The sequence below is a fragment of the Allobosea eneae genome, assembly GCF_042657265.1.
Lineage (GTDB): Bacteria > Pseudomonadota > Alphaproteobacteria > Rhizobiales > Beijerinckiaceae > Allobosea > Allobosea eneae.
The window spans coordinates 388,828-443,622 of sequence record NZ_JBHSLW010000005.1; the positions used below are offsets into that span (position 1 = coordinate 388,828).

Here is a 54,795-nt window from a genome sequence, read left to right on the forward strand (position 1 = left end):
GCGGCCTGGCATGCCGCCGGCGAGAAGGTCGCGCTGGTGCCAACCATGGGCGCGCTGCACGAAGGCCATATCGCGCTGGTGACCGAGGCGCAGAAGCATGCCCGCCGCGTCATTGTCTCGATCTTCGTCAACCCGACGCAGTTCGCGCCGCATGAGGACTTCAAGAAATACCCGCGCACCTTCGACAGCGACCGCGCCCAGCTCGAAGCCGCCGACGCCGATGCGATCTATTTCCCCGCGGTCGAGGAGATGTATCCGCCGGGCTTCGCCAGCCGCGTCCTGCTGCTCGGCCCGGCCGCCGTCGGCCTGGAGGATCGCTTCCGCCCGACGCATTTCGAAGGCGTCGCAACGGTTTGCTGCAAGCTTTTCACACAGAGCAAGGCCGATTTCGCTGTCTTCGGCGAGAAGGACTACCAACAGCTCAAGGTGGTGACGCGCATGGCCCGCGATCTCGACCTCGGCATCGAGATCGTGCCGCTAGCCACGTTCCGCGAGGCCGACGGCCTCGCCATGTCCTCGCGCAACCGCTACCTCTCGGCCGAGGAGCGCGCCTTGGCGCCAACGCTGCACCAGGTGATGCAGGCCCTCGCCGCCCGCATCCGCAATGACGACCCGCTATTCCCCGCGGTCGCCGATGCGCAGAACGAGATCATCACCGCCGGCTTCGAGCTCGACTATCTCGAAGCCCGCCATGCCGACACGCTGGCGCCGGTGACCTCGCGCGCCGACGGCCCGATCCGGCTATTGATCGCGGCGCGCATCGGAGGAACGAGGCTGATCGACAATATCGGGGTGTGAGGACCAGCCGGTATCCGCATCGAGCCTAGCGAAAAACGCTCTTCGGCCGGCAAGCGATCGAAAGTACTTCGATCCCGGAGCTGACGAGCGCAACCATGGCAACCGTCTGGGCTTATCGTGAAGGCGCATTCTCGCGGACGGCCAGCACAGGCTGGAGCCATACGATCAATTTCACCAGCCCGTCCGACCTCGCTACGCAGATGGACGCAGCGAGCCTGAGAGGGCGGGTACAGCGCCTCGTCATCCTCGCGCACGGAAATCGACCCGGACAGCTGCTGATGGAGGGTACGCGGCTCGGAGCGACCAGCGCGGCCGTAATCGGGCGGCTCTACGCGCCCTTTCTGCGATCCGACGCGATGCTCGTCCTGATGGCCTGCATTGCCGGCGCGGGGGACGACGGATCGCTGTTCCTACGACGCTTGTCCACGGAACTGCGCGGCCGCGTGATCGTCGGTTTCAGCGCATACGGTGTGATCGACTCGTCTTTCGGGGGCGCCCTAAACCCCGGGAACGTGCAGGCCGCTCCCGGGCAACGCCCGGTGTCCGGCGCGCGGCTCGAGCCCTGGTCGCCCTGGGCGAAGTGGGCCCATGAGGACGTGATCGTCCGCCTGCCGGCCGACGAGCAGGAGAGCAATGCCGGTCACCGCTGCGCCAATCCGAATTGTCGAGGCCATGCCGCTACGCCCGCGCGCGGTCGCGTGCCGACGCTCCCGCATTGCCGGTATAGCGACTGGGGGCACGCCGCCGTTCTGACCGGCTTGAATCCTTGAGCGTCAGCGGGCTACCGGCCAATGCGGCTCGACGAGCCGATAGCCGCGTGTCCAGGCCGTTGCGAGTGGCTTCAGCCCGGCCAGCCGCCGGCCGCGGATCTCGACGCCGCGCGTCAGGTGCGCATCGAGGCGTTTGGCGAAGATGGCAATGCTGGCAAAAATCCTGAACATGGTGGTACACGTCATATGCGCCGGACCGCGATGGGTGGCGCTTCCACCATGATGTAGGCGGCCTCGCATAAGGCTTCGAAGCGTTTCGCAGGCGCCGGCCTAAGCGCGGCGTAAAGCCTACAGCAGCCCCAGCTCCGCCAGCTCGCGCCGCATCTGCTCGGGCATGACGCCGAGATCGCCGCTGCGGCCATCGATATCGCGCGGTGCGTCCTTGTCCTGAAGGTAGCGCCAACCCTGGAACGGCCGGAACGGGCGCGGCTCGACCGGTACCACCACCGGCTCCATCACCAGATGGCAGCGGCCGATGCCGTCGCCATCGGTGAAGGGGCGGATGGCGATCAGGCGCTGGCGCGCGCAGACCTGGCCCTTGATCACCCAGTAGAGCGAGCCGCCATTGACGATCTCCTCGACCCGCTTCGGCACCATGCGGGTGGTGTGCAACTGCTCCAACGGCTCGCCCCGGGCTCGGCGCTGCGCCTGCCGCTCGGCGATCCACTCTTCGAGATCGCTGATCGATTCGGCGCCAACGCAGAGCTTGAGGATATGGAGCGGCATGGCGGGCAACCTAGTCCTCGCCGGCCCGCCTCGCCAGAGCCCGTGGCCTTCCTCCACAACCGCGCCACGCCGGGGTGACCCGCAAGGTCGCGGCCATGACGTCGCCGCTCGCGCAGGCTACTAAGGCCACCGACCCGAACGGAGACACGACATGCGCGGACTGCAAGGCAAGGCCATTCTCGTCACCGGCTCGTCGACCGGCATCGGCTACGCCATGGCGCAGCGGCTGATCGCCGAGGGCGCCAAGGTGCTGATCCATGGCCGCGAGCAGAACGAGGTCGACACCGCCTGCCGCAAGCTCGGCCCTTCTACCTCGGGTGCCATCGGCGACCTCGCCGAGCCGGCGACCGCCCAGGCCCTGGTCGACGCGACGCGCAAGGCCTTCGGCCGCATCGACGGCCTCGTCAACAATGCCGGCATCTATCCCCGCGGCGTGCTGGGCGAAACCACCGCCGCCTTCTTCGACCATATCTTTGCGATTAACACCCGAGCGCCCCTGCTCTGCGCCGAGGCGGCGATCCGCGCTTTCCGCCTGCAGAAATCCGGAGGCGCGATCCTCACCGTCGGCTCGATCAACGCATATTGCGGCAATTCCAACCTCACCGTCTATTCGATGTCGAAGGGCGCGCTGATGACGATGACGCGCAACCTCGCCAACACGCTCGGGCGTGAGCACATCCGGGTCAACCAGCTCAATGTCGGCTGGACATTCACTGCCAATGAAGATGCGACGCAGCAGCGTGAGGGCAAGAAGCCTGGCTGGGAGAAGGAGGTGCCGCTCGAGTTCGCCCCCTTCGGCCAGATCATGCAGCCGGCCGAGATTGCCGCCCATACCGCTTTCTGGCTCTCGGAAGAAAGCGGCCATGTCTCCGGCCAGATCTATGAGGTCGAGCAGTTTCCGCTGATTGGTCGCGGCCGCGCGGCGGACTAACCTCCAGCGTCATTGCGAGGAGCGCAGCGACGAAGCAATCCAGAGCGGCTCGCGCAATCGCCCTGGATTGCTTCGCTTACGCTCGCAATGACGGAACAGACGACCGACGATGCCGACCGATGCCTTTTCGCCCTGGCTGATACGCTGGAACCTCGAACCAGCCGGCGAGCCGATCAGGACGCATGCCAGCCAGCTTTTGCCCGTCCTGCACCAGAGCCAGCCGGCCATGCTGAAGCTGCCCGAGGTCGAGGATGAGCGGCGCGGCTACCTGCCGCTCGAATACTGGAACGGCGATGGCGCCGCCCGCCTCCTCGCCCGTAGCGAGCATGGCGAGGCGATGCTGATCGAGCGCGCCACCGGCTCCCATTCGCTCGCCGCCATGGCTCGCAGCGGCGCAGCCGGCGATGATAAGGCGACCGCAATCCTCTGCGACGCCATCGCCGCCCTGCAAAAGCCGCGCGGCCCGGCGCCCTCCGGCCTGATCCCGCTTGAGATCTGGTTCAAGGACCTGTTCCCGATGGCGCAGGAGCGCGGCGGCATCCTTGCCCGCGCGGCCGCGGCGGCGAACGAGCTCCTGCCGGCTCAGCGCGAGATCGTCCCGCTGCATGCCGACCTGCACCATGACAATGTGCTCAATTTCGAAGCCAAGGGCTGGCTCGCCATCGACCCGAAATCGGTGATCGGCGACCGCGCCTTCGAATACACCATCCTGTTCTGCGATCCCGACCTCGCCGATCCGCAGCCGCCTGTCGCGACCGTGCCCGGCTATTTCGAGCGCCGGCTGGAGATCGTGCTGGCGAAATCGGGCCTGGAACGCGAGCGCCTGCTCAAATGGATCCTGGCCTGGTGCGGGCTCTCGGCCGCCTGGGTGTTCGGCGACGACGACGAGCCGGCCATCGAGCTCTTCATCGCCGAGCGGGCGAGGGTCGCGCTCGACGCAGGCTAACTTGACCCTCACATCGCGTGAGCCCCGATAAGCCGGCGCGAGACGGGTAAGGAGGCGGGCCGGATGCGGCGCACGGTCAAGCAGATGGCGAAGGCGTCGGGGATCAGCGTGCGCATGCTGCACCATTACGACGCCATCGGCCTGCTCACGCCGGCCGAGATCGGCACGAACGGCTATCGCTATTACGGCCAGGCTGAATTGCTGCGCCTGCAGCAGATCCTGTTCTATCGCGAGCTCGGCTTCCCACTCGCGACGATCGGGCGCGTCCTCGACGATCCCGGCTTCGCGCTGGAGGCCGCGCTGCTCGCCCATCGCGACAGGCTCGGCGCCGATATCGCCCGCTATCGCCGTCTCATCCGAACCATCGACCGCACGGTCGAGACCTTGAGACAGGAGACGAGCATGGCAGACGATAGGTTCTTCGAGGGCTTCTCGCCGGAAAAGCAGGCGGAATGGGAGACCGAGCTGAGGGCGCGTTTCGGCCCGGAGGCCGAATCCGCGTTCATCGACGCGAAGGAGCGCATGGCGGCGCTAGACGCTGACGGCCGCAAAGCGCTGGTCGAGGAGATGGATACCCTGCACTCAGCCTTCGCCGACCTTGCCGAACGCCGGGTCCCACCGACCGCGCCGGAAGCGCAGGCATTGACCGCAAGGCACCATGCCTGGGTCTGCCGGAGCTGGACGCCGACGGCCGATGCTTATGCCGGCTTGGGACGTCTCTATGTCGAGCATCCCGATTTCCGCGCCACCTTCGAGGCGGTGCGGCCGGGCCTCAGCCTCTATCTGGCGCAGGCCATGGCCTGTTACGCCGAGACGATGCTGAGTCCCGGCGAGCGCTGACGCCTGCTCATTCCCCGAGCACCACCACCTTCGCGCCCTCGGCCACCTGCGCGCCCGGCTCGGCGCCGAGCTCGGTAACGGTGCCGTCGCGCGGGGCGGTCAGCACATGCTCCATCTTCATGGCTTCGACGATGGCGAGGCGCTGGCCCTTCACCACCGCCTCGCCGGCTGTGACGAAGAGCGCAATCAGCTTGCCGTGCATCGGCGCCTTGATCACGCCGCCAGCACCGGCGACCGCATCGAGATCGACGCTGAACGGATCGAACAGCGCGACGGAGGTCTGGCGGCCGCGATGTAGCGCGAGATAGGTGCCTGCCTCGGCCCTAGCCAGCGTCACCTCGTGCTCGCCCTCATCGAGCGGATGGCCCGGCAACGAGACGCGCGCAGCGTCGCCGTTCCACTCGATCCTGGCCTCGATCCGCTCGCCATCGACCAGCAGCGGCAGGCCGAGCGCCGGACGCGGCATGATCGAGAAGGCGTCGGCATCGAGCCAGGGCGACTTGGCCTCATCGCCGGTCCGCTCGATCGCGAGGTCGAGCAGCGCCACCTGCCGCTCCTCTTCCAGTTGCAGGGCGGCCGCCGCGACAGCGGCCGCATCGAGCGGCTGCAGCTCGGCCCCGAGCGCCTCGATGTTGCGCTCGATGAAACCGGTGTCGAACGGACCCTTCCGGAAGCCCTCCGCCTCGGCCAGCTTCTTCAGGAAGGCGAGATTGGTGCGCGGGCCGGCGACAATGGTCTCGCCGAGCGCGAAGGCGAGATGGTCGAGCGCCTCGTCGCGGGTGCGGCCATGCGCGATCACCTTGGCGATCATCGGATCGTAGAACGGCGTCACCGAATCGCCGGCCTCGACGCCGGTATCGATGCGGATGTCCTCGCTCTGCGGGAACTGCAGCGCCCAGAGCTTGCCGGTCGAGGGCAGGAAGCCCTTCTCCGGATCCTCGGCATAGAGCCGCGCCTCGACGGCGTGCCCTTCGGCGCGGACATCCTCTTGACTGAAGCCGAGCGGCTCGCCGGCCGCGACCTTGAGCTGCAGCTCGACCAGATCGAGCCCGGTGATCGCCTCGGTGACGGGATGCTCGACCTGGAGGCGGGTATTCATCTCCATGAAGTAGAAGCGGTCGGCCCTGAGGCCGTCGCGCCCGTCGGCGATGAACTCGACCGTGCCGGCGCCGACATAGCCGACCGCCCGCGCCGCCTCCGTCGCCGCCTTGCCCATGGCGGCGCGCACCTCGGGCGTCATGCCCGGCGCCGGCGCCTCCTCGATCACCTTCTGGTGGCGGCGCTGCAGCGAGCAGTCGCGCTCGTAGAGATGGACGACATTGCCATGGCTGTCGCCGAATACCTGGATCTCGACATGGCGCGGCGAGAGCACGTATTTCTCGACGAGCACCCGCGCATCGCCGAAGGCGTTCTTGCCCTCGCGCTGGGCACTGGAGAGCGCATCGGCGAAGTCCTCGTGCCGGTCGACCTTCTTCATGCCCTTGCCGCCGCCGCCGGCGACCGCCTTGATCAGCACGGGATAGCCGATGCGCTTGGCCTCCTGGCTGAGGAAATCGACGCCCTGCTCGGCGCCGTGATAGCCCGGCACGACCGGGACACCCGCCTTCTCGACCAGTGCCTTCGCCGCATCCTTCAGGCCCATGGCGCTGATGGCGGAGGCCGGCGGGCCGACGAAGACGATGCCCGCCGCGGCGCAGGCCTCGGCGAATTCGACATTCTCGGAGAGGAAGCCATAGCCCGGATGGATGCAGGCCGCTCCGGCTTGCTTGGCGACCGCGAGAATCTTCTGTGCATCGAGATAGCTCTCGCGCGCCGGCGCCGGGCCGATCCGATAGGCCTCGTCCGCCATCTCGACGAACAGCGCCTGCGCATCGGCGTCGGAATAGACCGCGATGGTGCGCAGGCCGAGCCGCCTGGCGGTGCGGATCACCCGGGAGGCGATCTCGCCGCGATTGGCGATCAGGATGGAAGGCAGTTTGGCGGCAATCGACATGGGCGCATCCTCGAACCGATGCCACCGTTATAGCCCAGCCTGCCCCCATGTCTGCGCCTTGTTGCGCAGGGTGCGGATGGGCGCTTGCACCAGATCTTCCCAGTCATTCCGGGGCTTCGCGCAGCGACGAGCCCGGAACCCATGACCACGACACAGCCAAGCAGGCCGCCGAACTCGTTGCAGTCCTCTTCTGGAACGTTGTGTTCATGGGTTCCGGGCTCGCGCCTGCGGCGCGCCCCGGAAAGACGACGCGCCTCAATCCAGCAATCGCAGCCGCCGCCCCAGCTTCAGCGTCACCGTCGTCCCGACGATCAGCCCGAGCGCGAACACCCAGCCCGAGACCGCCCCGGCCGAGATGCCGGAGAGTACCGTCCCGACCGTGCAGCCAAGCCCGAACACTGTCCCCCAGCCCAGCAGCACGCCGCCCAGCAGACCCCGCAACACATGCCCGCCGGTCGGCCGCCTTGGCTTGAACTCGCCCGCCGCCAGCGCCGCAGCGAAGGCAGCCGCGACCAGCCCGGCGACGAAGAGCCCGTTCGGCGTCAGCAGCGCATCGCGGATCAGGGTGGCGCAGCCGCGGAAGCTGTCGAGCCCTTCAAGCCTGTCGGGAAGCCAGTGGAACGTATTCGCCAGCTGCCGCGAGCGCGAGCCGAGCTCGGCGGTGACGCCGAGCGGCGACAGGCGAAGATAAGCTGCGACGCCAATCAGCCCGACGAAGAGCCCGCCGAGCCAGGCCGGCCAGCGCCGCAGGAAGATCGCAGCGATTGGGTCGGCTGGTGCGTTCTCCGATGCACCCTGCCCGCTCGGCCCGCCGGCCCGCAGCAGCCACCATGCCGCCGCGCCGAGCACGGCGAGCCCGGCCAGCAGCGCCCCGCCATAGCCGAGCTGGCGCGGCAGCCAGAGCACCGGCGACTCCGAGATCGTCAGGAGATAGAGCTCGTTCCAGCTCAGGAAGCCGAGGATGAAGCCGAGGCCTGCGCCGATCAGCGCGAAGGGCGAAGTCGGCGAGCCCTCGCCCAGCCGGTAGAGATGCGCACTGATGCAGGAGCCGGAGATCGCCATGCCGGCACCGAAGGCGAGCCCCGCCAGCAGCAGCGCCGGGCCGACCGGGCCGATATGCGCCGTCGGCGGCAGGCGCGTGCCCGACGGATCGGGCAGCCAGGCGCCATAGATCAGGGTGTAGCCGGCAAGCCCGACCGCCAGTGCGGCGAGGATGCCGAGCAGCCCGCGCGAATCGCGCCGGTCGAGCCAGTCTTTCCAGATGCAGAAGAAACAGAAGCGCGCCCTCTGCAGCACGAAGCCGAAGGCAGCGCCCAAAATCAGCGAGAGCTGGCGCTGCGGCGCCGGATCGCCATGGCGCCCGACCAGATAGATGGACATTGCGATCGCTACGGCGACGACCGCTGCCGCGATGTAGCGCAGGGGCGGCAGCCTGATCGGCTCCGCCCCCGCCTGCCGGCGCGCCAGCTCATAGTCCAGCGCGCCGCTATCGTCGGAGATGCTCATCAGGGAGCTTACTTGCCGCCCCAGACGGTGCCGGCCGGATTGCTGATCGGCAGCCCGACGACATTGCCGTATTCGGTCCAGGAGCCGTCATAATTGGCGGCCTGGTAGCCGAGCACGCGCGTCAGAATGAACCAGGTGTGGCTCGAGCGCTCGCCGATGCGGCAGGAGGTGATCACCGGCTTGGAGCCGTCGATGCCGACCTCGGCATAGAGCTCCTTCAGCTCTTCCGGCGACTTCAGCGTGCCGTCGGCCTGGTTGACCGCCCGCGCCCACGGCACATTGACCGAGCCGGGGATATGGCCGGCGCGCAGCGCCAGTTCCTGGAAGCCGGCCGGGGCGATGATCTTGCCGGAGAATTCGTCGGGCGAGCGAATATCCAGAATGCGGGCGTCCGACTTCTTCTCGACGCTGGCGACGACGTCGGTGAGGCGGGCGCGCAGCGCCTTGTTCGGCTCGCCGACAGTAAAGCTAGAGGCCTTGACCGGCACCGGATTGGTCGCGACTGGGCGCTTCTCCAGCTCCCATTTCTTGCGGCCGCCATCGAGCAGTTTGACGTTGTCGCGCAGCCCGTAGATGTCGAACACCCAGGCGCCCCAGGCGGCAAACCAGTTGTTGTTGTCGCCGTAGAGGACGACGGTCACGTCCTTGTCGACGCCGAGCTTGCGGGCCAGCGCCTGGAACTTCTCGGGACCGGCGATGTCGCGCGAGACGGTCTCGACCAGGTCGGTATGCCAGGCGATGTTCTGCGCGCCGGGGATATGGCCGCGCTCATAGATGCCGGGCTCGACGCTGACCTCGACGATCCTGACCTTGGGATCGCTGAGGTTCTTCTCCAGCCACTCGGTCGAGACCAGCGGGCCGGACTGTGCCAGCGCCGCGCCGCCGAGCACGAGGCTTGCGGCCAGTGCAGCCACGCCGTGGCGGATGAAAGACAGGACGGACATTCTGGCGCTCCTTGGCGCCGAAAGCGCCGGGATATCGGCGCGTTTCGGCATGAATTGCAGGGACTGCCATGATTTCGCCACGCGGCTCGCCGGAGAAGCCGGACAGCATTTTTTTGTTTGCCATCAAGGCGGAAGAACTGGGTCGTACGATCTTGGTCTAGGGAGAATATTCTCCTTTTGCTTCGACCTTGGTTCGATCCTGCGACTGTGTGGTCGCCCGCCAGATCGCCCAGCTCGCCTGGAAGCAGAGGAAGGCGACGAAGAGGTCGAACAGATATTCCGGCCAGCGCACCGGGAGCAGGCGGGCGGCGAGGCCGAGCAGCGCAAAGCCCGTCGTCGAGATCGCATCGTTGCGGGAAGACAGCCAGGTCGCCTTGATCACCGGGTTCGGCTCGGCCCGGAAGCGCCAGAGCACGCCGATGATGAGATAGGCGATCAGGATCGCGCTCGCCGCCGAAAAGCCGAGCGTGAAGAGCTCGATCGGCCGTGGCCGCAGGATCTTGTCCCAGAGATCGTAGAGGGTGTGGAAGCCGGCGACGGCCATCACCGCGCCGATGCCAAGCGCCGCCAGCTTTTCGGCCCGATCGTCGCGGCCGAAGACCAGCGCCGCGATGCCGTAGAGCGCGACGTCGTAGACCCAGTCGACGCCGTCCTTGAACAGCTGGTTGTTGCCCACGGCAATCGCCCAGAGCACGACATTGCCGGCGAAGATCAGGATGCCGAGCGCGATGCCCCAGATCGTCAGGCGATAGGCCCGCCCGACTTTCGGATCGACCGGCGCGGCGTGGCCGGGTTCGCTCTGAGTCTCTGCTGAATTCTCAAGGCTCGCCACTGGATGCTCCGCACCGCGCAGGGCCAGTCTCGCCCAATCAGCCTGCACAGCAAGCCAAACTTCCTTCCCAACGCACCGGGCGCATGTTTAGCTGGCACGACGCAACCTCAGGGAGAAAATGACCTAGGCACCGCTTATCGAGCGAGACGCTGTAGGCGGCCGCGACAAGACGATCGGATCGAACTTTCAGAACATTCTTTGGCGGGGGCAAATCGGCGTGACTGCGATCATTGGATTCCTCAATACCGTCTTCTGGGGCTACGTGCTGATCTACGGCCTGCTGGCCGTCGGCATCTATTTCACCCTGCGGCTGAAATTCGTTCAGATCCTGCATTTTCCAGAGCTCTTCCGCTCCGTGCTCAACGCGCCGGTCGAGGACAAGAGCGGCATCACCCCGTTCCAGGCGCTCTGCACCAGCCTCGCCTCACGCGTCGGCACCGGCAATCTCGCCGGCGTCGCGGTCGCGCTCTATCTCGGCGGCCCCGGTGCGATCTTCTGGATGTGGATGGTCGCCCTCGTCGGCATGGCGACGGCCTATTCGGAAAGCACGCTCGCCCAACTCTACAAGGTCCGCGATGAGAACGGACAATATCGCGGCGGCCCGGCCTTCTACATCGCCAAGGGCCTGAACGCGCCCTGGGCGGCGGTCTTGTTCTCGCTCTGCCTGATCCTGGTCTTCGGCCTGGTCTTCAATGCGGTGCAGGCCAACTCGATCGCCGATGCGATGCAGGGCGCCTTCGGCTTCGACAAGATCTATGTCGGCGTCGCGCTCGCGGTGCTCTCGGCCGTCGTCATCTTCGGCGGCATCAGCACGATCGCCCGCGTCGCCGAATATGTCGTGCCGTTCATGGCCATCGCCTATCTGCTGGTCGCGATCTACGTACTGGTCGTGAACATCGCCGAGGTGCCTGCGATGTTCGCCCTCATCGTCAAGAGCGCCTTCGGGCTGGAGGCCGCCGGCGGCGGCATCGCCGCGGCGATGCTGAACGGCGTCAAGCGCGGCCTGTTCTCCAACGAGGCCGGCATGGGTTCGGCCCCCAACATCGCCGCGGTGGCGACGCCGAACCCGCACCATCCCTCGTCGCAAGGCTTCGTCCAGGCGCTCGGCGTCTTCATCGACACGATCCTGATCTGCACCGCGACGGCGATCATGATCCTGCTCTCGCACAAGCTGGCGCCGGGCTCCGGCGTCACCGGCACGCCGCTGACCCAGGAAGCGATGACGGTGCATATCGGCGCGGCCGGGCGCTATTTCATCGCGGTGGCGATCTTCTTCTTCGCCTTCACCTCGATCATCGGCAACTACGCCTATGCCGAGAACGCGATGACCTATCTCGGCGCCAATGGGCCGACCGGACTGACGATCCTGCGGCTCGGCTCGCTGGCGATGGTGATCTGGGGCGCCTATGAAAGCGTCGCGACCGTGTTCGACGCCGCCGACGCGGTGATGGGCCTGATGGCCTCGATCAACCTGATCGCGATCGTGCTGCTCTCGGGCACGGTGGCCAAGCTGACCGCCGACTTCCTCGCCCAGCGCAAGACCGGGGTGCCGCGCTTCGCAGCCGCGCAATATCCGGAGCTCGCCGGCAAGATCGACCGCGAGATCTGGGACGAGAAATAGGCGCGAAACCGATCGGCGCCGCCCTGGCGGCGCCGGTTGGCGATGAGCTTCTCAGCCGCGCCCGACGAGCGGGGCCTTGGTCGCCATCACCGTGACGAACAGGATGTTGGCGTCGAGCGGCAGGCCGGCCATGTGCAGCACCGTGGTCGCGACATGATCGACGTCCATCACCGGCTCGACCTTGATCGAGCCGTCCGGCTGCGGCACGCCGGTGGTCATCTTCTTGGCCATTTCGGTCAATGCATTGCCGATATCGACCTGGCCGACGGCGATGTCGTATTTGCGCCCGTCGAGCGAGGCGGTCTTGGTCAGGCCGGAGATGGCGTGCTTGGTCGCGGTGTAGGCGGCCGAGTTCGGCCGCGGCACCTGCGCCGAGATCGAGCCGTTGTTGATGATGCGCCCGCCGCGCGGCTCCTGCGACTTCATCGCCTTGAAGGCTTCCTGCGTGCACAGGAACGGGCCGGTCAGATTGGTGTCGACGACCTTCTGCCAATCCTCCAGCGAGAGGTCCTCCAGCAGCACGCCGCCCGGCGCGTTGACGCCGGCATTGTTGAACAGCACGTCGACGCGGCCGAACTTCGCCTTGGTGGCAGCGAACAGCGCCTCGACGGACGTCTTGTCGGTCACGTCGGTCGAGACCGCGAGCGCCTGCTCGGCCGGCGCGCCCGCGAGCGTGATCGTCTCTTCCAGCGCGTCGGTGCGGCGCCCGGCCAGCACCGTGCGATAGCCGTCCTTCAGGAAGGCGATGGCGACGGCGCGGCCGACGCCCGAGCCGGCACCGGTGATGATCGCGACCTTGTTATGCGCAGACATGCGTTTCCTCGTCATTTTACAATTTCAACCGTTTCAAGTGCCGCACGATAACAGCGCATGCAGTATGCTGAAGCGGACCCGCCGCGCAACCGCGATGCCCGCGCTGCGTGCCGGCTCAGTTGCCCAGCTTCGCCGCAGCGCGCACCCTAGCGGAAAGGTCGACCACTGCGCGCCGGTCCGGTTCGAACGTCAGCGTCGCCACGGCACGTGCCGCCGCGAGCTCGGCGTGGCGCAGCGCAGCCGGCGTCAGCCGGCCCGAACCGGCGGCTGCCAGGATGGCGAGCGCTTTCTGCACCCTGATGCCGACTTCGACCAGGGCGGCCCCGTCGCGCGCCAACGGCGTGAACACGTCGTCGAGCAGGTCGTGCTCGTCGAGGCCGGGGACCGTGACATGCCGGCAGGCCGGCTCCTCCTCCGCGCCCTCCCCGGCCCAAATCGACAGGATCCGCACCGCGCGCCCGATCACGTCGATCGCGGTACCCGGATCGTTGACCGCCGGCGACAGCGCCCGCGAGGCGATCTCGGCGAGGACCGACAGGCCGAAGCGCGGGTCCTGGTCGAACGAGCGCATGTCGCCGATGCTGAAGGCTTTTTGCACGGCCCCGAGTTGCTCATCTGCCAGCCGGCGACTCGAACGGGCGAGGATGCTCTCGCGCGCCACGAATGCGCCCGGCAGTACCAGCACGTCGATGCGCCCGCCGGCCGCCTGCGCCAGCTTGTCGAGCGCCGCGACGTCGAGATGCTGGAGATAGCCGGTCTCGCTCGCAAGGATCGGCACCCCCTCCGCCATGCCCCCGGCTGGTGGCGGCAAGGCACCGAGATGCGGCTTCCGCCGGCGCTCGCGTAACGCCTCGGCTGCGGCTTCCTCCACCCGCCGGGTCGTTTCCCCCAGCCGCCCGAGGCGCGAAAGGTATTCGATCCAGCGCAGCAGGGTGACCACCACGAGGGCGATCACCGCGATGGTCGCGATGAAGAGGACGGCGCGCCCCTCGCCGCCATAGACGCCGGTGCTGAGCGCCACGATGCCGACGATGCTGAACAGGAAGGCGCCGATGAACGTCGAGAGCGCGTTCTGGGCCTTGGTGTCCTGCAGCAGCAGCATCGTCGCCCGTGGCGTGACGCCGGTCGCCGCAGCGGCGTAGGCCGAGACCATGGCGCCGAGCGAGAAGGTCGTCACCGCCAACATGCTCGATGCCATGATGCCGAGCACATTATCGACGGCGTCGGCGCCGATCCGGACCGAGACGGCCGGCGGAATGAACGGCTTCAGCCAGATCGCCACGAGCGCCGTCAGCGCTCCAAGCAGCGAGAACAGGGCCGAGCGCACCCAGAGCCGTCGCGTGAACTGCGCCAGAAGCCATTGCCAGCGCGTCATGCGGCTCGCCTTTCACCAGGTCGTGATCCCGTCGCCAGCTTGCACGCCGACGGCGCCCATTGCCAACGCCCCTGCCAGCCGTAGGTTCATCATGGGAGGACGCATCATGACCAGCCTGAGCCGCCGCAGTTTCATCGCCGCCGGTGCCGCCGGTCTCGCCGCCCCCACCCTCGCCCAGCAGCCCGGGCACGAGCAGCATGGCGGCCATTACGAGCGCCTGAACCAGCCCGGCCGGATCGGCAAGCCCGAGCTCGCCGCCGCCCAGAACGTCTTCGATTCACCGGCCCCGAAGGCAATCAGTCCCGGCCGCTGGAGCACGAAGGCGCTGCTGCCGCTGCCGCGCTCGGAAATGGCCTGGGCGGCGGCGCATGACGACCGCATGCACATCGTCGGCGGTTATGGCGAGCAGCGCACCGACCGGGCCTACCACCATGTCTACGATCCCAAAGCGGACAGATGGAGCGACGGCGCGCCGCTGCCGCAAGGCGCCAACCATGTCGGCGTCACCTTCCTCGATGGGAAACTCTACGCCATCGGCGGTTTCCTGGAGCAGAATCGCAAGCCGCATCCGCGCTGCTTCGTCTACGACCCCAGGGCGGACAAATGGGCGCAGATCGCCCCGCTGCCCCGCCCGGTCGGCTCGGCCGCGATCGTCGGCCTGAACGGCGTGCTGCATGCGATCGGCGGCGCGATCGGCGACACCACCGACACCAAGACTTCCGTCAACTGGCACCTGGTCTATGATCCGAAAGCTGACAAATGGAGCGAGCGCACGCCGATGCCGACGGCGCGTGACCACACCGGAACGCTCGCGATCGGCAATCTGATCCATGTCATCGGCGGGCGCGTCGACTCGTTCCACACCAATTCGAACCTGCACCACGCCTATGACCCGGCGACGGACAAATGGGCGCCGCGCAACCCACTGCCGACCGCCCGCTCCGGCCATGGCGCCGTGCTCTATCGCGGAAAGGTCTTCATCATGGGCGGCGAAGGCACCAACCGCGTCTTCGGCCAGATGGAGGCCTATGACCCCGCCAGCGACGGCTGGGAGCAGTACGCCCCGATGCTGACGCCGCGCCATGGACTGGGGGCGGCGCTGGTCGGCGACGCCATCCACGTCGCCGGCGGCGGCCCGATCATGGGCGGCGGCGTGCAGAGCGCGATCCACGAGGCGTTCAGTCTGAGCTAAGAGCGGCTGGCGGAGTCGCTCGGCGCGATCGGAGCGCCTGAAAACCGCTCGAGGAAAAGCGCTAGAGCCGCCGTCGTGGCAATGGCGAACGCCAGCCGCCCGAGCAGCACCGTCGTCAGGTCGGCGCCGAGTGCGACCACGACCAGCGTGTCCTCGATCAGGCTGTGGGCGAAGCCCATGAAGACGCTGGCTAGGAAGATCTGGCGCGGCTCGATCGGCTGCCGGCGCACCTCAGCCAGCATCAGCCCGCTGCCATAGGAAATGCCGAGCAGCAGCCCGACGGTGGTGAAGGGCAGCGCCTCCTGGCGCAGGCCGACCAGTCGGAACAGCGGCGCCAGCGCCTTGTAGAGCAGATCGAGGATGCCGGCGGCCCTGAGCAGCTCCATCGCCCAGGACAGAGCGAGCAGGACGGCGAGCATCACGACCAGCGTCTTGACCAGCCCGTAGGAGAAGCCGAGCCAGCCGCCCTCGCCCGCCGCGGGCGTCCAAACCGGGACCATCGGCTGCGCCAGCCAGCCGGTCGCGGCAAAGAGCTGGTGCAGCAACGCGGCGAAGACAATCGCCCCGGCGATGCGGATGATCGACGTCGCCCAAAAATTCGGCCCAGCCCTGGCGACGATGCGCTGCTCGACCGGGATGGCATGCGCCAGCAGCAGCAGGGCCGAGAACACCGTCATGTCGGCGCTGCTGAGCACCAGCGTCGGGATCAGCGTGAACAGCACGACGATGCCGCCCCACATCCCGACCAGCAATCCGGTCAGCCAGGCCAGGGCCAGCTCCGGCGGCAGGCCGAAAAGCTGCATCGCCGGCGCCAGCCAGGGCGAGACGGCCTTGATGACCCCGAACTCGGCCAGAGCCTGGGTCGCGATCGCGATCGGGACCATGACCACGACGAGCTCGCGGTAGACGACAAAGGTCTCGATCGTCCTGCGCTGGAATTGGGTCTGGAGCGGCATCGGCGGCAATCCTCGCTTGGTACCGGGACGCTAGCGCCGATGCATGCGCGGCAGTGGTCAAAATCGCCGACTTCGTGCAATTTTATTGCACGACGCTCACCGAGGTTCGCCGTGATGGATCGCATCGACAGAAAGCTGCTGAACCTGCTGCAGGCCGATGCCTCGCGCACCAATGCGCAGCTGGCCGACGAGGTCGGGCTCGCCCCGTCGAGCTGCTTGCGGCGGATCAGGCGCCTGGAACAGGCCGGGCTGATCCTGCGCACCGTCGCGATCCTCGATCCCGTCAAGGCGGGCAAGAATCTGAAGGTGATCATCGCCGTCGAGCTCGCCCGGCATGACGAGCCGAGCCGACGGCAGTTCCTCGAACTGGCGGCCCGCCAGCCGGCGGTCGTCCAGGCCTATGGCGTCACCGGTCAGACCGATGTGATGCTGATGCTGCGCGTCGCCGACATGGATGAGGTGACAGCGCTGTGCGAGTTGCTCTTCGACGGGCACAGCAATGTCACGCGCTATTACACCATGGTCGTCAACAAGACCGGCAAGGAGACGACGGCGATCCCACTGTGATGCCGCCATCTCCCCGCGCGTCGGAGCGCGTTACTGCACGCGTGACGCCGCCTCGATGGCGTCGGACATGATCGCCAAGCCCTGGTCGACCTCGGCCTCGGACACGGTCAGCGGCGGCGCGATGCGGAAGACGCCGCCCATGCCGGGCAGCTTGACGATGTTCATGCTGAGACCGCGGCGCATCGCCTCGTCCATGATATGCGCCCCGAGCTCGAAACCGGCCGCCTTGGTCTTGCGGTCGGTGACGACTTCGAGGCCGAGCAGCAGCCCGCGCCCGCGGACATCCCCGACGCATTCGTATTTCTGCTGAAGCGCGAGCAGCCCCTGCTTCAATCGCTCGCCGCGCTCACGCGCCTGGGCGACGAGGCCGTCGCGCTCGACCACGTCGAGTACGGTGACGCCGACCGCCGCCGTCAACGGGTCGGAGACATGGGTGGTGTAGAACAGGAAGCCGCGCTCGAACGCCGTCTGCTCGATCGCTGCCGTCGTCATCACCGCCGCCAGCGGCAGGCCGGAGCCGAGTGTCTTGGAGAGCGTCAGGATGTCCGGCGTCACGCCGTCGCGCTGGAAGGCGAACATGTGCCCGGTGCGGCCGACGCCGGTCTGCGCCTCGTCGAGGATCAGCAGCATGCCGCGCTCCTCGCATTTGCGCTTGAGCGCGGCAAGGTATCCGGGCGGCAGCTCCAGGATACCACCGCTCGACAGGATCGGCTCGGCGATGAAGGCGGCCAGAGCGCCGGTCGACTGCCGGTCGATCAGCTCGAAGGCGTCGTCGAGCTCGGCCTGCCAGTCATTGCTGCCGTCGGGATGCTTGAAGCGCGGGCGATAGGAATTCGGCGCCGGGATCACGAAGGAACCGGCGGCGGCTGGCCCGTAGCCGCGGCGCCCGGCGCTATAGGTCGCGGACGCCGCCGCCCCGGTCATGCCGTGCCAGCTCTGCGCAAAGCCGACGACCTCGTGGCCGCCGGTGACCAGCTTGGCCATGCGGATCGCCGCCTCGTTCGACTCCGCTCCGGTCGTCAGCAATTGCACGCGGGGGAGCCCGGGCGCGAGCGCCGCCAGACGCTCAGCCAGGGTCACCACCGGGCGCGAGAGCATGCCGCTGAACAGATGCGCCACCGCCCGCATCTGCCGATCGACGGTCGCGACGATGTCGGGATGGGTATGGCCGAGCACGGCGCTCATCTGGCCCGAGGTGAAATCGAGGATGCCGCGGCCGTCCGCATCGTAGACGAAGGAGCCTTCGGCACGCTCGACGATGATCTGCTCGAAGCTCGGCCCATAGCGCGTCAGATGCGTGTTGGCACTGGCCCAGAAGGCGGGATCGGCATTGAGCGACATGGAGGTTCCTTTCGGGGGCGTGCAAGCAGTCGCCATTCCAGAGCGCCAGAGCCGGATCCGATCAGGCTGGCACAGCCTGGTCGGTGAATCCGTCTCTGACTTTGGGTTTAGAGACCGCTTTTACCAATCAGCTTGCCATGCAAGCTGATTGGAGCGGGCTCTAGCGCCGCTTGCCTCAGCAGGCAAATTGATACTTCTTCAATCCGATATCGATTGGATTGATGTCATGTCGACGCTCGATCTTACTCTGCTCAGGAATTTCGCCGTCGTGGCAAGGACGGGCTCGATCAGCCTTGCCGCCGTGCAGGTCGGCCGTACCCAATCGGCGCTGAGCATGCAGATGCAGCGCCTTGAGGAGCTGATCGGCCAGGCGCTGCTGCATCGCAGCGGTTCCGGTGTCCGGCCGACAGCGGCGGGCCAGAAACTGTTGATGCATGCGGAAGCCCTCCTCGCCAGCCATGACGAGATTCTGGCCGAGATGCGCGGCGCCGGATTGAGCGGCGCCTTGAGCCTGGGCTGCCCGGAGGATTACTCGATCGCCTTCCTGCCCGACCTGTTGCGCAGCTTCTGCGCGCTCCATCCCGAAGTCGAATTGCGCATGGTCTGCGCCCCGACCTCGGAACTGCGCCCGCTCCTGCATCGCCGCCAGATCGAAGTCGCACTGGTTTCGCTGCCCGACGCCACGAGCCGGGAGGTCATCCGCGAGGAGCGCTTCGTCTGGGTCGCCAACGAAGCCGAGCCGCCGATTCTCGGCCAGCCCAGCCTGCCGCTCGCCCTCTCCGGCCCGCTGACCCTCGACTATCGCGCCGCCGGCGAGGCGATGGAGGCGGTTGGCCGGCGCTATCGCATCGCCTTCGCCAGCAACAGCCTCGCCGGCCTGATCGCCATCGCCCGCTCCGGTCATGCGATCAGCGTGCTGACCCGGACCGCCGTCCCGCCCGATCTCCACATCGTGCAGACCGGCCTGCCACCGCTTCCGGCGATCGGCATCGCCGTCGAGTTCGCCGATCAGCGACCCTCCGCCGCCGCAGCCGCACTGGGAGCTCATATTCGGGCCGAGCTGCCGCGCCTGTGAGGCCATGCCGAGATCCGACACGGCGCCACAATCTCCTGCATACAAAATTCCGCATACACTCTTGCCGCTGCAGCGCCGGCGCTCTACTCCTTGCATGCAAGAAGCAACGACAATGAGGGAGGACTATGATGAAGCGATTCCGCACGCTCGCTTTGGCCCTGGGAGCGCTCGCCATCGGCGCCGCGCCGGCCTTCGCCTTTCCGGACCGGCCGGTGCAGCTGATCGTGCCCTGGGCGGCCGGCGGCGGCATGGATGCCGTGATGCGCATCTTCGCCAATGGGCTGGAGGCCGAGCTGAAGCAGCCGGTCAACGTCGTCAACCGCACCGGCGGCGGCGGCGTCACCGGCCATACCGCGATCGCGACCGGGGCTGCCGACGGCTACACCATCGGCGGCGTCAGCCCTGAGATCTCCTTCTTCAAGACGCTGGGCCTCGGCGATCTCACGCCGGACAGCGTCGATCTGTTCTCGCGCGTCTCGCTCATCCCGGCGGGCGTCACCGTCAAGGCCGACTCGCCCTACAAGACGATCGCCGACTTCATCAAGGCGGTGAAGGAGAACCCGAAGGGCACCTTCACCTCCTCCGGCACCGGCACCGGCGGCTCCTGGCACGTCGCTTCGGGCGGCCTGATGAAGGCGGCCGGCCTGCCCGCCGACCAGATCCGCTGGGTGCCCAGCAATGGCGGCGCGCCTGCCCTGCAGGATCTCGCGGCCGGCGGCATCAGCGCGTTCACCGGCTCGCCGATCGAGGCCAAGGCAATGCTCGACGGCGGACGGGTGCGCACCATCCTGCTGATGACCGAGGAACGCCATCCGAATTTCCCGGACGTGCCGAGCGCCAAGGAGGCCGGCCTTGACTGGACCTACCAGAACTGGTTCGCCATCGCCGCGCCCAAGGGCGTGCCGGCCGACCGGCGCAAGATCCTCTACGAAGCGGCCGAGCGCACGATGAAGCGCGAGGATGTCCGCAAGGGCATGGCCGATCGCGGCATCACCCCGGTCTGGGATACGCCGGCGCAGCTGCAGGCTTATGTTAAGAGCTTCGGCGAACGCGGCAACGGCGTGCTGAAGGATCTCGGCCTGGCCAAGAACTGACGAAGAAGCGCGCGGCGGCCACCCGCAGCGCGCTCACATCCTGAACACGCCGAAGCGGGTCTCCGGCACCTCGGCGTTGAGGCAGGCGGAGAAGGCGAGCGCCAGCACCCGGCGCGTCTCGGAGGGCAGGATGATGCCGTCGTCCCAGAGCCGGGCGGTGGCGTAATAGGGGGAGCCCTCGGATTCGATCTTGTCGCGGATCGGCGCCTTGAAGGCCTCCGCGTCTTCGGCGCTCCAGGGCTTGCCCTCGGCTTCGAGATTGTCGCCGCGCACGGTCGCGAGCACGCTGGCCGCCTGCTCGGCACCCATCACCGAGACCTTCGAATTGGGCCAGGCAAACAGGAAGCGCGGCGAATAGGCGCGCCCGCACATGCCGTAATTGCCGGCGCCGAACGACCCGCCGACCAGCACGGTGATCTTCGGCACCCGGGCCGAGGCGACCGCCGTGACCAGCTTGGCGCCGTCCTTGGCGATGCCGCGCGTCTCCGCCTCGCGCCCGACCATGAAGCCGGTGATGTTCTGCAGGAACAGCAGCGGGATGCGGCGCTGGCAGCAGAGCTCGATGAAATGCGCGCCCTTGAGCGCGCTCTCCGAGAACAGGATGCCGTTATTGCCGATGATGCCGACCGGGATGCCGTGGATGCGGGCAAAGCCCGTCACCAGCGTCGAGCCGTAGAGCGGCTTGAACTCGTCAAGCTGCGAGCCGTCGACCAGCCGGGCGATGACCTCGCGGATGTCGTACTGCTTCTTGAGGTCGGTCGGCACGACGGCATCGAGTTCGTCGGCGCCGTAGAGCGGCTCGACCGTCTCGGCGAGGTCGATATCGGGCCGCTTGACGCTGTTGAAGTTGCTGGCGATGCGGCGCGCGATCGCGAGCGCATGGGTGTCGTCGCCGGCATAATGGTCGGCGACGCCCGAGAGCCTGGCGTGGACGTCGGCGCCGCCGAGATCCTCGGCCGAGACGACCTCACCGGTCGCCGCCTTCACCAGCGGCGGGCCGCCCAGGAAGATCGTGCCTTGATTCCTGACGATCACCGTCTCGTCCGACATCGCCGGCACATAGGCGCCGCCGGCGGTGCAGGAGCCCATCACCACGGCGACCTGCGGGATGCCGAGCCCCGACAGCGTCGCCTGATTGTAGAAGATCCGGCCGAAATGCTCGCGATCGGGAAAGACCTCGGTCTGGTGCGGCAGGTTCGCGCCGCCCGAATCGACCAGGTAGATGCAAGGCAGCCTGTTCTCGCGCGCAATCTCCTGGGCGCGCAGATGCTTCTTCACCGTCATCGGGTAATAGGTGCCGCCCTTGATGGTGGCGTCGTTGCAGACGACCATCACCTCGCGCCCGGAAACCCGGCCGATGCCGGCGATCATGCCGGCGCCGTGCACATCCTTGTCGTACATGTCGTAGGCGGCGAGCGAGCCGATTTCGAGGAAGGCCGAGCCGGGATCGAGCAGGCGCAGCACGCGTTCCCTGGGCAGTAATTTTCCGCGCGAGGTATGGCGCTCGCGCGAGCGGGCATTGCCGCCGAGCGCGGCGGTCGCGCGCCGCTCCAGCAGTTGATCGCGGAGCGTGCTCCAGGCCGCGACATTGGTGCGCGCCTCGGCCGAATTGAGATCGACCTTGCTCTCGATGACCGCCACGGCGCGCTCCCTCACGACAATTCTTCAGTGCGGGTTATGGCGCGCCGGGCGCAAAAGGCAAACAGGCGACGGCGCGCAGATGCGCCGTGCGTGAATTTGCAGCGCGCTTTCCGTTCAGCCGATCTCGGCTGAACGACCGTAAATCGCGCCAAACGACATTGGCTATTCGCGCATGCGCCGGACCGAGCCGGTCACCGTCGGAGCCGCGAAGGCACCGACCGCCCCGCCCGCGACGGCGCCGATCGGCCCGCCGATGATCGCGCCCGTTCCTGCCCCGGCGGCAGCGCCCGCAATGCGTTCCTCGGTGGTGGAGCAGGCTGAAAGCAGGGCTGCCAGGCAGCCCGCGAAGATGAGCTTCATCGTCATCGTCCCCGTGGTTTCGTCACGGGGAAAGGCATCCCGGCCGATGGTCAATGCGAGGTAAACGTCAGGGAACGGCGACAGTCGGCCCGAAAATCTGCTCGAATTCGGCCCGCAGCGCGCTGTCGACCTCCGGCATCGTCAGCGGCAGGCCGAGATCGACCAGTGAGGTCACGCCCTGGTCGGAGACGCCGCAGGGCACGATGCCGTCGAAATGCGCCAGCTCCGGCTCGACATTGAGCGAGATGCCATGAAACGAGACCCAGCGCCGGACGCGGATGCCGAGCGCCGCGATCTTGTCCTCGACGCCCGCCCCCTTCTCGGGCCGGCGAACCCAGACGCCGACGCGCTCCTCGCGCCGCTCACCGCGGATGTTGAAGGCGGCGAGCGTGCCGATCAGCCAGGCTTCCAGCGCCGAGACGAAACGGCGCAGGTCCGGCTCGCGTCGCTTCAGGTCGAGCATGACATAGGCGACGCGCTGGCCGGGGCCGTGATAGGTGAACTGCCCGCCGCGCCCGGTGCGATGCACCGGAAAGCGCTCCGGCGTCAGCAGGTCCTCGTCCCTGGCCGAGGTCCCGGCCGTGTAGAGCGCCGGATGCTCGACCAGCCAGACGCGCTCGCGTGCCTTGCCGTCGGCGATCAGCGCGGCGCGCGCCTCCATCTCGGCGACGGCCGCCTCATAGCCGACCGGCTCGTCGGCGATCACCCATTCGACCGGCTCGGAACCCGCCTCGGGCAGGAACGAGACCGCAAGCGCCTCGCGCGTCTTCACGTTGGCTTAACCTAGTTTGTTCAAGTCTTGGAAACTGGTGTCGCGCCCGTTTCGCTTCGCCGCTGCTCATGCGCCGGTTTCCGCGTCGCTGGCAAGTTCGTGGAATTGTTTTCAGGTAAGTCTGCGGAGGCAGGTTTTGAAGGCCGATCTCGACAACGTCGCGGTAGAGCTCACGGTGGTGCTCGGCTCGGCGCAGATGCCGATCTACAAGCTGCTGCGCATGGGTCGCGGCGCGATCATCGAGCTCAACGCCACCGAGAACGACGAAGTCCAGATCCTCGCCAACAACCACCCCTTCGCCAAAGGCCATGTCGTCGTCGCCGGCACGCGAATCTCGGTCGAGATCACCGAGATGCTGATGCGGCCGACTGTCTACACCCTCGAAACCGTCGCCGACGCCGCCTGAGCCGGGCCTTCCCACAGTCCTGACGATTTTCCTGACTGCGGCTCTTGTAGCCGGGAACTCGATTTGCTAGACCCGCGCCGCTCCGGAGTTCTCCGCCACAGTGCGGCGGCCTTCAGAGCCGCTGCGGTCATGGCGGAATTGGTAGACGCACTACCTTGAGGTGGTAGCGGGGAGACCCGTGGAGGTTCGAGTCCTCTTGACCGCACCAGTTTAGGACGCAGGTCCGCGAAACGGCGATCCCCTCGGGATCGCCGTTTTTCATTGCGGATGCATCGAATCCGCTCCCGGCGCGTTGCCATGAAGCCGGGGCGCTGACACAAGGGCGCTGACGCGTTCCGGCGCGAATCCCCTGCCCCCGAACTCCCTGCCCTCGAATCGCGGAGCGACCCATGGTGGAAGCCGAGCCCGCTCCGGACGGGACGCTGGAGCGCAAGATCCGCGACGACGACGGCGCGATCGACGCCGGATTCGTCGAGCAGGTCTCGCAGGCTGTGCTGCTCTCCGATGTCACCGCCTTGCGGGAGCTCGTCGCCGAACTCCATGAAGCCGATCTCGGCGACCTGATCGAGGCGCTCGACGCCGATGAGCGGCCCAAGCTGATCTCGCTGCTCGGCAACGATTTCGACTTCGCCGCCTTGACCGAGGTCGACGACGCCGTCCGCGAGGAGATTCTCGACGAGCTCTCGCCCGAGACCGTCGCCGAGGGCGTGCGCGATCTCGACACCGACGACGCGGTCTACATCCTCGAAGACCTCGACGAGGCCGACAAGCGCGAGATCCTCGACAAGCTGACGCCGGCCGAGCGCACGGTGCTGCAGCAGGGTCTCGATTATCCCGAAGGTTCGGCCGGGCGGCGCATGCAGCCCGAGGTGATCGCGGTCCCGCCCTTCTGGACCGTCGGTCAGACCATCGACTTCCTGCGCGAGACCGAGGACCTGCCCGAGCGCTTCTTCGAGATCTTCGTCGCCGACCCCAGCCATCATTTCGTCGGCACGGTCCCGCTCGACCGCCTGCTGCGCACCAAGCGCCCGGTCAGCGTCGTCGACCTCGTCGAGGACGATCGCCGCGTCGTCCAGGCGACCGACGATATCGAGGACGTGGCGCGCATGTTCCAGCGCTACAATCTCGTCGCGGCTCCCGTAGTGGATTCGGCCGGACGCCTCGTCGGCGTCATGACCATCGACGACATCGTCGACGTGATCGAGGAAGCCGGCGACGACGACGTCAAGCAGCTCGGCGGCGTCGATGCCGAGGAAGAGATTTCCGACTCCGTGCGCCAGGTCGCGCTCGGCCGCTTCCGCTGGCGCTTCATCAGCCTGATCGCCGCCTTCATCAGCGCCTCGGTGATGGCGATGTTCGAGCAGCAGCTCGGCAAGCTCGTCGCACTCGCCGTGCTCGCCCCGATCGTCGCCAGTCAGGGCGGCAATGCCGCGACCCAGACGATGACGGTCGCGGTGCGCGCGCTCGGCACCGGCGAGCTCGGCGGCTGGAACATGGGCCGCTTCTTCCGGCGCGAGATGATCGTCGGCGTGCTCAATGGCGTCGCCTTCGCGCTGATCACCGCTCTGGTCGCCGGCTTCTGGTTCGGCAATCCGATGCTCGGCGTGGTCATCGGCCTCGCCATGATCGCGACCCTGATCATCGCCGCGCTGGCCGGCGTCGCCGTGCCGCTGGCGCTCGACAAGGCCGGCATCGACCCGGCGATCTCGTCGGGCACCTTCGTCACCACCATCACCGACGTGGTCGGCTTCTTCTCCTTTCTGGGCATCGCGACATTGTTGTTGCGGCTGAGCTGATAAGACCTGACAGCCAGGGAAAAACCGGTAACGTAAACCGGGCGTCAAGCTTTCTCCATAATTGTTCGAGAAATGACCGCCCGCCGCATGAAATCCTTTTCCCTGGCCCCCTTCGCGCTGCTCGCCGCCCTGACGGCTCTGGGTGGCTGCGTTGCGTTGGACAACTACCCCTCCAAGGGCGATGCCCGGCCGCATCCTGGGGTCGAGGCTGCCAGGAGCTATCCGATCCAGGGCATCGACATCTCGCGCTGGCAGGGCGAGATCGACTGGGCCTCGGTCAAGGCCGCCGGCACGCGCTTCGTCTATATCAAGGCGACCGAGGGCGGCGATCACATCGATCCGGCCTTCCTCAGGAACTGGGAAGGCGCCCGGCGCGCAGGCATCCCGCGCGGCGCCTACCATTTCGTCTATTGGTGCCGCCCGGCCCATGAGCAGGCCGTCTGGTTCAAGCAGCACATCCCGAACGATCCCGACGCGTTGCCGCCGGTGCTCGACCTCGAATGGAACGGCCACTCCAAGACCTGCCCGAAGAAGGTCGAGCGCTCGCTGGCGCTGGAGAAGATCCGGCTGATGCTGACCGAACTCGAGCAGCTCACCGGCAAGAAGCCCGTGATCTACACCGACATCACCTTCCACAAGGACATCCTGGAAGGCGAGTTCAACGACTACCCCTACTGGATCCGCTCGACCGCTGCGAAACCCGAGGTCCGCTACCACAACCGGCCCTGGGCCTTCTGGCAGTTCACCACTACCGGCCGCATTCCCGGCATCAAGGGCGATGTCGACCGCAATGCCTTCTATGGCAATGAGGGCGAGTTCGCGGGCTGGCGCGAGGGCCGTTTCGACATCGGCACCAGGACGTGGACCCGCGAGCGCAAGGTGCCACCGCAACCGAGCCCGGGCCCCGAGCACACGCCGGTAGCGACCATGCCGGGCGCCAGCAGGACGATAGCCGCAGCGGCCTTCCAGCCGGCGCCGCTCGGCCAGGTCGTCGACGACGCGACGACGCCGGAATCCGAGTGAGCGCCTATCCGCGTGGCACCCTGGCGCGCGCCAGTCCGAGTCCGACGAAATAGCAGGCCGCCAAGGCAAGGCTGGCCTTGCTCCAGATATCCGGCACCATGCCCTGCCAGAGCGTCGCCCCAGCCGCGATCCCCCATACCCCCAGCATCGCCATTGTCAGCCCGCGCCAGCGCCGCACGCGCACCGGGTGCACGAACACGACCGGCAGAAACATCAGCGCGGTCGCGATCATGATGACCGCCAGCGCCAGCCAGGCCGGCGGCGCGAAGGCGACGATGTAGAACACGACGATGTTCCAGACCGCCGGGAAGCCGCGGAACCACCAGTCGTCGGTCTTCATGCCGGTGTCGGCGAAATAGAGCGCGCTCGCCAGTGTCACGACCAGACCGGCGATCACGCCATAGGGCTGCGTCATCACCTCCGGCCGCAGCAGCATCGCCGCCGGCACGAAAACATAGGTGACGAAATCGACGACGAGGTCGAGCTGCCCTCCGTCATAACGTCGCGCCCGCTCCGTCACGGCGAAGCGCCGTGCCAGCGGCCCGTCGACCGCATCAACCACCAGCGCCACGCCGAGCCAGACGAAAGCCTGGGTGAGATCGCCCGTGAACACCGCCTGCAACGCCAGGAAGCCGAGCGCGGCACCGAGTGCGGTCAGCACATGCACACCATAGGCCAGGATCTTGCTGCCTTTGCCTTCCCCCTCTCCGCCGGAATCGTCCATCGCCAGCCTCCCGCCGGTTAACCAAGCCTGAAGCCGGTCGCTCGAATGCTAACCACCTCTTAACCCGGCGGCCGCCTATCGTTGTCTCGCGAACAGGAGACAAGCATGGCGTCCCGCGTTGAGACCAGACCAGAAGCGCGGCGCATGGCGAAATCCATCGGTCGGCTGGCGATCTGCGCCCTGCTCGGCCTGTTGGGCGCCGAGCCGGCCTTGGCGCTCTATCCCAAGAAAGGCGATTCGGACCCCCATGGCGGCGTACGCGATGCGCGCCGCCGCGTCATCCAGGGCATCGACGTCTCGCGCTGGCAGGACGAGATCGACTGGCAGAAGGTCAAGGATGCCGGCACCCGCTTCGCCTTCATCAAGGCGACCGAGGGCGGCGACCATCTCGACCCGATGTTCCGCAAGAACTGGGCCGGGGCGAAGGCGGCCGGCGTGCCGCGCGGCGCCTACCATTTCGTCTATTGGTGCCGCCCGGCGAAGGACCAGGTTCGCTGGTTCAAGCGCCACATCCCACGTGATCCCGACGCCCTGCCGCCGGTGCTCGACGTCGAGTGGAACGGCGAATCCGCCAAATGCGGCAAGAAGATCCCGCGCGAAAAGGCCCTCGCCAAGATGCGCGAGATGCTGAAGGGCCTGCAGGAGCACACCGGCAAGAAGCCGATCATCTATACCGACATCACCTTCCACGAGGACGTGCTGGAAGGGCAGTTCAACGACCACCCCTATTGGCTGCGCTCGACCGCCGCCCCGCTGCACCACCGCTATGAGCGCAAGCAGTGGGAGTTCTGGCAGTTCACCACCACCGGCCGCGTTCCCGGCATCACCGGCGATGTCGACCGCAACGCCTTCTTCGGCTCCGAGCACGAATTCGCCGCCTGGCGCGACGGCCGCTATGACATCGGCGCCCGCAAATGGCGTGGCGGCGAGCCCAAGGTCGCGACCACGCCGAAACCGCCCACCACCCCGGCCGGCCTGCGCACCCCGAAGGCCGCCGGCGCCACGCCGCTGAAATTCCTGCCGCCTGGCAAAATTCCACGCTCGGCGCGCGCCGAGGTCGCGACCACCGGCTCGATTGCCCGAGACTGACGCCGCCGTCGCAAAACCGTCATCTGCCGGTGCTGATGCAGGCGGATGTTTCTTTGAATTGGACGCCCCGTGCCGCTCCCGCCGGATATCCAGTCGCAGACCGGCATCGTCTGGGCCTATCGCTTCGCCGCCGACGGCACGCCGACGCTGATGCCGCGCAACGAAGCGCCGACGCTCACACCGGAAGACGGTTTCGTCTGGCTGCACCTCGACCTCGTTCACACCAGGGCGCAGGCCTGGATCGACGAGCGCAAGGAGCTGCCTCCGGCGGCGCGTGAGCTCCTGCTCTCGCGCGAGACGCATCAGCGGCTCGACCATACCGGCAGCCTGGTCTGGGGCATCGCCCATGACCTGACCCGCGACATCGTCGACCGCACCGACACGATCGGGACGCTGGCCTGGGCGGTCGGCGAGCGCTTCCTTTTGACGGGCCGCCGCGAGGCGCTGCAATCGGTCCGCAAGGCGGTCGAGGCGCTGAATGCTGGCGAGCGGATCGCCTCGCCGGCCGAGCTCTTCGAGCATCTGATCGAGTATCTGATCGACGACGTCACCGACGCGGTCGTCAGGCTCTCGGACGAGACCGACAGCGTCGAGGACCAGATCCTGCTCGACCGGCTGGAGGATGGCCCGCAGCGCGTCGGCGCCGTGCGCCGCTCGGCGGTGCAGCTGCACCGCCAGCTCGCCGGTCTGCACCTGTTGTTCCGGCGTTTCGCCGAGACGCCTTCCGGACGCTCGGCGCCGGAAGCGGTGCGGGCGAGCGCGCTGCGGCTGCTGCTGCGGGTCGACACGCTGCGCCAGGACATACAGTCGGTACAGGACCGCGCCCGCCTGCTCCAGGACGAGATCGCCGTGCGCTCGGCCAATCAGACCAATCGGCAGCTTTATGTGCTCTCCATCCTGACGGCGCTGTTCCTGCCGGCGACCTTCATAACCGGCCTGTTCGGCATCAATGTGAAGGGATTGCCCTGGGTTGAATGGGATTTTGGTGCCGGCTTCGTCGCCCTCGCCTGCCTCGCCGCCTCGATGCTGACCCTGTTCCTTCTCAGGCGGCGCGGGGTGATCGGGCGGTAGGGCGGCAATGCCGTTAGGTTGACCAGCGACCTAGCAAGGGCAGTTCAAGCGTCGGCAGCCAACTCCTCTGCCGTAGCCCCTCCGCTTCAGACGCCAGGACACCAGCGGTTTGCTTGGATTGCTCTTGAGCGCGCGCATTCAGCGCCCCCTGCGCATCGGTGCAGAACCATCTGCCGCCTCGCGCCCGCTGACTCCACCGCCAACCGCGCTATAACCGGGCAAAGGCCTCATCCGAGCCGGGAGGATATCATGCTCGCCAACGCGCCCCGCCCCTTCAATTTCGACCTCGGCGAGACCGCCGACGCGATCCGCGACACCGTCCACGCCTTCGCGCAGGAAAAGATCGCGCCGCGCGCCGAGGAGATCGACCGAACCAACCAGTTCCCGCGCGATCTCTGGCCTGAGATGGGTGCGCTCGGCCTGCACGGCATCACCGTCCCGGAGGAATATGGCGGCGCCGGCCTCGGCTATCTCGAGCATTGCGTCGCGATCGAGGAGGTCAGCCGCGCCTCCGCCTCGGTCGGCCTCAGCTATGGCGCCCATTCCAATCTCTGCGTCAACCAGATCGCTCGCAACGGCAACGATGCGCAAAAGCGGAAGTATCTGCCCAAGCTGATCTCCGGCGAGCATGTCGGTGCGCTCGCCATGTCGGAGCCGGGCTCGGGCTCCGATGTCGTCTCGATGAAGACCAAGGCGGTCAAGAAGGGTGACCGCTATGTCCTGACCGGCAACAAGATGTGGATCACCAACGGCCCGATCGCCGAGACTTTGGTGGTCTATGCCAAGACCGATCCGGAAGCCGGTCCCAAGGGCATCACCGCCTTCCTGATCGAGAAGGGCATGAAGGGGTTCTCGACCCATCAGAAGCTCGACAAGCTCGGCATGCGCGGCTCCGATACCTGCGAGCTCGTCTTCGAGGACTGCGAGGTTCCCGAGGAGAACGTGCTCGGCTCGGTCGGCCGCGGCGTCAACGTGCTGATGAGCGGGCTCGACTATGAGCGCGTCGTGCTCTCGGCCGGCCCGCTCGGCATCATGCAGGCGGCGATGGACATCGTCCTGCCCTATATCCACGAGCGCAAGCAGTTCGGCCAGTCGATCGGCGAGTTCCAGCTCGTCCAGGGCAAGGTCGCCGACATGTATGTCGCGATGAACTCGTGCAAGGCCTATGTCTACGCCGTCGCCAAGGCCTGCGACCGGGCCGAAACCACCCGCGAGGACGCCGCCGGCGCCATCCTGATCGCCGCCGAGAAGGCGACGCAGCTCGCCCTCGACGCAATCCAGCTGCTCGGCGGCAACGGCTACATTAACGACTACCCGACCGGGCGCCTGCTGCGCGACGCCAAGCTCTACGAGATCGGCGCCGGCACCAGCGAGATCCGCCGCATGCTGATCGGGCGCGAATTGTTCAACAAGACGAAGTGACGCGCTCGCAGGGCGCGTCATGCTCGGGCTTGACCCGAGCATCTCGGGACGAGAAGCCTGCGCGGACAACAAGCGCCCTCCCGTCCTGAGATTCTCGGGTCTGCGCTTCGCTCCGCCCGAGAATGACGTGGTGCCGACATGCCCCTCTACTTCGCCTATGGCGCCAACATGGACGTCGCCGCGATGCGCGAGCGCTGCCCGCGCTCGACGGCGCTCGGCCTCGCCCGCCTGCCGCGCCACCGCTTCATCATCACCACGGACGGCTATGCCTCGGTGCTCCGCGACCCGCGCGAAAGCGTCCATGGCGTGCTTTGGGATTGCGCGCTCGGCGATATCCGCACGCTCGACAAGTTCGAGGAGCTCGCCAGCGGCCTCTATATCAAGATCAACCAGCCGGTCGTGGTCGAGGGCGGCGCCAAGCGCGCTCTGATCTATGTCGGGCGCAGCGCGCAGATCGGAAAGCCCCGCCCAGGCTATCTCGAAAGCGTCATCGCCAGCGCCAGAAACTGGGCTTTGCCAGAGACTTACCTTACCGGCATGACTCGCTTTCTGAGCAAGCCGATTCCGGATGGCAAGTCGTTGAATCAGGACATGAGCGAACAGCCGCCGGCCGGCCCGGTCGCCGGCGTCAGGCCGCGCGCCGCCGCGCCGAGCTCGGCGATCCGGGCCGGAAAAGCCTCCGAATAGTTCGACTTTCGAAAGATTGACGCTCGCGCATGCACGCCATGCGCGAGGCCTTCCTACCTGCGAAAATCGCGCTGGCCCGGACAGGCGGCAGGCGTCCGGAGGCAGCTCCGGGCTCCTTTCTCGAACTGTCTCGATGGAGGCCCCAATGAGCGGAATCGTCGGCTGGATCACCGGCAAGATCAAATGGCTGCTGCTGATCGCAGCGATTGGAGGACCAGTCCTCGCCTTCTTCAGCTGGCAGGATGGCGAGCGCGTCAGGACAATCGCAGCCAAGGGCATCGAGGCCCAGGCCTCGGTCGAGGGCGCGACCCGCACCAAGCGCCGCCGCGGCGGCACCAGCTATTCCGTCGACCTCGCCTGGAAGGATGCGGCCGGCAAGGATCGCACCGCCGAGAAGATCTCGGTCTCGACCCAGTTCGCCAACCGCATCATCAGCAACGACAAGCTCACCGTTGACACGCTGACGATCAAGTATCTGCCGGACGAGCCCGGCAAGGACGCGGTGATCATCGCCGACGATGCCGCCAAGCAGGCCGACCAGGACAGCGAGATGATCTATGTCGGCGCCGGAGCCGGCGCGATCGGCATCCTCGGCTCGGGGTTGTTCTTCCTGCTCGGGCGGCGGCGCTCGGAGGGTGAAGAGCAGGCCGCCTGATCGCAGCGACACCGACATGAAAAAGGGCCGCTCACAAGGCCCTTTCCCTTGTTGCGAAGGCAGTGGCTTTACGCCACCAGCCCCTTGGCCAGTTCGCTGACCTGCTTCTCGAACAGCGCCCGGTAGATGCCGCCGTCATGGCTCAGCAGCGCCTCATGCCGGCCCTCTTCCACGACCTTGCCGCGGTCGAAGACCAGGATGCGGTCCATGGCGCGCACCGTCGAAAGCCGGTGGGCGATGACGATGGTGGTGCGGCCTTCCATCAGCCGCTCCATCGCCTCCTGGATCAGCGCCTCCGATTCCGAATCGAGGCTCGAAGTTGCCTCGTCCAGGATCAGGATCGGCGCATCGGCCAGGAAGGCGCGCGCCAGCGCCACCCTCTGCCGCTCGCCGCCCGAGAGCTTGACGCCGCGCTCGCCGACGAGCGTGCCGTAGCCCTTGGGCAGGCGCATGATGAACTCATGCGCGTTGGCGAGCTGCGCCGCCTGCTCGATCTGCGCCATGCTGGCGCCCGGCCGGCCATAGGCGATGTTCTCCGCCAGCGAGCGGTGGAACAGCACCGGCTCCTGCTGCACGATCGCGATCTGCGCCCGCAGACTGGCCTGCGTCGCCGAGGCGATGTCGCGCCCGTCGATGGCGATGCGCCCGCCGGTGACGTCGTAGAGACGCTGCACCAGCTTGACGAAGGTCGTCTTGCCGGAGCCGGAGCGTCCGACCAGGCCGACCTTCTCGCCCGCTTTGATCGTCAGCGAGAAATCGCGATAGAGCGGCTCGATGTGGCCCCCATAGTGGAAGGTCACCCGCTCGAAGGCGATCTCGCCGGCGGTCACGTCCATCGGCAAGGCACCGGGACGATCCGGCACGCCGAAGGGCAGCGCATGCATCGCCACCAGCTCCTCCATGTCGTTCACCGAACGCTGGAGGTTGTGCACGTGCTGGCCGACATCGCGCAGATAGCCATGCACGACGGCATAGCTCGTCAGCACGAAGGCGACGTCGCCGGGCGAGGCCTGGCCATTGGCCCAGAGCCAAATCACCAGGCCGATCACCGCGGCCCGCAGCGCCAGCAGGACGACCTGCTGCGCGGTTCCCGACCAGGTTCCTCGCACCCAGGTTCGCCGCGTCCGCCCGGCCCATTTCGCCAATACGCCCGAGAGGCGATTGTCCTCGCGAGTCTCGGCGCCGAACGCCTTGACCACCGGGTTGCACGAGATCGAGTCGGCGAGCGCGCCGCCGAGCCGCGTGTCCCAGCTGTTGGCGAGCGTCGCCGCCGGCGCGACGAAGCGCAGCGACAGCAGGATCGTGACGGCGCAGTAGATCACCGCGCCGGCAAAGACGACCGCACCCATCGCCCGCCAATGCCAGGCCAGCAGCGCCGTCGTGCCGAGCAGCACGATCAAGGACGGCAGCAGCGCGATCACGATCGTGTCGGTAAGCAGGTCGAGCGCCCACATGCCACGCGTGATCTTGCGCACTGTCGAGCCGGCAAAGTTGTTGGCGTGCCAGTCGGTCGAGAAGCGCTGCAGGCGAGCGAAAGCCTCGCGCGCCACGTCGCTCATGGTGCGCAGCGTCATCGCCGTGATGCCGATGAAGGACAGGTGCCGGAACAGCACCGTGCCCGCGCCGAGCGCGATCATCATGGCGAGCGCGGCGAGCGCGGCATTGAGCCCGCTCGCCTTCTCGCCGGCGACCGCATCGACCAGCCGCCCGGCATAGAGCGGCATGAACAGGTCGGCGGCGGTCGCCGCCATCACGGTGAAGACCACGCCGGCGACGCGCCAGCGCTGGCGACCCCAATGCGAAAATGTGAAGCCGAGAACGGCCCGGAACGGCTCCTGCCGCTCCGTCTTGGGAGAAAGAGACATGAAAGCATCCGGTCCCGAGAGACCGGCTCCAAATTCAGGCGAAGCGCAGCAAAGGCCGCAGCTTCAGAAAACACGTTTGGAAATGATGGCTCGGGCCGCCTGCAGGGCGGGCCTCGTGCGGATCCGACCTAGTGGCGGCGGGACCGCATGGCGGGAGCGACGATGGTTGCGAATTCCATTCAGCCCTCCCTTTCCTGAGTTGGAGCCAAGGCAGGCAAGATGCCCGATGCCCGCTTATTGTGCAAGCCGCGTCCGATGCATGGGGTGGTTGCAACCGAAACCGATCGAACTTCGCAATGCGGTCACAATGGATCGGGCTGCGGCCTCGGCTATGGCAATCCGAGGAACTGGAACGGAACAGCGTCCTGGAAACTCCCGCTCGCTTCACCGGCGAAGGTGCGGGTCTGGTTCTCGCCGAGATCGAGCTTCATCACCTTGCCGCGCTCAGGTGAGAAGTCGATCTTGCGCAGATCGACCCAGAACGTGTTCGGCGTCAGCGCGGACTCGAAGAAGTAGAGCTTGCGCTTGTGATCGATCACCGTGCGCCAACGCGTCGAGGAAATATTGGGCTCCTCGGCCGTCGTGATCCCGAAAGGCACCGAGGCGTTGCGAATCACGCTGAAGACGCTGGCGACCGCGGTGTTCGGATCGTCGAATTTGGGAATGGCGTTGATGTAGAAGGACGCTCGCGCGAAGCGATCGGCCGCGCGATTGGTTCCCGGCAGCATGACCGTGCCGCCGATCTGCTTCCAGTATGCGTTCAGCGCCAGCTGCTCGTCGAAGATCGGCGAGTTGGTCATCACCTGATAGGCCGGGCCGTGATGGATGACGCGCTTGCCAGCGATATATTCGAAGATGGCGCTGTCACCGCGCGCGTCGGACAGCGAGAGATGCAGGGTGGCGAGCCGGTTCTCGCCCGGAACCTTGTCGGTCACGATGACGAATGGCTCGGCGCGCAAAGCGGCGACCGCTTCCTCGACCGTCGCGAAGTTGTCGAGCGCATATTGGGCCCAGGCGGCAATGCTGAGACCGGGCCGTGATCCGTCGAAGGCGGGGTATTGCGATTCCACCAGCCACAGCACATTCGCGGCCAGCCCCGCCTCGTTGACACCGTCGGTCGTCGAGATGTCATAGCCGGAGGCGATCACACTGCCATAGCGCGACCTCCAGCGCAGCGAGTTAGGACCGGCCTCGCCACTCCGCTCCATGCCCCTCGGGAAAATCCAGAGATTGGTCGCGATGTCGTTGCGCCAATCCATCGAGCGGGCGGTGATCACCATCCCGTCCCGGCCGAGATAGACCGCCCGCGTGCAGGCTTCGGCCTGGGCCGAAGCCGCGATCGCCAGCGCTAGCGACAGCGCCGCGGCGCGCATGCCCTGCCAAGACCTAACGAACATGGCGTGATCTCCTGCGATCCCGTCGGCGATCATAGCGCCCGGGCGCTTGATCGGCCACGGACAGCTACCATAGCAGCGCCAGCAGCCTCATCCCGATCACCAGCAGGAACGCAGCGATGATCGTGCCGAGCACGCGCTGGCGTTTGGCCCGGTCGGGAAAGCGCTTCGCCAGCAGGCGGCCGAGCGGCTTGCGGAAGACGAAGCAGACGACCAGAAAAACGATGATGAAATGGGACAAGCGCCGGGCTCAGCCTTGCTTCGGCGCGGGCGCATCGAACGGCGCGCCGGCCTTCTTCCAGGCGCTAAAGCCGCCCTCGACATGCGCGACCGGCTTCAGCCCCATATCCTGCGCCGTCTTCGCGGCCAGCGCCGAGCGCCAGCCGCCGGCGCAGAAGAAGACGAACTGCTTGTCCTCCTGGAAGACCGGCTTGGCATAGGGGCTTTCTGGATCGATCCAGAATTCGAGCATGCCGCGCGGGCAGTGGAAAGCGCCGGGCATGCGCCCTTCCCGCTCGAGCTCGCGCGGGTCGCGCAGATCGACGAAGACGATGTCGTCGCGCCCGACCAGGCTTTTCGCCTCCTCGACCGAGAGCGTCTTCACAGCAGCTTCCGCTTCGGCCAGCAGCGCCTTGTAGCCCTTGGTGATCGTCTGCGGCATGGCCGGCCCTCCCTCGCGAGGCCGGCAAGGTGGCGGCTGTGACGGCTGGCGTCAATCGACAGGCTTGCAGGCGCGCGCGCGCCTCGCCAATCTGCCGGCCGGAGGGGCTCATGGCCGGATTCGGACCGCTCGACTTGATCGCGATCGCCTTCTTCGCCGCCGCCTGGATCGGCTATCTCCTGGCCGTCGAGGCCGGCCCGCATGCGCGGCGCAGCCTGAACGCGCTGATGAACGAGCGCCGCGAGCGCTGGATCATGGAATCGGTCAGGCGAGAGAACCGGATCATCGACACGCAGGTGATGAACGGGCTGCAGAACGGCACCGCCTTCTTCGCCTCGACCTCGCTGATCGCCATCGGCGGCTCGCTGACGCTGCTGCAATCGGCCGACCGCGTCGTCCAGATCTTCGCCGACCTGCCGTTCGCAACCACGACGACCCGCGCCGCCTGGGAGATCAAGGTCATCGGACTCGCGGTGATCTTCGCCTATGCCTTCTTCAAGTTCGGCTGGGCCTACCGATTGTTCAACTACTGCGCCATCCTGATCGGTGCGATCCCGCCGCATACGGAGGCCGACAAACCCGAAACGATCGCGGCGGCGCGCGAGGCGGTGGCGATGAACATCGCGGCCGGGCTGCACTTCAATCGCGGCCAGCGCGCGTTCTTCTTTGCGCTGGCCTATCTCGGCTGGTTCATCTCGCCCTGGCTCTTCCTGATTGCCACAGCAGCGGTGCTGACGGTGATGTGGCGCCGGCAATTCGCCTCGGATTCGGCCGCAGCGGTCGGCGCGGGACGCAAGGCCGCTTGACGCAGCTCCCCCGCCGGCCCAGCAAGCGGCATGACCAGACCGACCGATGAAGACCTCGCCGAGACCATCCTGCGCCTCGCGGCCGAACGCGGCGACGAGCGTACGCTCGCGCCGATGGACGTCGCCCGCGCCCTCGGCGGCGACCATCCCGATGGCTGGGGCCCGCTGATGCAGCCGATCCGCCGCGTCGCCGTGCAGTTGATGAAGGACGGCCGGCTGGTCATCACCCGAAAAGGGCGCCCGGTCGACCCCGATGACTTCCGGGGCGTCTATCGTCTGCGTTTGCCTGGGCCGGACGAGGCCAGTCAGGGCTAGAACTTTCCGCCGCGAGCAGCCCGCATCGCGCTGCGGCGACGCAACAAAAAAGGGCCGAGGAATGCCTCGGCCCTTTGCCACTATCATCGTCTAACGCGCCCGGGGACTTGCGGCAAGCCCTCCTCCATGGCCTAGCAACGCTGCCCTCGACCTGAATCGCAGGTCAAAGGGAGTAGCAAAATGCGTGTCTTGTTATCGACTTACGGCTCGCGCGGCGATGTAGAGCCCATGGCGGCGCTGGCCGTGCAATTGCAGACGCTCGGCGTCGAGGCGGTGGTGTCCGCCCCGCCGGATCCCGAGTTCGTCGAGCTGTTGGCCCGCGCCGGCGTGCCGCTGGCCCCGGCCTTCATGCCGATCCGGCAATGGATCGCCGAGCGGGCGAAACCGGCTGCGGCGGCTGACTTCCATGGGCTGGCGGCCGAGATGATGGCCGCTCAGTTCGCCGCCATCGCGGCGGCGGCCGAGGGCTGCGACGCGATCGTGGCCACCGGCCTGTTCCCTTCTGTCGGCGCAGCGCGGTCGATCGCCGAGCTGAGAGGGCTGGTCTATCGGCACGCCACCTTCTGTCCGATCTTTCTGCCGTCGCACCATCACCGGCCGATCCCCTATCCGGGCCATCCCTTTCCGGCGGGGATGACCGACAACCGCGCCTTATGGGAGTTCAATACCCGGACCATGAACACCCTGTTCGGTGAGGCGCTCCGGACGCATCGTCGGGCGGTCGGTCTGCCAGCCGTCAACGATGCCCGCGAGCATGTCTTCACCGCCCAGCCATTGCTGGCGTCGGATCCCGTGCTGTGGCCCTGGCGGCCGACCGAGCTCTGCCATGCCGTGCAGACCGGCGCCTGGACCCTGCCCGACCGGCGCCCGCTCCCGCCAGAGCTGATCGCCTACATCGAGGCCGGCGAGCCGCCGATCTATGTCGGCTTCGGCAGCATGGTCGCTCAATCCGCCAGGGACGCGGCGCTGGCGGCAATCGAGGCGATCCGGGCGCAAGGCCGCCGCACGGTGATGCTACGAGGCTGGGCCGATCTCGACGCAGGAGGGGATCAAGGCGATTGCTTCGTGACCGGCGACGTCAACCAGCAGGCCCTGTTCCCCCGGATGGCGGCCGTCATACATCATGGCGGCGCCGGCACCACCACGGCCGCGACGCGGGCCGGGGTGCCGCAGGTGATCGTGCCGCAGATCGTCGACCAGCCCTATTGGGCTGGCCGTGTGGCAGAACTCGGCATCGGCGCGGCCCTCGATGGTGCGGCTCCGAGCGTCCGGTCATTGTCGGTAGCGATCGCCGCGGCGCTTGCACCCGAGACCAGAGCGCGCGCGGCTGCCCTGGCTCGCACGATTCCGGCCGACGGAGCTTTGGTCGCCGCGAGGCTGATCCTCGATGCGATCGGCAGGAAACGGCCGCTCTCCTAGCGCCGCGTCGCCGCCTTCGCCGGCCCGGGGAACAGCGCGTCCGTATAGCCGGCGAGATAATAGGCCACGAGCCCGACCCATTCCTTGAAGCCGTCGTCGGCGATGTCGAGCCCGCGCGCCGCCTTGCGATAGGGTCGGAGATAGTCGGCGGGCGTACCGGCGGAGATGAAATCGACCGGAAAGGCCTCGACCTGGAAGCCTGCCTTGCGGAACACGCCCATCGCCCGCGGCATATGCCAGGCCGAGGTCACCAAGAGCCAGCGCTCGCCGGGCTTGGGATCGACCAGCCGGCGCGTGAACACTGCGTTCTCCACCGTATTGCGCGACTTGTCCTCGAGGACGAGGCGGCTCTCCGGCAGGCCGAGCCCAAGGAAGAGCAGCCGCGCCCCGTCTGCCTCGGTCCGCACCACCGGCGAGAGCAGATTGCCGCCCCCGCCGGCAAAGACCAGCTTGGCCTCGGGATGGGCACGGGCGAGCTCGACCGCTTTGGTCATCCGTGCCGCGGCATTGTTGAGCACGATGTCCTCGCGCGCCACGCCGATCGCGCCGCCGAGCACAATGATGCCGTCGACCTTGCCCGAATTCACCGCCTGCTGCGGGAAGCGGTCCTCCAATGGCCTGATCACGATGCGCGGCAGCGAGCTGAAGGCGAGCAGGCCGAGCATGACGACGCAGATCAGGCCGAGCCAGCGCCCTGGCCCCGAAAAGCGCGTGAAGGCGAGCAGGCTCGCCAGCACCAGGCCGGCAATGGCGAGGTTCACCGGCGAAGCCAGGAACCAGAGGATCTTTGAGAGTGCGAAGAACATGATTTTCTTGAACAGACCCGCCTCCCCTTACGCGCAGAAAGCTGACAGGCGGTTAGGAAACGGCTGGGCGCGCCCGGGGTTCGGTGCAAGGTTGCATTTACGCTGAGGAGACGGGCGGAGGGCCGGGCCGTCATGGCCAACGCAGCGATTCTCGGGCGGAGCGAAGCGCTGGCCCGAGAATCTCAGGATGAGAAGGCACGGGCCGGAGCCTCTTCCGGCCTGAGACGCTCGGGGCAAGCCCGAGCACGGCGCGCTGAACGACTACCGGATGATCTGCGGCGGTTGGGCCGGCGCACGGCGCATCTGTCGTGCCGCCAGGCGCTCGACCTCAAGCGCCCGCTCGGCGACCTCGCGCAGTTCGCATCCGGCCTGCAGCCCCGCCGCGCGCGCCGGCGGCTGGGACGCGCCGTAGAAGGCACATTTCTGCACGGCATAGCTCTGCCAGGCGAGCTGCAGCGCCGCAAACTGGCTGCGCGCGCCGGCATCGAGCGTCCGGCCCAACGCCGCGCCCGCCAGCGTCAGACGCTCGCGCCAGACCGCCTCCTCGCGCCGCGCACAGCTGATCTCGGCCTGCGCCCGATCATTCACCGAGGCGGCACTGACGCAGGGCACCGCGACGAGGCCAATGCAGGCGGGACGGGTGGCGAGGCCCTGCCTGACGCAATTGGCCACCTGCATGCGATCGGCGGATTGCACCGGACTGGTCGGCACCTGCGCGAGCACTGCCGCACAGCAAAATTGCGCCACGAGGACGGGAATGACGTGGAAACCGCGCATGGCGGCGATCATGACGGCCAAACCGGCCGGGTCAAGCGCGGCTGGCCATCCTCACGAGATCGGCAACGGCATGGCCGGACCGGCCGCCGGCCGCGCCGAGACCTGTGCATACCAGCGACGGATATTCGGCCAGTCCTTCTGCTGCACCGGCATGTGCAGCCAGCGATGCGCCCCGAGCGCCACCGTGATATCGGCCATGCCGAAGCGCTCATTGGCGAGGTAAGCTCGCCCCGCCAGATGCGCCTCCAGGATATCGAGCTTGGCTTCGGCCTTGCCGACCGAAGCCGCGATCGCCGCCTCATCAGTATAGCCCGGCGTCTTGCGGATCAGCCCCCAGAAGGCCGGCGTCATCGCCGGCTGCAATTCGGACAGCATCCAGTCCATCCAGCGATCGGCCTCGGCCCGCCTGGCCGGATCCTCCTCCCAGATCCAGCCGGCGCCGTAGCGGGCCGCGAGATAGCGCACGATGCTGTTCGATTCCCAGATGCAGATCTCTCCGTCCTCAAGGGTCGGAACCTGTCCGTTCGGGTTCTTGGCGAGATAGGCCGGTTCGCGATTGCCGCCGAACTTGCCGCCGACATCGATGCGCTCGAAGGGCTGGCCGACCTCGCCGGCGGCCCAGACCGCCTTCTGCACATTGATCGAGGTGATCCGTCCCCAGATCGTCAGCATGTCCGCCACCTTCGCGTGATAGGGCGGCGACAATCAGCCGGCAGCCCCGCGAAGGCAAGCGCCTCAGGCGAATTCCATGATGACGGCGTCGACGGCCAGCGAATCGCCCTCCTTGGCCAGGATCTTGGCGATGGTCACATCCTTCTCGGCGCGCAGCACGTTCTCCATCTTCATCGCCTCGACCATGGCGAGCGCCTCGCCCGCCTTGACCTCCTGACCGACGCTGACGAGCAGCGCCTTGACCAGGCCGGGCATCGGGCAGAGCAGCACCTTGCCGGTGTCGGCCGCCGCCTTCTCCGGCATAAGCGCCGCCAGCTCCGCCTCGCGCGGCGTATAGACATGGGCGTTGGCATAGGCGCCGGCATGGCCGAGCGAAACGCCGTTGAGGATCGGCCGGACCTGCGCCGCAATCGCGACGCCGTCGACCGTACCACGCCAGACCGGCTCGCCCGGGCGCCAGTCGCTGGCGATCGTCAGGCTGCGCTCGGGGAACGCGATCGTCACCGCCCCGCCCTGCTCCGAGACCTGCCCTTCGAAACGCTCGCCGCCGAGCGAGACGATGCGGGTGCGCTCGAACTCGACCTTGCGCCAGCCTTCCATCTGCGCCGAGACGTTGCGCTTGCGGCTGTTCAGGCGATGGTCGCAGGCGATCGCGATCGCTGCCATGCGCAAGGCGATCTCGCCCTCCGGCTGCGGCAGCGAGAAGCCCTCGGGGAACTCCTCGGCGATGAAGCCGGTCGAGAGATTGCCCGAGATCCAGCGCGGATGCTGCATCACCGCCGCGACGAAGGGAATGTTGTGGCGGATACCGTCGATGGCGAAGGCATCGAGCGCCCGCGCCTGCGCCTTGATCGCCGCCTCGCGCGTCGGCGCGTGCGTCACCAGCTTGGCGATCATCGGGTCGTAGTAGATCGAGATCTCGCCGCCCTCGAACACGCCGGTGTCGTTGCGCACGGTGGCGTCGCCATCCGGCCCCTCGCTCGGAGGGCGATAGGTGACGAGCCGGCCGGTCGAGGGCAGGAAGTTGCGGGTCGGGTCCTCGGCATAGACTCTGGATTCGACCGCCCAGCCATTGAGCTTCACGTCGGCCTGGCTGATCGCGAGCCTCTCGCCATAGGCGACGCGGATCATCTGCTCGACGAGATCAATGCCGGTGATCATCTCGGTGACGGGATGCTCGACCTGCAGCCGGGTGTTCATCTCGAGGAAATAGAAAGACTTGTCCTGGCCGGCGACGAACTCGACCGTGCCGGCGCTGTCATAGCTCACGGCCTTGGCCAGCGCGACGGCCTGCTCGCCCATCTTGCGGCGGGTCGCCTCGTCGAGCAGCGGCGACGGCGCCTCCTCCAGCACCTTCTGGTTGCGGCGCTGGATCGAGCATTCGCGCTCGCCGAGATAGATGACGTTGCCGTGCTTGTCGCCCAGCACCTGGATCTCGATATGGCGGGGGTCGACGATGAACTTCTCGACGAAGACGCGGTCGTCGCCGAAGGAGGACGCCGCCTCCGACTTGGCGCGGGCGAAGCCTTCGGCGACCTCGCCGGCCGAATGGGCGATGCGCATGCCCTTGCCGCCGCCGCCGGCCGAAGCCTTGATCATCACGGGATAGCCGATCTCGTCGGCGATCTTCACGGCATGCTCGGGGCTCTCGATCACGCCGAGATAGCCCGGAACCGTCGAGACCTTGGCGGCGGCCGCCGCCTTCTTCGATTCGATCTTGTCGCCCATCGCGGCGATGGCGCCCGGATTGGGGCCGATGAAGACGATGCCGTTATCCTTCAACGCTTTGGCGAAGGCCTCGCGCTCGGAGAGGAAGCCGTAGCCGGGATGCACGGCCTCAGCCCCCGTCTGCTTGCAGGCAGCGATGATCTTGTCGATCTGGAGATAGGATTCGGCAGCGGGAGCGGCGCCGATATGCACGGCCTCGTCGGCCATCTCGACATGGAGCGCATCGCGATCGGCGTCGGAATAGACCGCCACCGTCTTGATGCCCATGCGCTTTGCCGTCTTGATGACGCGGCAGGCGATCTCGCCACGGTTCGCGATCAGGATCTTCGAGAACATGCGTAGCGTCCCCCGGCCCGGAGCATTGATTGTGCAGTGCGGGCTTTACGGGAGGCAAGCGCATCCGTCCACTGATGCGAAAGTTTTGTAACGTGCGCAAACGCCCGGCGGCGGCCGGGCGTGAACGCTCCGATCTGCAGGGCGGCTCAGCTCGCCAGCACCACGCGCTGAGCGATCGGGGTGGTCGCAATCCGGGCATCCGCCTTGCGCAGCGCGAAGCCGACCAGCGCCTCGTCGCAGGATTCAGCTTCACGGACGACCTCGAAGGCGATCTTCTGCGCCAGCGGCGTCGGGCCGTCGCCGGCCGAGAGCGTCGTCACCAGCCAATGCGCCTTGTCGCGGTCGATCTTGCCGGTCGGGCGGCTTTCCCAGACCGAGAAGTCGACGCAGAACGCCAGCAGCACATCGGCGAAGAGCGGCGACTTGTCGGCGACGGCACGGTCGAGCGCCACCAGCACATCGATGGTGTCACGGGTCAGGACGACCTCGTGCAAGATTTCACGCTGAAGAATTCGGACGTCTTCATCGTCGATCACGCGCCTGTCCATCACGTGATCGACGAATTCGCGAAGTTCGTGGCCAATCATCGTTCAACCCCTGTCCGACGTTGTTATGTGTCGGTTTGTCCCTGTCGTGTGAAGACGATGCGACCGGGCCAGTCATCAGGTGGTTAATGCGCAAATCTGAACGTCCGTTCAGGTTAAACGGTCCTGAGTCAGCGTGGTTGCGAGGAGATTACCGGAGCAGATAACGAAGCCACCGCAAACGCGATGACAACGGCCAAAAGCGCGAGGCTCCACGCCACATCATTGTCGGTCACAGCCCTCGGGTCGGACTTCGACCGGCCCAAGGATTGATCCGCGAAGACCCGAGGACGCAACGGGGCCGATAGCAGTCTCGCCGTCCGGCATGCTCGGATCGAGCCGCGCACGCCGCGCAATCGGCGCACCGCGCTCCTTCGGCTCAGGCCGCCAAGGACGGAGCGCCGATCAGCGCCGTAAGCTCGGCGCAACTCTCGATCACATGACGCGCGCCGGCCGCGCGCAGCGCCGCGACCGGCTGGAAGCCCCACGAGACCGCGACCGGTGTCACGCCGGCCGCCACCGCCATCTCCATATCGAAGGTGCTGTCGCCGACCATCAGCGTGCGCTCGGGGCTGGCGCCGGTCTCAGCCATCGCTCGCAGGATCATGTCCGGATGCGGCTTCGAGATCGCGTCGTCCGCGGTCTGGGTGGTCGCGAACAGCGCAGCCCAGCCATGGCGCTCTATGGCGTAGTCGGCACCGCGCCGCGACTTGCCGGTGGCGATGCCGAGCACCGTGGCAGGCCGCTGCGACAACCCGGCCAGCAGCTCGACCACGCCGGGAAAGAGCGGCTCGGCCAAAGACGGGTCGGTCTCCGCCCGTTCCCTCATCCCGTTGAAGACATCCCGGTAGGTCTGCGTCAGCACGTCGTCCGGCTCGGCCAGCCCTGCCAGCCGCATCAGCGCGATGTCGAGGGTCAGTCCGATCACGCCGAGGCCGGCCTCGCGTCCCGGGTGGACAAGGCCGCAGCGCGCAAACGTCTCGTATTGCGCGCCGAGGATGATCGCTTCGGAATCGATCAGCGTGCCGTCGAGGTCGAAGATGACGAGGTCCATGCCGGCGCTCTACAGCAGATGGCCGGGCGCCGCCATATCCGCCGGCGCAGGGCCCTCATGCCATCGCAGCCTCATCCTTGCGGGCTGCGGCCGCATTCGGCGATCGCCGCCCTCAAGGCGTCGCCATCGAGCCCCTTGCCGCGCGCCTCCTTGCGGCATTCGGCACGCTGGGCCAGGTCCGGCCGCTTGCCGTTGAAGCAGGCGACCAGCGCCGCCGTCCGCTCGGCGCCCTTGAGCCCGCTCGCATCGGCCTCCTGCTTGCAGACCGCCCGCGCAGTCGCTGCGGTCGGCTTGCCGTCGCGGGTCAAGCCGTCGCTGGCATAGAGCTTCACGCCGGGAAAGCGCTCCTGCATGCAGTCGCGCATGGCGCGGCGCAGATCGTCGCCCGAGAGCGCAATGTTCTCGGCATAACAGTCACGCCGCGCCTCGGCGCGTGCAGCGCGCGGCACCGGCTCATCGGCCGCTGCGGCGGCCGGTTTCGGAGCAGCCTGAGCCGGCTGTGTCTGGGCGAAACCGGCGGAGGAGAACGACAGAACGAGGCCGGCGGCAAGCAAGGCGATGCGCAACATGGAGAGCCTCCCATGATGACGAATTCACAGGAACAAACTTAGAACATATCGCGTTTTGTTCAGCAAGTGTTCTTACGCGAGGTCACGCAACTTTCTCGTGCGGACCTCACTCGTCCGGCGCGTCGACGATCGGGTCGTAGGGTGCATCTTCGAAGCCGAGCAGGTTCCAGCTCTGGCGCATATGCGGCGGCAGCGGCGCGCTGACGTCGATCGTGCCCTTGCCGCGCGGATGCGGCAGCACGATCCGCCGCGCCAGCAGGTGCAGCTTGTTCTGAATGCCGCCCGGCATCTCCCAGTTCTGGATGTCGAAATACTTGGGATCACCGACGATCGGATGGCCGATATGGGCGGCGTGGGCGCGCAGCTGATGCGTGCGCCCGGTCACCGGCTTCAGCGAGAGCCAGGCCAGCTTCTGCGCAGCGGTCTCGACCACGGCGTAATAGGTCACCGCGTGCATGGCGCCGTCATCGCCATGCTCGGCGACGGCCATGCGCTGGTCGCCGTCATAGGCTTCCTCGCGGGCGAGATAGGTCGAGATCCGGCCCTGCTTCACCCGCGGGACATGATAGACCAGCGCCCAGTAGACCTTGCGTGCCGAGCGCGAGCGAAAGGTCTTTGCCAGGGTCGCCGCGGCGAAGCGCGATTTCGCGATGACGAGGCAGCCGGCGGTGTCCTTGTCGAGCCGGTGAACGAGGCGCGGCTTCTGACCGTCCTTTCCGGTCAGCGCCGCCAGCATGCCGTCGACATGTCTGGTGGTTCCCGAGCCGCCCTGGACGGCGAGGCCCGCCGGCTTGTTGAGGACCATGACATCTTCGTCCTCATAGAGCGTGATCGAGCGCAGGAAGCCGATCGTGTCTGCATCGGCCTTGGCCGAGCGCGGCCGCTCCGCCGCCTGCTCCAGCTTCAGCGGCGGGATGCGCACGGTCTGGCCGGCCGTCAGCCGGTCCTTGCTGTCGGCGCGCTTGCCGTCGACACGAAGCTCGCCCTTCCGGACGATGCGCTGGATATGGCTGAAGGAGAGCTGCGGGAAGCGCGCCTCGAGGAAGCGGTCGATCCGCATCTCGTTCTCGTCCTGCGTCACCACGAGCTGCTGCACGCCGGTCGCCAGCACCTCGGCGGTGACGGCCTTGACCTCGGCGCGGGTCGGCGCATCCGTGATCGGCGGCTTGCGTGGCGCGGGCTTGCGTGGTCCCGCCGCCCTTGGCGCCGGATGATGCGGCTTCGGGTTGCGCGTCGGCGCGGTGCGCACGACCTCGTCCTCCGCCGGACGCGGCCTGGCCCGAGCCGAGCGGCGCGCATCATGGCTCGGGCGCTTGCCTTTCGGCGCGCCGGAGGCTGGCGGCCTGCCGCCGCGCTTGGGGCCGTTGCCGCGTGGAGGACCGCCAGTTCCCTTGCCGCCCATTCTCATGACAGCCCCCTGACCAGAGCGAGCCCCGCGACCAGCGCCGCGAGCGACAACACGACCGAGCCGATCACATAGGCCGCCGCCAGCATCGCCTCGCCGCGCTCCCAGAGCAGCACCGCATCGAGCGAGAAGGCCGAGAAGGTGGTGAAGCCGCCGAGGACGCCGGTGGTCAGGAACAGTCTGGCGGGCTGGGTCCAGCCCTCGCCGGCCTTGAAGGCGAGCCAGCCGGCGACGAGGCCCATCACGCCGGAGCCGAGGATGTTGATCGCCATCGTGCCATAGGGGAACGAGGCGCCGAGCCATTTCAGCGAGACGACGTTGACGCCGTGCCGGAGCACGCCGCCGATGCCGGCGCCGAGGAAGACGAGAGCGGTGGAAAGCATCCCCGAGGCATAGAGCGCCCTGCGACCGCAGACAAACGAAATCCGCGGCGGATGCCTCGTTCCAGTCTGGTCTGCTGCTTACCTCACCGTTTCCGTGCCATAGCCCCGCAGGAATGCGTCGACCCCGGCCTGCGCATAGCGAACGAGCTCGGCCGGATCGCTATCGCATTTGCCGCTGAACATGGCGCGGTTCAGCGGGATCCATAGCAACAGCCCGGCGAAATGGTTGGCTGCCATCAGCGGGTCGTCGATCCGCAGGCGCCCCTTCGCGGCATAGCGCTGGAAGGCGGCGGAAAGCGTCTCCAACACGCGTTCGAAGCCACCAGAGAACCAGCCCTGCCCGACCTCGGGGAAGCGCTCAGCATTGGCGATCACCAGCCGGCGCAGGCGCAGCAGGTCCGGCTGCATCAGCGTGGTCAGGAACTTGCCGGCGAGCCGGCTCAGCCCTTCCCTGGGGTCGTGTGAGGCCGCAAGCTCCTCGGCCACCAGCCGCAGCAAGCCGTCGATATTGTCCGTCGTCGCCGCGACAATCGCCGCATAGAGCCGCTCCTTGTCGGCGAAATAGCGGTAGAGCGTCGGCTTCGACACAGCCGCAAGCGCCGCCACCTCGTCCATGGTGGTGCCGTCATAGCCCTTCGCCAGGAACAGGCTCGTCGCCGCCTCCAGCACGGCGCCACGCTTGCGCTCGGAACGATCGAGAACGGTTTGCGACATGACGGCTCCCAGGGACTTGACATCAGAAATGAAACTACACAGTTTAGTTGTACTAAACCGTTCAGTTTCACTCTACTCCTGTCGCTTCCGGAGAGCCAGATGCAGACCGCCCCCTCTTCTCTCGACCGTGCCCTCCTCGCCTGCGGCGTGGCGAGCACGCCTGTGTTCTACGGCCTCGCCGCGCTGCAACTGGCGCTCAGGCCGGGCTACGACATCCGCACCCAGCCGATCAGCTTCCTCGCGCTCGGCGAGCTCGGCTGGATCCAGGTCGCCAACTTCGTGCTGACCGGTGCATTGGCGCTCGCCGGCGCGCTCGGTTTGCGCCATGTCCTGCGCGGCCAGCGCGGCGGCACGGCCGGGCCGATCCTCGCCGGCCTCTACGGAATCGGCATGGTCGGCGCCGGGCTGTTCGGGCCCGATCCCCTGCCCGCCCCGGGCCAGGCCCCACAGATGAGCGCGACCGGCGCGGTGCATATGGTCGCCTTCCTCGTCTCGTTCCTGTCGCTGATCGCGGCTTGCTTCGTCTTCGCCCGCCGGTTCAACGCCGTCGGCAAGAGCGGCTGGGCGCTCTACAGCGTCGTAACCGCCCTGCTCGCTCCCGCGCTCGTCGCCACGAGCATGGCGAACCCGGCTTTGGCCGGGCTGATCGTCGGCGCCGCCGGTCTCGTGCTCTTCGGCTGGTTCTCGCTCGTCGCATTCGAGATTCGCAACGAAACCTCGGCCTACTCGGCGGTCCCGCCCCGGGCGACTGCCTCCGCCTGAGCAGCCGCGATGATCATGCGGCCTGCGATCCGCCGCAGGCCGCTCCCGCGCAAAAGCATCACCCGCCCCCGCTCCGCCTGCGCGATTGACTTGCCACCTCCCCGACCGGCAGAAACACCGAGACGAAAGGGGTGGTCGTCGCGCCGATGGCAAGCGGTTCTGAAGCGGGAGGCAAGCCTATCGGCGCGGCGCTCTGGCGCGCAGCCCTGCCAGCCGGCCTCTGCTTTGCCCTTCTCTCGCAAACCGCCCTCGCTGCTCCGTCCCGTCTGCCGTCGCGCCCGGCGCAGGCGCCGAGCTTCGCCCGCGCCTGCACCATCGCTTTGCCGGAAACTCCGCCGCTCTTTGCCGGCAAGCCGGCAGAGCCCGCGGCTTCGGGCGAGGACGAAGCAGACGACGACAGCGACAGCGACGACGAGGAGGACGATGACGACGAGGACCCGCCGGAGCGCGGCCTTGTCCTGCCCGGCTCGGCCACCTGCCTCTCGATCACCGGCACGGTCAGCGCCGGCATCCAGCGCGATTCCTTCCGCGCCTCGCGCAATGGTCCGCCGCCGCCATCGAGCGCGACCTCGTTCCCGGTCAGTGCCGCCTTCCGCATCGCGACCTCGCACGAGCTCGCCTCGGGCCTAAGGGTTGGCACCGCCTTCGGCTTCACCATGTACGGGCCGGTCGACGGCAGCAGCGAGACCTCGCTCGACGAGGCGACGATTCTCGTCGGCCCCTGGACCTTCGGCCTCGACACGTCGCGCTTCGCGTTCTGGACCGGCGACGAGTTCATCTTCTCGGCGCGCGTGCCCTCGCGCACCGTCGGCCTCATCGCGCTGGAACTGCCGCTGACCGAGAGCTGGACCGCGACGCTCGCTGTCGAGGATCCGGCGCTTGGCAACGCCTCCGTGACCGCGCCGGTTCAGACCGGGCGACGCATACCCGATACGATCGGCCGGCTGGTCTACGAACAGGGCGGCTGGACCGTGCATGGTGCATTCGCCTTGCGGGAGATCCCCGGCACACCGTCGCGCTTCGGCCGGGCCGGCATTCTCGGCGCAACCTATGAAGGTGAGGCGTTCGGCAAGAGCTGGAGCCTGACGGCGCAGCTCGCCGGCGCGATCGACGGAGCGCCCTATCTCGGCTCGCAGCTCGACGCCCGCATCGTCAACCGCGTGCTCGTGGCGAGCGACGCCACGCGCGGCTTTTCCACCGTGGTTTCCGGCCGCCTGGAATGGACCGACGAGCTCGCCAGCAACCTCTATCTCAGCCGGTATTGGCTCGAAGTGCCGCTCGCCAACCAGGTCCGCGGCGAGATCAGGATCGACCGCTTGGCCGCCAATCTGGTCTGGACGCCGGTCGAGGGCTTCAAGCTCGGCATCGAGAACTCGATCGCCTGGGCGAAGATCGCGCTGACCGGCCGCGAGATCGCGGCGGGGTTGGCGGGGCGACAGATCTCGACGCAGCTGTTCATCGAGCGGAGTTTTTAAAGAAAACGTCATTCTCGGGCGTAGCGAAGCGCAGACCCGAGAATCTCGTGGCGAGAAGGCGTTGATTGGTGCCTCTTCCGGCCTGAGATGCTCGGGTCGAGCCCGAGCATGACGCGGGCTGAAGCCGGCCCCCTACTCCCCACGCTCCTGCCGGAGCTTCTCCCAATACTCCAGCCGCTTCCTGATCTCGCGCTCGAAGCCGCGCTCCGGTGGATCGTAGAAAAGCTGGCGACCGAGCGCCTCCGGCCAGTAGTTCTGGCCGGAGAAGGCGTCGGGTGCGTCATGGTCGTAGGCGTAGTCGGCGCCGTAGCCCTCCTGCTTCATCAGCTTGGTCGGCGCGTTCAGGATGGTCTTGGGCGGCGTCAGCGATCCCGCCTGCTTGGCCGTGCGCATCGCCGCCTTGTAGGCGACATAGGCCGCGTTCGATTTCGGCGCAGTGGCGAGATAGATCACGGTGTTCGCCAGAGCGAGCTCACCTTCGGGCGAGCCGAGCTGCTCATAGGTCTCGGTCGCGGCGCGGGCATGCACCAAGGCCTGCGGGTCGGCGAGGCCGATATCCTCAACCGCCATGCGCACCAGCCGCCGCGCCAGAAAGCGCGGGTCCTCGCCGGCGTCGAGCATGCGGGCGAAATAATAAAGCGCCGCATCCGGATCGGAGCCGCGGATCGTCTTGTGCAGCGCCGAGATCAGATTGTAGTGGCCGTCCTGCGCCTTGTCGTAGATCGGCGCGCGCCGCTGGATCACCTCGGAGAGCCCGGCTTCGTCGAAGATCTCTCCCGGCTTGGCGGCGCGCCAGGTCTCTTCCGCCAGCGTCAGCACCGCCCGCCCGTCGCCATCGGCGAAGCGCGCCAGTGCGAGCCGCGCCTCCGGTGTCAGCGGCAGTTCGCGGTTCTCCAGCGCCTCGGCCCGGCCGAGCATGAAGAGCAGCGCGCCTTCGTCGAGCGCCTTGAAGGTCAGGACGCGGGCGCGCGACAGCAGCGCGGCGTTCAAGGCGAAGGACGGGTTCTCGGTGGTGGCGCCGACCAGGGTGATCGTGCCGTCCTCCATCACCGGCAGAAAGGCGTCCTGCTGAGCCCGGTTGAAGCGGTGGATCTCGTCGACGAACAGCAAGGTGCCCTTGCCGCCAAGCCGTCGGCCGCGGGCGGCGTCGAATACCTTCTTCAGATCGGCGACCCCGGAGAAGATCGCGCTGATCTGCTCGAAGCCGAGATCGGTCGCACCCGCCAGCAAGCGCGCGACGGTGGTCTTGCCGGTGCCGGGCGGCCCCCAGAAGATCAGGCTGCCGAGCGAGCCCGAGGCGATCAGCCGGGTTAGCACGCCGTCCTCGCCGGTCAGGTGTTCCTGTCCTGCGACCTCGCCGAGCGTCGTCGGCCGCACCCGGTCAGCGAGCGGGCGCGGGCCGGATTTATCGAGACCCGAGGCGGCGAAGAGGTCGCTCACCTCACCCGCCGAACACGGACGTCACGGTCTGGCCGCCGCGCGAGATCGTCACCTCCCAGGCGCGCTTGCGCTCACGCGTCGCCAGCTCGATCTCGCGCGAGGCATTGATGCGCTCGCCATTGATGGCGAGGATGAGATCACCCTTGCGGAAGCCGACGCGTGCGGCCGGGCTGCCCTCCTCGATCTCGCTGACGACCACACCTTCGGTCGAGAGGTCGATCGAGAGCTCCTCGGCCACCGCCGGCGACAGGTTGAGCACGGTCAGGCCCGTGAAGGGCGAGCGGCCGGCGACCTTGACCGGCTCGCGCGGACGCGTCTCCGGCGCCGGCGTCAGCTTGATCGGGACGGTGATGCGCTTGCCGCCGCGCAGCACGGTGAGCTGCGTCGTGCCGCCGATCGGCCGCGTGGCGAAACGGTATCCGAAGCTTTCGGGATCGTCGACGCCGACGCCGTCGACGGCGAGGATCACGTCCGAGCGCTTCAGCCCGGCTTCCGCCGCCGGGCCCGAATCGACCACGCTGGCGACGACCGAGCCGGCCGGCCGGTCGAGCCCGAGCCCGTCGGCCACCTCCTGGGTCAGCGCCTGCAGCCGCGCCCCGAACCAGGGCCGCTTCACCAGCTTGCCGCCGGACTTGGCGCTCTCGACCACGACGCGGACCATGGCGGAGGGAATCGCGAAGCCGATGCCATGGCTGCCGCCCGAGCGCGAGAAGATTGCGGTGTTGATGCCGGTGAGCCGCCCCTGCATGTCAACCAGCGCGCCGCCGGAGTTGCCGGGGTTGATCGCGGCGTCGGTCTGGATGAAGGACTGTGCGTCGCCGACGCCGACTTGCGTGCGCGCCAGCGCCGAGATGATGCCCTGCGTCACCGTCTGGCCGACGCCGAACGGATTGCCGATCGCCAGCACGAGATCGCCGATCTGCAGCGTATCGGAATCGCCGACCTCGATCGCTGTCAGCTCCTTGGCGCCCTTGACCTTGAGCACGGCAAGATCGGTGCGCGGATCGCGCAGCACGATCTCGGCCTCGAACTCGCGCTTGTCGGCGAGCGCGACCTTGACCTCGGTCATGCCTTCGATGACGTGGTTATTGGTGACGACGAGGCCGCCGGCATCGACGATTACGCCCGAGCCGAGCGAGCGCTGCACCTGCTCGCGCGGCAGGCCGAAGCCGCCATCGCCGAAGAAGCGGCGGAAGAACGGATCGTCCATGAACGGGTTCTGCGGCCGCCGCTCGACCCGAGCGCCGTAGACGTTGACGACAGAAGGGGCCGTCTTCTGCACGACGGGCGCGAAGGACAGCGTGATCTGCTGGCGCGCTTCCGGAACCTGGCGGGCCTGAGCGAGCGCCAGCGACGAAGCGCCGATGGACAGCGCAAGACCGAGGTTCAGCGCGACAAACCGGCTGCGCTTCGGCATGATGGAACGGCGCATGCCGATCTCCTTCTTGAAACAAAATAGCTGCCTTGGAAGTTCAGTATCTGAACCATCCCCCCGCGGCAGCATCCCGGACACTGTCGAGAACACGCGCTGCGCGTTCCTGTTCCGGGCCGCGAGACATCCCAGCCTGCTCCCGAAAGGACCAATGACGTGAGCCTCGTTCGCCTTGTTTATGCCAGCCGCAGCCGACTCGTCGAGGTGGATCGACGTGGGGAGCTCGCGCGCATTCTCGAGACGGCGCGGCGGCGCAATGCCGAGAGGCATGTCACGGGTTTCCTGATGGCGACGCCGGGCGGATTCGCCCAGATCCTCGAAGGCGACGCCGGTGCTATCGCGGAAACCTATGGCCGGATCATGGTCGATCCGCGCCATGGCGATCTGCGCCTGCTGGCGCAGGATGCCGTCGCGCACCGGCGCTTCGCCGGCTGGGCGATGGCCTTGGCCGAACGCGACGAGACCACCGAGTTCATCTTCGGGCTCTATGGCGTCTCGCCGGAGGCCGAGATCTTCGAGCAACCTCTGGACGTGCTGCTCGATCTCGCTGGCGAGCTCGCCATCGCGAAAGCGTGAGATCTATTTGCTGTCGCTGAGCAGCACCTTGTACTTCTCGATCTCGGCCGGAACCATCTTGGCGACGAACTCGGGCGACATCTCGTCCTTTTCAGGCAGCACTGAGGAGAGCTCCTTGAAGCGCGCATGCAGCTTTTCGCTAGAAAGCGCGGTGCGCAGCGCCTGATTGAGCTTGTCGATCACCGGCTGCGGCGTACCCTTCGGCGCGAAGATCGCGTTCCAGCCCTGGGCCTGGAACGCCGGCAGGCCGGCTTCGGCCGAGGTCGGCACATCGGGCAGGCTCGGCAGGCGCTGCGGCGTCGCCACCACCAGCGCCTTGACCTTCTTGCCCTGGACCGCGCCGGAAAGCGAGGTGGCAGCATCGCAGACGCCGTCGATCTGCCCGCCCATCAGGTCGTTCAGCGCCGGGCCAGCGCCGCGATAGCTCACCAGCGCCACGTCGAGGCCCGACGCCTTCAGGAAGTTGCGGCAGATCAGATAGTTCGACGAGCCGACGCCGGCATGGCCGAGGCTGAGCTTGCCGGGATTGGCCTTGGCGTAGGCGAGGAACTCCTTGAGGTCCTTGGCCGGAAAATCGAGCTTCAGCGCGATCATCGGCGAGGTCTTGGCGACGAGGCCGATCGGCACGAAATCGGCTGGGGTGTACTTCAGGTCGTTGTAGATCGTGTAGGAGGCGGCATTGGTGCCGCTATTGCCGATCACGATGGTGTAGCCGTCTGGCTCGGCCCGGGCTGCACGCGTCAGCGCGGTGGCACCGCCCGCCCCGCCCATGTTCTCCATCACGATCCGCTGGCCGAGCACCTGCGCCATCTCCTCGCCGACGAGGCGAGCGATCACGTCGGAGGAGCCGCCGGCCGCGAACGGCACCAGCATGTTGATCGGCTTGGACGGATATTTGTCCTGGGCCTGGGCCGGCAGGATGGCGATGGCGGCGAGAACGGCCAGAGCAGCGCGCTTCATGCGAATATCTCCCTCGACGCCGGGCTTGCTTTCAAAGCGGCGTCGTGCCGCCCTGCCCGGTTCGGGCAGACGCTAGCACCCACCTGACTCAGGGAAAAGCGCAAGCGGGCGCAACAATCTCGCACAGCGGTAGTCTCTCGCTTCTGATCTACACGGGCAACGAAAAAGGGCGGCCCGAAGACCGCCCTTTCGAATACCTGGATGCCCGAAAGCTCAGGCCGCCTGCTCGTCATCCGCCGTGAAGACCGGGCCGGAATCCTGGCCCTTGGCGTCGACATCGCGATCGACGAACTCGATCACGGCGAGCGGGGCGTTGTCGCCGAAGCGGAAGCCCGCCTTCATGATGCGCAGATAGCCGCCATTGCGCTCCTTGTAGCGCGGGCCGAGCACCGCGAAGAGCTTGCCGACCAAAGCGACGTCCTTGATCTGCGCGATCGCCTGGCGGCGAGCGTGCAGGTCGCCGCGCTTGCCGAGCGTCACCAGCTTCTCGACGACCGGACGAAGGTCCTTGGCCTTCGGCAGCGTGGTGGTGATCTGCTCGTGCTTGATCAGGGCCTGGGCCATGTTGGCGAACATCGCCTGGCGATGCTCGGCAGTGCGGTTGAAACGACGACCGCGGAAACCGTGACGCATGATTGGCTCCTTCGTTGCTTACGGCCGCCGTGCCACGGAACGGCCGTCCTTTATGCTCCGGTG

56 protein-coding genes and 1 tRNA gene (1 of these 57 only partly in view) are annotated in these 54,795 nt (G+C 67.3%); 25 read left to right on the plus strand and 32 right to left on the minus strand.

What is annotated here, in order from left to right:
• Together panC and ACFPOB_RS03255 are read left to right on the plus strand one after the other, a co-directional pair.
• Positions 1–798 carry the 3' portion of a pantoate--beta-alanine ligase gene (gene panC / locus ACFPOB_RS03250; protein WP_377795861.1) on the plus strand. 51 nt of this gene lie to the left of the window's left edge, so the window shows 798 of its 849 coding nt (coding positions 52–849); its start codon lies off the left edge, out of view; the stop codon is at positions 796–798.
• 95 nt (positions 799–893) lie between these two features.
• On the plus strand, positions 894–1,568 hold the full coding sequence (locus tag ACFPOB_RS03255; protein ID WP_377795863.1) for a hypothetical protein: 675 nt from the start codon (positions 894–896) through the stop codon (positions 1,566–1,568).
• A gap of 3 nt (positions 1,569–1,571) precedes the next feature.
• Here ACFPOB_RS03255 and ACFPOB_RS03260 read toward each other — a convergent pair whose 3' ends face one another.
• Positions 1,572–1,739, minus strand: coding sequence for a hypothetical protein (locus ACFPOB_RS03260; protein WP_377795864.1), 168 nt, complete (start codon positions 1,737–1,739; stop codon positions 1,572–1,574).
• A 117-nt stretch (positions 1,740–1,856) separates the two neighbouring features.
• Positions 1,857–2,294: a DUF1489 family protein gene (locus tag ACFPOB_RS03265; RefSeq protein WP_377795865.1), complete on the minus strand. Its 438-nt coding sequence runs from the start codon at positions 2,292–2,294 to the stop codon at positions 1,857–1,859.
• A gap of 151 nt (positions 2,295–2,445) precedes the next feature.
• Here ACFPOB_RS03265 and ACFPOB_RS03270 point away from each other — a divergent pair, with 151 nt between their 5' ends.
• The 3 genes from ACFPOB_RS03270 (at position 2,446) to ACFPOB_RS03280 (ending at position 5,011) form a co-directional block, all read left to right on the plus strand.
• Complete coding sequence (locus ACFPOB_RS03270) at positions 2,446–3,225, plus strand: SDR family NAD(P)-dependent oxidoreductase (RefSeq protein WP_377795867.1); 780 nt, start codon at positions 2,446–2,448, stop codon at positions 3,223–3,225.
• A gap of 109 nt (positions 3,226–3,334) precedes the next feature.
• Complete coding sequence (locus tag ACFPOB_RS03275; RefSeq protein ID WP_377795868.1) at positions 3,335–4,171, plus strand: aminoglycoside phosphotransferase family protein; 837 nt, start codon at positions 3,335–3,337, stop codon at positions 4,169–4,171.
• 63 nt (positions 4,172–4,234) lie between these two features.
• Positions 4,235–5,011 (plus strand): MerR family transcriptional regulator, encoded by a 777-nt coding sequence (locus tag ACFPOB_RS03280; protein ID WP_377795870.1) that lies wholly within the window; start codon positions 4,235–4,237, stop codon positions 5,009–5,011.
• 7 nt (positions 5,012–5,018) lie between these two features.
• On the opposite strand, the gene ACFPOB_RS03285 is transcribed toward ACFPOB_RS03280, so the two are convergent.
• From ACFPOB_RS03285 to ACFPOB_RS03300, 4 genes are all read right to left on the minus strand, one after another.
• On the minus strand, positions 5,019–7,004 hold the full coding sequence (locus ACFPOB_RS03285; RefSeq protein WP_377795871.1) for an acetyl/propionyl/methylcrotonyl-CoA carboxylase subunit alpha: 1,986 nt from the start codon (positions 7,002–7,004) through the stop codon (positions 5,019–5,021).
• Between the two features lie 255 nt (positions 7,005–7,259).
• Positions 7,260–8,510 (minus strand): YeeE/YedE family protein, encoded by a 1,251-nt coding sequence (locus ACFPOB_RS03290; RefSeq protein ID WP_377795873.1) that lies wholly within the window; start codon positions 8,508–8,510, stop codon positions 7,260–7,262.
• Between the two features lie 8 nt (positions 8,511–8,518).
• On the minus strand, positions 8,519–9,454 hold the full coding sequence (locus ACFPOB_RS03295; protein ID WP_377795874.1) for a sulfurtransferase: 936 nt from the start codon (positions 9,452–9,454) through the stop codon (positions 8,519–8,521).
• A 157-nt stretch (positions 9,455–9,611) separates the two neighbouring features.
• On the minus strand, positions 9,612–10,286 hold the full coding sequence (locus ACFPOB_RS03300) for a cation efflux transmembrane domain-containing protein (protein WP_377795876.1): 675 nt from the start codon (positions 10,284–10,286) through the stop codon (positions 9,612–9,614).
• A 217-nt stretch (positions 10,287–10,503) separates the two neighbouring features.
• Here ACFPOB_RS03300 and ACFPOB_RS03305 point away from each other — a divergent pair, with 217 nt between their 5' ends.
• Positions 10,504–11,907, plus strand: coding sequence for an alanine/glycine:cation symporter family protein (locus ACFPOB_RS03305; protein WP_377795878.1), 1,404 nt, complete (start codon positions 10,504–10,506; stop codon positions 11,905–11,907).
• A 51-nt stretch (positions 11,908–11,958) separates the two neighbouring features.
• Here ACFPOB_RS03305 and ACFPOB_RS03310 read toward each other — a convergent pair whose 3' ends face one another.
• Complete coding sequence (locus ACFPOB_RS03310) at positions 11,959–12,720, minus strand: SDR family oxidoreductase (protein ID WP_377795880.1); 762 nt, start codon at positions 12,718–12,720, stop codon at positions 11,959–11,961.
• A 115-nt stretch (positions 12,721–12,835) separates the two neighbouring features.
• The gene (locus ACFPOB_RS03315; RefSeq protein ID WP_377795881.1) at positions 12,836–14,095 is read right to left on the minus strand and encodes a DUF2254 domain-containing protein; all 1,260 of its coding nucleotides are present in this window, start codon (positions 14,093–14,095) and stop codon (positions 12,836–12,838) included.
• Between the two features lie 106 nt (positions 14,096–14,201).
• On the opposite strand from ACFPOB_RS03315, the gene ACFPOB_RS03320 reads away from it, so the two are divergent.
• The gene (locus ACFPOB_RS03320) at positions 14,202–15,287 is read left to right on the plus strand and encodes a Kelch repeat-containing protein (RefSeq protein ID WP_377795883.1); all 1,086 of its coding nucleotides are present in this window, start codon (positions 14,202–14,204) and stop codon (positions 15,285–15,287) included.
• Here the strand turns inward: ACFPOB_RS03320 and ACFPOB_RS03325 are convergent.
• Positions 15,284–16,243 (minus strand): nucleoside recognition domain-containing protein, encoded by a 960-nt coding sequence (locus tag ACFPOB_RS03325; protein WP_377795885.1) that lies wholly within the window; start codon positions 16,241–16,243, stop codon positions 15,284–15,286. The genes ACFPOB_RS03320 and ACFPOB_RS03325 overlap by 4 nt on opposite strands.
• A 114-nt stretch (positions 16,244–16,357) precedes the next feature.
• Between ACFPOB_RS03325 and ACFPOB_RS03330 the strand changes: the two genes are divergently transcribed.
• The gene (locus tag ACFPOB_RS03330) at positions 16,358–16,810 is read left to right on the plus strand and encodes an Lrp/AsnC family transcriptional regulator (protein WP_377795886.1); all 453 of its coding nucleotides are present in this window, start codon (positions 16,358–16,360) and stop codon (positions 16,808–16,810) included.
• Positions 16,811–16,840: 30 nt separating this feature from the next.
• On the opposite strand, the gene ACFPOB_RS03335 is transcribed toward ACFPOB_RS03330, so the two are convergent.
• Positions 16,841–18,151, minus strand: coding sequence for an aspartate aminotransferase family protein (locus ACFPOB_RS03335; protein ID WP_377795888.1), 1,311 nt, complete (start codon positions 18,149–18,151; stop codon positions 16,841–16,843).
• Between the two features lie 226 nt (positions 18,152–18,377).
• On the opposite strand from ACFPOB_RS03335, the gene ACFPOB_RS03340 reads away from it, so the two are divergent.
• Together ACFPOB_RS03340 and ACFPOB_RS03345 are read left to right on the plus strand one after the other, a co-directional pair.
• Entirely contained in the window at positions 18,378–19,226 is an 849-nt protein-coding gene (locus ACFPOB_RS03340) for a LysR family transcriptional regulator (protein ID WP_377795890.1), read from the plus strand.
• A gap of 128 nt (positions 19,227–19,354) precedes the next feature.
• Positions 19,355–20,320 carry a tripartite tricarboxylate transporter substrate binding protein gene (locus ACFPOB_RS03345; RefSeq protein ID WP_377795892.1) on the plus strand — a complete coding sequence of 322 codons (966 nt, stop codon included), beginning with the start codon at positions 19,355–19,357 and terminating at the stop codon, positions 20,318–20,320.
• A 33-nt stretch (positions 20,321–20,353) separates the two neighbouring features.
• Here ACFPOB_RS03345 and ACFPOB_RS03350 read toward each other — a convergent pair whose 3' ends face one another.
• The 3 genes from ACFPOB_RS03350 to lipB all read right to left on the minus strand — a co-directional run bounded on the left by ACFPOB_RS03350 (position 20,354) and on the right by lipB (position 23,093).
• A complete protein-coding gene (locus ACFPOB_RS03350) occupies positions 20,354–21,952 on the minus strand; it encodes a carboxyl transferase domain-containing protein (RefSeq protein WP_377796058.1) in 1,599 nt (532 codons plus the stop codon).
• A gap of 171 nt (positions 21,953–22,123) precedes the next feature.
• Positions 22,124–22,321 carry a hypothetical protein gene (locus tag ACFPOB_RS03355; protein ID WP_377795894.1) on the minus strand — a complete coding sequence of 66 codons (198 nt, stop codon included), beginning with the start codon at positions 22,319–22,321 and terminating at the stop codon, positions 22,124–22,126.
• A 67-nt stretch (positions 22,322–22,388) separates the two neighbouring features.
• Complete coding sequence (gene lipB / locus ACFPOB_RS03360) at positions 22,389–23,093, minus strand: lipoyl(octanoyl) transferase LipB (RefSeq protein ID WP_377795896.1); 705 nt, start codon at positions 23,091–23,093, stop codon at positions 22,389–22,391.
• A gap of 136 nt (positions 23,094–23,229) precedes the next feature.
• Between lipB and ACFPOB_RS03365 the strand changes: the two genes are divergently transcribed.
• From ACFPOB_RS03365 to ACFPOB_RS03380, 4 genes are all read left to right on the plus strand, one after another.
• Positions 23,230–23,499 carry a FliM/FliN family flagellar motor switch protein gene (locus ACFPOB_RS03365; RefSeq protein WP_092159516.1) on the plus strand — a complete coding sequence of 90 codons (270 nt, stop codon included), beginning with the start codon at positions 23,230–23,232 and terminating at the stop codon, positions 23,497–23,499.
• A gap of 123 nt (positions 23,500–23,622) precedes the next feature.
• Positions 23,623–23,707, plus strand: a tRNA-Leu gene (locus tag ACFPOB_RS03370).
• Between the two features lie 181 nt (positions 23,708–23,888).
• Complete coding sequence (mgtE, locus tag ACFPOB_RS03375; RefSeq protein WP_377795899.1) at positions 23,889–25,295, plus strand: magnesium transporter; 1,407 nt, start codon at positions 23,889–23,891, stop codon at positions 25,293–25,295.
• Between the two features lie 87 nt (positions 25,296–25,382).
• A complete protein-coding gene (locus tag ACFPOB_RS03380) occupies positions 25,383–26,318 on the plus strand; it encodes a glycoside hydrolase family 25 protein (protein WP_377795901.1) in 936 nt (311 codons plus the stop codon).
• Between the two features lie 4 nt (positions 26,319–26,322).
• Here the strand turns inward: ACFPOB_RS03380 and ACFPOB_RS03385 are convergent, their stop codons facing one another.
• Entirely contained in the window at positions 26,323–27,042 is a 720-nt protein-coding gene (locus ACFPOB_RS03385; RefSeq protein ID WP_377795903.1) for a CDP-alcohol phosphatidyltransferase family protein, read from the minus strand.
• A 105-nt stretch (positions 27,043–27,147) separates the two neighbouring features.
• Between ACFPOB_RS03385 and ACFPOB_RS03390 the strand changes: the two genes are divergently transcribed.
• The 5 genes from ACFPOB_RS03390 (at position 27,148) to ACFPOB_RS03410 (ending at position 31,966) form a co-directional block, all read left to right on the plus strand.
• Positions 27,148–28,131: a glycoside hydrolase family 25 protein gene (locus ACFPOB_RS03390; protein ID WP_377795905.1), complete on the plus strand. Its 984-nt coding sequence runs from the start codon at positions 27,148–27,150 to the stop codon at positions 28,129–28,131.
• A 69-nt stretch (positions 28,132–28,200) separates the two neighbouring features.
• A complete protein-coding gene (locus ACFPOB_RS03395; protein WP_377795907.1) occupies positions 28,201–29,202 on the plus strand; it encodes a CorA family divalent cation transporter in 1,002 nt (333 codons plus the stop codon).
• Between the two features lie 249 nt (positions 29,203–29,451).
• Complete coding sequence (locus ACFPOB_RS03400; protein WP_377795909.1) at positions 29,452–30,624, plus strand: isovaleryl-CoA dehydrogenase; 1,173 nt, start codon at positions 29,452–29,454, stop codon at positions 30,622–30,624.
• Positions 30,625–30,762: 138 nt separating this feature from the next.
• The gene (locus ACFPOB_RS03405) at positions 30,763–31,311 is read left to right on the plus strand and encodes a gamma-glutamylcyclotransferase family protein (protein ID WP_377795911.1); all 549 of its coding nucleotides are present in this window, start codon (positions 30,763–30,765) and stop codon (positions 31,309–31,311) included.
• 145 nt (positions 31,312–31,456) lie between these two features.
• The gene (locus tag ACFPOB_RS03410; RefSeq protein ID WP_377795913.1) at positions 31,457–31,966 is read left to right on the plus strand and encodes a DUF3592 domain-containing protein; all 510 of its coding nucleotides are present in this window, start codon (positions 31,457–31,459) and stop codon (positions 31,964–31,966) included.
• A gap of 68 nt (positions 31,967–32,034) precedes the next feature.
• On the opposite strand, the gene ACFPOB_RS03415 is transcribed toward ACFPOB_RS03410, so the two are convergent.
• The 4 genes from ACFPOB_RS03415 to ACFPOB_RS03430 form a co-directional block, all read right to left on the minus strand.
• Positions 32,035–33,831, minus strand: a complete 1,797-nt coding sequence (locus tag ACFPOB_RS03415; RefSeq protein WP_377795915.1) for an ABC transporter ATP-binding protein — start codon at positions 33,829–33,831, stop codon at positions 32,035–32,037.
• Positions 33,832–34,160: 329 nt separating this feature from the next.
• Positions 34,161–35,204, minus strand: coding sequence for a linear amide C-N hydrolase (locus ACFPOB_RS03420; protein WP_377796059.1), 1,044 nt, complete (start codon positions 35,202–35,204; stop codon positions 34,161–34,163).
• An 88-nt stretch (positions 35,205–35,292) separates the two neighbouring features.
• Complete coding sequence (locus tag ACFPOB_RS03425) at positions 35,293–35,466, minus strand: hypothetical protein (protein ID WP_377007757.1); 174 nt, start codon at positions 35,464–35,466, stop codon at positions 35,293–35,295.
• Between the two features lie 9 nt (positions 35,467–35,475).
• Positions 35,476–35,886 (minus strand): rhodanese-like domain-containing protein, encoded by a 411-nt coding sequence (locus ACFPOB_RS03430; protein ID WP_377007755.1) that lies wholly within the window; start codon positions 35,884–35,886, stop codon positions 35,476–35,478.
• A gap of 110 nt (positions 35,887–35,996) precedes the next feature.
• Between ACFPOB_RS03430 and ACFPOB_RS03435 the strand changes: the two genes are divergently transcribed.
• The 3 genes from ACFPOB_RS03435 to ACFPOB_RS03445 all read left to right on the plus strand — a co-directional run bounded on the left by ACFPOB_RS03435 (position 35,997) and on the right by ACFPOB_RS03445 (position 38,426).
• The gene (locus ACFPOB_RS03435; protein ID WP_377007754.1) at positions 35,997–36,692 is read left to right on the plus strand and encodes a DUF599 domain-containing protein; all 696 of its coding nucleotides are present in this window, start codon (positions 35,997–35,999) and stop codon (positions 36,690–36,692) included.
• 30 nt (positions 36,693–36,722) lie between these two features.
• The gene (locus tag ACFPOB_RS03440; protein WP_377795917.1) at positions 36,723–37,007 is read left to right on the plus strand and encodes a DUF3253 domain-containing protein; all 285 of its coding nucleotides are present in this window, start codon (positions 36,723–36,725) and stop codon (positions 37,005–37,007) included.
• 180 nt (positions 37,008–37,187) lie between these two features.
• Positions 37,188–38,426, plus strand: a complete 1,239-nt coding sequence (locus ACFPOB_RS03445) for a glycosyltransferase (protein WP_377795919.1) — start codon at positions 37,188–37,190, stop codon at positions 38,424–38,426.
• Here the strand turns inward: ACFPOB_RS03445 and ACFPOB_RS03450 are convergent.
• From ACFPOB_RS03450 to ACFPOB_RS03495, 10 genes are all read right to left on the minus strand, one after another.
• A complete protein-coding gene (locus ACFPOB_RS03450) occupies positions 38,423–39,232 on the minus strand; it encodes a YdcF family protein (protein WP_377795921.1) in 810 nt (269 codons plus the stop codon). The two genes, ACFPOB_RS03445 and ACFPOB_RS03450, sit on opposite strands and share 4 nt — an antisense overlap.
• A 261-nt stretch (positions 39,233–39,493) precedes the next feature.
• Entirely contained in the window at positions 39,494–40,021 is a 528-nt protein-coding gene (locus ACFPOB_RS03455; RefSeq protein WP_377795923.1) for a hypothetical protein, read from the minus strand.
• A 39-nt stretch (positions 40,022–40,060) separates the two neighbouring features.
• Positions 40,061–40,681, minus strand: coding sequence for a glutathione S-transferase family protein (locus ACFPOB_RS03460; RefSeq protein ID WP_377795925.1), 621 nt, complete (start codon positions 40,679–40,681; stop codon positions 40,061–40,063).
• A gap of 63 nt (positions 40,682–40,744) precedes the next feature.
• Complete coding sequence (locus ACFPOB_RS03465; RefSeq protein ID WP_377795926.1) at positions 40,745–42,745, minus strand: acetyl-CoA carboxylase biotin carboxylase subunit; 2,001 nt, start codon at positions 42,743–42,745, stop codon at positions 40,745–40,747.
• A 146-nt stretch (positions 42,746–42,891) separates the two neighbouring features.
• Complete coding sequence (locus tag ACFPOB_RS03470; protein ID WP_377795927.1) at positions 42,892–43,332, minus strand: hypothetical protein; 441 nt, start codon at positions 43,330–43,332, stop codon at positions 42,892–42,894.
• A gap of 376 nt (positions 43,333–43,708) precedes the next feature.
• Positions 43,709–44,383, minus strand: a complete 675-nt coding sequence (locus tag ACFPOB_RS03475) for an HAD-IA family hydrolase (protein ID WP_377795929.1) — start codon at positions 44,381–44,383, stop codon at positions 43,709–43,711.
• 71 nt (positions 44,384–44,454) lie between these two features.
• Entirely contained in the window at positions 44,455–44,952 is a 498-nt protein-coding gene (locus ACFPOB_RS03480; RefSeq protein WP_377795930.1) for a hypothetical protein, read from the minus strand.
• 106 nt (positions 44,953–45,058) lie between these two features.
• Positions 45,059–46,360: an RluA family pseudouridine synthase gene (locus ACFPOB_RS03485; protein WP_377795932.1), complete on the minus strand. Its 1,302-nt coding sequence runs from the start codon at positions 46,358–46,360 to the stop codon at positions 45,059–45,061.
• The gene (gene crcB, locus ACFPOB_RS03490) at positions 46,357–46,740 is read right to left on the minus strand and encodes a fluoride efflux transporter CrcB (RefSeq protein ID WP_377795933.1); all 384 of its coding nucleotides are present in this window, start codon (positions 46,738–46,740) and stop codon (positions 46,357–46,359) included. Before crcB ends, ACFPOB_RS03485 begins: the two co-directional genes overlap by 4 nt.
• A gap of 78 nt (positions 46,741–46,818) precedes the next feature.
• Complete coding sequence (locus ACFPOB_RS03495; RefSeq protein WP_377795935.1) at positions 46,819–47,454, minus strand: TetR/AcrR family transcriptional regulator; 636 nt, start codon at positions 47,452–47,454, stop codon at positions 46,819–46,821.
• A gap of 99 nt (positions 47,455–47,553) precedes the next feature.
• On the opposite strand from ACFPOB_RS03495, the gene ACFPOB_RS03500 reads away from it, so the two are divergent.
• Both ACFPOB_RS03500 and ACFPOB_RS03505 read left to right on the plus strand, forming a co-directional pair.
• Complete coding sequence (locus ACFPOB_RS03500; RefSeq protein ID WP_377795937.1) at positions 47,554–48,216, plus strand: DUF998 domain-containing protein; 663 nt, start codon at positions 47,554–47,556, stop codon at positions 48,214–48,216.
• 146 nt (positions 48,217–48,362) lie between these two features.
• Positions 48,363–49,691 carry a hypothetical protein gene (locus ACFPOB_RS03505; RefSeq protein ID WP_377795938.1) on the plus strand — a complete coding sequence of 443 codons (1,329 nt, stop codon included), beginning with the start codon at positions 48,363–48,365 and terminating at the stop codon, positions 49,689–49,691.
• Between the two features lie 132 nt (positions 49,692–49,823).
• Here ACFPOB_RS03505 and ACFPOB_RS03510 read toward each other — a convergent pair whose 3' ends face one another.
• Together ACFPOB_RS03510 and ACFPOB_RS03515 are read right to left on the minus strand one after the other, a co-directional pair.
• Complete coding sequence (locus tag ACFPOB_RS03510; RefSeq protein ID WP_377795941.1) at positions 49,824–51,131, minus strand: replication-associated recombination protein A; 1,308 nt, start codon at positions 51,129–51,131, stop codon at positions 49,824–49,826.
• Between the two features lies 1 nt (position 51,132).
• Positions 51,133–52,563, minus strand: coding sequence for a DegQ family serine endoprotease (locus tag ACFPOB_RS03515; protein ID WP_377795943.1), 1,431 nt, complete (start codon positions 52,561–52,563; stop codon positions 51,133–51,135).
• 156 nt (positions 52,564–52,719) lie between these two features.
• Here ACFPOB_RS03515 and ACFPOB_RS03520 point away from each other — a divergent pair, with 156 nt between their 5' ends.
• Positions 52,720–53,139 (plus strand): BLUF domain-containing protein, encoded by a 420-nt coding sequence (locus ACFPOB_RS03520; RefSeq protein ID WP_377795944.1) that lies wholly within the window; start codon positions 52,720–52,722, stop codon positions 53,137–53,139.
• A 3-nt stretch (positions 53,140–53,142) separates the two neighbouring features.
• Here the strand turns inward: ACFPOB_RS03520 and ACFPOB_RS03525 are convergent, their stop codons facing one another.
• Both ACFPOB_RS03525 and rplQ read right to left on the minus strand, forming a co-directional pair.
• Complete coding sequence (locus ACFPOB_RS03525; protein WP_377795946.1) at positions 53,143–54,099, minus strand: tripartite tricarboxylate transporter substrate-binding protein; 957 nt, start codon at positions 54,097–54,099, stop codon at positions 53,143–53,145.
• A gap of 213 nt (positions 54,100–54,312) precedes the next feature.
• On the minus strand, positions 54,313–54,732 hold the full coding sequence (rplQ, locus tag ACFPOB_RS03530; RefSeq protein WP_092159583.1) for a 50S ribosomal protein L17: 420 nt from the start codon (positions 54,730–54,732) through the stop codon (positions 54,313–54,315).
• Positions 54,733–54,795 lie beyond the last annotated feature (63 nt).

Bases quoted from the DNA above. Each gene is read 5' to 3' on its own strand.
- ACFPOB_RS03265 (WP_377795865.1), bottom strand. From the start codon at position 2,294: ATGCCGCTCCATATCCTCAAGCTCTGCGTTGGCGCCGAATCGATCAGC.
- ACFPOB_RS03405 (WP_377795911.1), top strand. From the start codon at position 30,763: ATGCCCCTCTACTTCGCCTATGGCGCCAACATGGACGTCGCCGCGATG.
- ACFPOB_RS03315 (WP_377795881.1), bottom strand. From the start codon at position 14,095: ATGACGCGCTGGCAATGGCTTCTGGCGCAGTTCACGCGACGGCTCTGG.
- ACFPOB_RS03475 (WP_377795929.1), bottom strand. From the start codon at position 44,383: ATGGACCTCGTCATCTTCGACCTCGACGGCACGCTGATCGATTCCGAA.
- ACFPOB_RS03320 (WP_377795883.1), top strand. From the start codon at position 14,202: ATGACCAGCCTGAGCCGCCGCAGTTTCATCGCCGCCGGTGCCGCCGGT.
- ACFPOB_RS03500 (WP_377795937.1), top strand. From the start codon at position 47,554: ATGCAGACCGCCCCCTCTTCTCTCGACCGTGCCCTCCTCGCCTGCGGC.
- ACFPOB_RS03455 (WP_377795923.1), bottom strand. From the start codon at position 40,021: ATGATCGCCGCCATGCGCGGTTTCCACGTCATTCCCGTCCTCGTGGCG.
- ACFPOB_RS03255 (WP_377795863.1), top strand. From the start codon at position 894: ATGGCAACCGTCTGGGCTTATCGTGAAGGCGCATTCTCGCGGACGGCC.
- ACFPOB_RS03270 (WP_377795867.1), top strand. From the start codon at position 2,446: ATGCGCGGACTGCAAGGCAAGGCCATTCTCGTCACCGGCTCGTCGACC.
- ACFPOB_RS03340 (WP_377795890.1), top strand. From the start codon at position 18,378: ATGTCGACGCTCGATCTTACTCTGCTCAGGAATTTCGCCGTCGTGGCA.
- mgtE (WP_377795899.1), top strand. From the start codon at position 23,889: ATGGTGGAAGCCGAGCCCGCTCCGGACGGGACGCTGGAGCGCAAGATC.
- ACFPOB_RS03295 (WP_377795874.1), bottom strand. From the start codon at position 9,454: ATGTCCGTCCTGTCTTTCATCCGCCACGGCGTGGCTGCACTGGCCGCA.
- ACFPOB_RS03330 (WP_377795886.1), top strand. From the start codon at position 16,358: ATGGATCGCATCGACAGAAAGCTGCTGAACCTGCTGCAGGCCGATGCC.
- ACFPOB_RS03400 (WP_377795909.1), top strand. From the start codon at position 29,452: ATGCTCGCCAACGCGCCCCGCCCCTTCAATTTCGACCTCGGCGAGACC.
- ACFPOB_RS03480 (WP_377795930.1), bottom strand. From the start codon at position 44,952: ATGTTGCGCATCGCCTTGCTTGCCGCCGGCCTCGTTCTGTCGTTCTCC.
- ACFPOB_RS03420 (WP_377796059.1), bottom strand. From the start codon at position 35,204: ATGCGCGCCGCGGCGCTGTCGCTAGCGCTGGCGATCGCGGCTTCGGCC.
- ACFPOB_RS03345 (WP_377795892.1), top strand. From the start codon at position 19,355: ATGAAGCGATTCCGCACGCTCGCTTTGGCCCTGGGAGCGCTCGCCATC.
- ACFPOB_RS03470 (WP_377795927.1), bottom strand. From the start codon at position 43,332: ATGATTGGCCACGAACTTCGCGAATTCGTCGATCACGTGATGGACAGG.
- ACFPOB_RS03495 (WP_377795935.1), bottom strand. From the start codon at position 47,454: ATGTCGCAAACCGTTCTCGATCGTTCCGAGCGCAAGCGTGGCGCCGTG.
- ACFPOB_RS03385 (WP_377795903.1), bottom strand. From the start codon at position 27,042: ATGGACGATTCCGGCGGAGAGGGGGAAGGCAAAGGCAGCAAGATCCTG.
- ACFPOB_RS03355 (WP_377795894.1), bottom strand. From the start codon at position 22,321: ATGAAGCTCATCTTCGCGGGCTGCCTGGCAGCCCTGCTTTCAGCCTGC.
- ACFPOB_RS03380 (WP_377795901.1), top strand. From the start codon at position 25,383: ATGAAATCCTTTTCCCTGGCCCCCTTCGCGCTGCTCGCCGCCCTGACG.
- ACFPOB_RS03505 (WP_377795938.1), top strand. From the start codon at position 48,363: ATGGCAAGCGGTTCTGAAGCGGGAGGCAAGCCTATCGGCGCGGCGCTC.
- ACFPOB_RS03435 (WP_377007754.1), top strand. From the start codon at position 35,997: ATGGCCGGATTCGGACCGCTCGACTTGATCGCGATCGCCTTCTTCGCC.
- ACFPOB_RS03275 (WP_377795868.1), top strand. From the start codon at position 3,335: ATGCCGACCGATGCCTTTTCGCCCTGGCTGATACGCTGGAACCTCGAA.
- ACFPOB_RS03430 (WP_377007755.1), bottom strand. From the start codon at position 35,886: ATGCCGCAGACGATCACCAAGGGCTACAAGGCGCTGCTGGCCGAAGCG.
- ACFPOB_RS03465 (WP_377795926.1), bottom strand. From the start codon at position 42,745: ATGTTCTCGAAGATCCTGATCGCGAACCGTGGCGAGATCGCCTGCCGC.
- ACFPOB_RS03285 (WP_377795871.1), bottom strand. From the start codon at position 7,004: ATGTCGATTGCCGCCAAACTGCCTTCCATCCTGATCGCCAATCGCGGC.
- ACFPOB_RS03515 (WP_377795943.1), bottom strand. From the start codon at position 52,563: ATGCGCCGTTCCATCATGCCGAAGCGCAGCCGGTTTGTCGCGCTGAAC.
- ACFPOB_RS03450 (WP_377795921.1), bottom strand. From the start codon at position 39,232: ATGTTCTTCGCACTCTCAAAGATCCTCTGGTTCCTGGCTTCGCCGGTG.
- crcB (WP_377795933.1), bottom strand. From the start codon at position 46,740: ATGCTTTCCACCGCTCTCGTCTTCCTCGGCGCCGGCATCGGCGGCGTG.
- ACFPOB_RS03310 (WP_377795880.1), bottom strand. From the start codon at position 12,720: ATGTCTGCGCATAACAAGGTCGCGATCATCACCGGTGCCGGCTCGGGC.
- ACFPOB_RS03445 (WP_377795919.1), top strand. From the start codon at position 37,188: ATGCGTGTCTTGTTATCGACTTACGGCTCGCGCGGCGATGTAGAGCCC.
- ACFPOB_RS03415 (WP_377795915.1), bottom strand. From the start codon at position 33,831: ATGTCTCTTTCTCCCAAGACGGAGCGGCAGGAGCCGTTCCGGGCCGTT.
- ACFPOB_RS03325 (WP_377795885.1), bottom strand. From the start codon at position 16,243: ATGCCGCTCCAGACCCAATTCCAGCGCAGGACGATCGAGACCTTTGTC.
- ACFPOB_RS03460 (WP_377795925.1), bottom strand. From the start codon at position 40,681: ATGCTGACGATCTGGGGACGGATCACCTCGATCAATGTGCAGAAGGCG.
- ACFPOB_RS03390 (WP_377795905.1), top strand. From the start codon at position 27,148: ATGGCGTCCCGCGTTGAGACCAGACCAGAAGCGCGGCGCATGGCGAAA.
- ACFPOB_RS03260 (WP_377795864.1), bottom strand. From the start codon at position 1,739: ATGTTCAGGATTTTTGCCAGCATTGCCATCTTCGCCAAACGCCTCGAT.
- ACFPOB_RS03335 (WP_377795888.1), bottom strand. From the start codon at position 18,151: ATGTCGCTCAATGCCGATCCCGCCTTCTGGGCCAGTGCCAACACGCAT.
- rplQ (WP_092159583.1), bottom strand. From the start codon at position 54,732: ATGCGTCACGGTTTCCGCGGTCGTCGTTTCAACCGCACTGCCGAGCAT.
- ACFPOB_RS03485 (WP_377795932.1), bottom strand. From the start codon at position 46,360: ATGAGAATGGGCGGCAAGGGAACTGGCGGTCCTCCACGCGGCAACGGC.
- ACFPOB_RS03290 (WP_377795873.1), bottom strand. From the start codon at position 8,510: ATGAGCATCTCCGACGATAGCGGCGCGCTGGACTATGAGCTGGCGCGC.
- ACFPOB_RS03525 (WP_377795946.1), bottom strand. From the start codon at position 54,099: ATGAAGCGCGCTGCTCTGGCCGTTCTCGCCGCCATCGCCATCCTGCCG.
- ACFPOB_RS03410 (WP_377795913.1), top strand. From the start codon at position 31,457: ATGAGCGGAATCGTCGGCTGGATCACCGGCAAGATCAAATGGCTGCTG.
- ACFPOB_RS03440 (WP_377795917.1), top strand. From the start codon at position 36,723: ATGACCAGACCGACCGATGAAGACCTCGCCGAGACCATCCTGCGCCTC.
- ACFPOB_RS03280 (WP_377795870.1), top strand. From the start codon at position 4,235: ATGCGGCGCACGGTCAAGCAGATGGCGAAGGCGTCGGGGATCAGCGTG.